Here is a 57377-nt window from a genome sequence, read left to right on the forward strand (position 1 = left end):
GCCTGTCCTCGGAAGTGCCCGCCAAATACGTCATCAATTACATGTTCTCCGCCGGTAATCTCGGTCAGGCGCTGTCCGCCTCCACCGTGATGCTCCTGACCGTTTTCGTCCTGCTCATTCCATGGGTCATCGTCGAATTCGGCCCCAAGAAGCACACGTAGGAAGGACCGGTCATGACCACAAACGCAGAAGCCAGCGGACCCCGCCCGCGCTCGTTCTTTACCCCTACGCGGATCGTTATCTACGGCATCATCATCGTCGCAGCGCTTTACTACCTGCTGCCGCTCTATGTGATGATCACCACCTCGCTCAAGGGCCTGCCCGAAATCCGGATCGGCAACATCTTCGCCCCGCCGCTCGAAGTCACCTTCGAACCATGGGTCAAGGCCTGGACCAGTGCTTGTACAGGTCTCACCTGTAATGGTCTGGCGCCCGGGTTCTGGAATTCGGTCAAGATCACGCTGCCCTCCACAATCGTGTCGGTGTTCATCGCTGCGGTCAGCGGTTATTCGCTGGTCAATTGGCGGTTCAAGGGCTCCGAGTTCTTCTTCACCGTGCTGCTGCTCGGCTCGTTCATTCCCTATCAGGTGATGCTCTATCCTCTGGTGATGATCACGGCGCAGATGAAGATCTTCGGCACGCTCTGGGCCGTCATCCTGATCCACACCATTTTCGGCATGCCGATCCTGACCCTGCTGTTCCGCAACTATTTTGCGTCACTGCCGCAGGAATTGTTCAAGGCGGCGCGCGTCGATGGGGCAGGGTTCTGGCGGATTTTCTTCCAGATTATGGTGCCGATGTCGCTGCCGATCTTTGCGGTCGCCATCATCCTGCAGGTCACCGGCATCTGGAATGACTTCCTGTTCGGCGTCGTCTTCGCCGGCACGCAGAACTACCCGATGACCGTTCAGCTCAACAATATCGTCAACTCTGTCCAGGGCGTACGCGAATACAACGTCAACATGGCCGCCACCATTCTCACGGCCGCCGTTCCGCTGATCGTCTATTTCGTTTCTGGCAAATGGTTCGTGCGCGGCATCGCCGCTGGCGCGGTGAAGGGATAAGCACATGCAATCCAGCGTTTCCGTCAAAGACCTGTCGCTCAATTTCGGCTCGGTCCAGGTCCTCAAAAGCCTCAATCTCGATGTCAAGCAGGGCGAGTTCATCGTGCTGCTTGGCCCATCGGGCTGTGGCAAGTCCACTCTGCTCAATTGCATTGCCGGCCTGCTCGATGTCTCCGAAGGTCAGATTTTCATTGGCGGCAAGAACGTCACCTGGGCCGAGCCCAAGGATCGCGGCATCGGCATGGTGTTCCAGTCCTATGCGCTCTATCCGCAGATGACGGTCGAGAAGAACCTGTCCTTCGGCCTGCGCGTTGCCGGCATGAAGCGCGACGAGATCGATAGCCGCGTCAAGCGCGCCTCCGAGATCCTGCAGATCGAGCCCTTGTTGCAGCGCAAGCCCGCCAATCTGTCCGGTGGCCAGCGCCAGCGCGTGGCCATTGGCCGTGCCCTGGTGCGCGACGTGGATGTGTTCCTGTTCGACGAGCCCTTGTCCAACCTCGATGCCAAGCTGCGCAGCGATTTGCGCGTCGAGATCAAGCGGCTGCACCAGCGGCTCAAGAACACCATGATTTACGTCACCCACGACCAGATTGAGGCACTGACCTTGGCCGACCGCATCGCCATCATGAAAAATGGCGAAATCCAGCAATTGTCCGATCCGCACACCATCTACAACAAGCCCGTCAATCTCTACGTGGCCGGCTTTATCGGTTCGCCCTCGATGAACTTCCTCAACGGCACGCTGGCCGGCGGGGCCGAGCCGGCTTTCACCACCGATGACGGCGTTGTCGTTCCGGTGGGCCGCTACGTCTTCGACAAGGCCCCCACCGGCTCGGCCAAGGCCGTGCTCGGCGTCCGCCCGGAGCATATCGTGCTGGGCGATGCGGCAAAGGACTTGCCCTTCTCCACCGAGGTCGAAATCGAAATCGTTGAGCCCATGGGTTCGGACACGCTGGCCTGGACCAAGATTGGCAACCACGCCGTGACCTTCCGGGCCGACAGCGATGTGCATCTCACCGTCGGCCAGAAGGTGCTGGTCGGCTTCGATCCGGCCCGCGGCTCGCTGTTCGACACGGCTTCGACCAACCGGCTCTGACCCGCATTATCGAGGCGTCGCGCAAGGCGCGGCGCCCCGTCATTCGCTGCCGCTCCGGCACATTACTTTTCGGGCGGATCGCCTGCCTTTGCGGCGGGACAGCACGACACAAACGCACTACCTCCTTTGCCCGTCGACCGGGCAGCAGCCCAAATTATCAAGAGGCCCCCATGACCGAACTGTCATTCCAGCTCTATAGCGCTCGCAACGTACCCTCGCTCGAGGACTTCCTGGGTAAATTGGCCGCGCTCGGCTACACCCAGGTAGAGGGCTATGGTGGTCTTTACGGCAACGTCGCCGACGCAACGACCCTGGCCGCCATTCTCAAGAAGAATGGCCTCACCATGCCGACCGGCCATTTCGGCCCGGCTCAGGTCCAGGACGTCGATACCACGCTCAAGACAGCCGAAATCCTGGGCATCAAGCGCATCTATTGCCCCCATATCGGTCCTGAAGGCCGCAGCGAAGACGAGTCCAAGTGGATCGAGCTGGCCGAAATGCTGGCCAAGGGCGCCGACACCTACACCAAGCACGGCTACGGCTTTGGCTGGCACAACCACGATTTTGAGTTCAAGCCGACCACTTCCGGCCGCACGCCGATGGAAATCATCCTCGAAACCGCTCCCAACATCGAATGGGAAGCCGACGTCGCCTGGATCGCGCGCGGCAAGGCCGACCCGGTTGCCTGGTTCGACCGCTATGGCGACCGCATCAGCGCCGTCCACGTCAAGGACATAGCGCCCGCTGGCGAGAACGCTGACGAAGACGGCTGGGCCGATGTGGGCTACGGCACGCTCGATTGGGACAATCTCATCACCAAGGTGAAGAGCAAGACCAAGGCGCAGTATTTCGTTGCCGAACACGACAAGCCTTCCGACGAAGTGCGTTTCGCCACGCGCTCCATCGCTACCGCCCAGAAGTGGAAGTAAGCTAAAATGGCAAAGACCTACGGCGTCGGCATCATGGGTGCCGGCAATATTTCCGCGGCCTATCTGCGTCTTGCGCCCCTGTTCAAGGGGCTTGAGGTTCGCGCCGTGGCAGACATTCTGCCCGCTGCGGCCCAGAAACGTGCTGAGGAATTCGGCGTTGCCGCCCAGACGCCCGACGAGCTGCTCAAGAACAGTGAACTCGACGTCATCGTCAACCTGACCATCCCGGCCACCCATTATTCGGTGTCCAGGGATATCGTCTCGGCCGGCAAGCACGCCTATTCCGAAAAGCCCTTCGTGCTGACCCTCGAAGAGGGCATGGCCCTCAAGAAGGCCGCCGACGAGCGCAACCTCAAAGTGGGTAGCGCTCCCGACACCTTCCTCGGTGGCGCCCATCAGCAGGCTCGCGACATCATCGACAGCGGCCAGCTTGGCAAGATCATGAGCGGTACCACCCACGTGATGGGGCCGGGCATGGAACATTGGCACCCCAATCCGGACTTCTTCTTCAAGCCCGGCGGCGGCCCGATCCTTGATATGGGCCCGTATTACGTGACCAATCTGGTCCACCTGCTTGGGCCGGTTAAACGCCTATCGGCCTTCACCAATATGGCGCGCACCGAGCGCGTGGTGACCGCCGAAGGCCCGATGAAGGGCAAGGCCGTTCCGGTTGAGACGCCGACCACCATTCACGGCATTCTCGAATTCCATAGCGGCGCCGTGATCACCATCGGCGCCAGCTGGGACGTGGCCAGCCACGGCCACCACAATATCGAGCTCTATGGCACGGGCGGCTCGATCTTCGTGCCCGATCCGAACTTCTTCGGCGGCGATCTGGTCACCACCAATTGGGCCGGCGAGAAGAGCGCGGTCACCCCGTGGGATCACCCCTTCGGCCGCGCCAATCAGGATCTCGACAAGCCCGTCCACCGCGCCAATTACCGCACGGCGGGTCTGGCCGACATGGTCGCTTCGATCGATGGCGGCTATAATGCCCGCTGCGGCCTTGATGTTGCCCTGCATGTCGTCGACGTACTCACCAGCCTGCTCCAGGCGGGCGAGACCGGCCAGGTCATTACCCTGTCGACCACCTGCGAGCGTCCGCTGGCCCTCACGCCGGCCGATGCACAGGCGCTTTTGAAGGCTTGAGGTTCGTACCTCATTGACAGGCCCATGGGCCTGTCGAACAATGTGCTGAAAGTGGACCTCGCCCTGCGACAAGCCGGGGTGAGGTCCGCTGTTTGAAAACGGCAAAAGACCAAGGCGCCTCAGCGCCTCACGAGGAGAGAGATTTCATGCGCACCATCAAGGGTCCCGCAGTCTTCCTGGCGCAATTCGCCGGAGACAAGCCACCATTCAATTCCTTCGATGCCATTTGCGGCTGGGCCGCCAATTACGGCTACAAGGGCGTGCAGATCCCCACCTGGGTCACCAGCCTGATCGATCTGGAAAAGGCCGCCACCTCCAAGACTTACGCCGATGAGCTGACTGGCACCGCCGCCAAGCATGGCCTCGCCATCACCGAGCTATCGACCCACCTCCAGGGCCAGCTCATTGCCGCCCATCCGGTTTATGACACCATGCTCGATGGGTTCGCGCCGGCATCGGTGCACAACAATCCCAAGGCCCGCCAGGAATGGGCGGTGCAGCAGCTGTATTGGGCCGCCAAGGCCTCCAAGAACCTCGGCCTCACCGAGCACGCCACCTTCTCGGGCGCGCTCGCCTGGCCGTTCCTCTACCCATTCCCCCAGCGCCCCGCCGGCCTGGTCGAAGAAGCCTTCGATGAATTGGCCCGCCGGTGGACCCCCATCCTCAACGCCTTTGACGAAGCTGGCGTCGATGTCGGCTACGAACTGCACCCGGGCGAAGACCTGTTCGACGGCGTCACCTTCGAGATGTTCCTCGACCGCGTCAAAAACCACCCGCGCGCCAACATCCTCTACGATCCCAGCCACATGGTGCTGCAGCAGCTCGATTATCTCGATTTCATCGATATTTATCACGAGCGCATCAAGCTGTTCCACGTCAAGGACGCCGAGTTCAACCCGACCGGCCGCCAGGGCGTCTATTCGGGCTATCAGAGCTGGATCAACCGGGCAGGGCGCTTCCGCTCGCTGGGCGATGGCCAGGTCGATTTCGCCTCGATCTTCTCCAAGATGGCGCAATATGACTTTGCCGGCTGGGCCGTGCTCGAATGGGAATGCGCCATCAAGCACCCCGAAGATGGTGCGCGTGAAGGCGCCGAGTTCATCAAGAACCATATCATCCACGTCACCGAACACGCCTTCGACGATTTCGCATCCGCCGGCACGGACCTGGCGGCCAACCGGAAGATTTTGGGTCTGAGCTGACCCAATCGCCCCCACGGTGTCATTCCCGCGAAGGCGGGAACCTCCGTTTGCGGACACAGTGACAACAACAGAGATTCCCGCCTTCGCGGGAATGACCTTGTGGTAGACGTCGGACGACGTTGAATTGAGGAGGCATCAATGGCTGAAAACGGCGCAAAGCGCATTCGCCTGGGCATGGTTGGCGGCGGCACGGGAGCCTTTATCGGCTATGTGCACCGCGTGGCCGCCCGCATCGATGGGGATTACGATCTGGTGGCCGGCGCCTTGTCGTCGCGCCCCGAAGTGGCCAGGGAATCGGGCCGCAATTTGGGCTTGGCCGAAGACCGCATCTATACCAGCTACGAAGAAATGGCCCGCGCCGAAGCCGCACGCCCCGATGGCATCGAGGCTGTGGCCATCGTCACGCCCAACCACATGCATTACGGCCCTGCCAAGGCCTTCCTCGAGGCCGGCATCCATGTCATCTGCGACAAGCCGATCACCTCGACCATCGAAGACGCCCGCAAGCTGGCCGAGATCAAGCCAAAGAATGGCGCCAAATTCCTGCTGACGCACAATTACACCGGCTATCCGCTGATCCGGCAGGCCCGCGAAATGGTTGAGTCGGGCGCTCTGGGCAAGATTCGCGTCATCCAGGCCGAATACCCGCAGGATTGGCTCGCCGAAGCCACCGATGACGACAACAAGCAGGCCGCCTGGCGCACCGATCCGGCCCGATCCGGCGCCGGCGGTGCCATCGGCGATATCGGCACCCATGCCTATAATCTGCTGCGCTTCGTCACCGGCCTCAAGACCGATTCCGTCTCGGCTGATCTGACCAGCTTCGTCCCCGGCCGCAAGCTCGACGACAATGTCCACATTATGCTGCGCTTCGAAGGCGGGGCCAAGGGCATGCTCTGGGCCAGTCAGGTGGCGGTCGGCTGCGAAAACGGCCTCCAGCTGCGCATCTATGGCGAGAAGGGTGGCCTGGAATGGCGCCAGGACAATCCCAATTACATGTGGTTCACCGAATTCGGCAAACCCAAGCAATTGCTGACCCGCGGCGGCGCCATTTCCGGCAATGCCGCTTCCACCATGAATGTGCGCATCCCCTCCGGCCATCCCGAAGGGTATCTGGAAGCCTTCGCCACGCTCTATAGCCAGTTCGCCGCCGTCATCCGCGGCGAAGGCGCAGCCTATGAAGGCCTGCTACCGACCCTCGCTGATGGCGTCGAAGGCATGCAGTTCATCATGGCGTCGGTGGCCTCGAGCCAGGCCGACGGCAAATGGACCAAGTTGAGCGCAGTCTAGCCCCACTTCACCTCTCCCTTGGGGGAGAGGTCGGCCCGTTTGGGCCGGGTGAGGGGGCCTTCCTTATGAGGCCCCGAAAAAGTTATTGAAGGCGCTGGACCTCAAATCCAGCGTCTTCAAGCAGCGCCTGCACCCCACGATCCCCGATCATGTGCCCGGCGCCGACCACCACCAGCGCGTTCTTATTCTCGGCCAGCACGCCTTTCAGCGTCTCCGCCCAGCGCTCATTGCGGTCATAGATCAAACGATCCATCACCACCGCTTCGTCGGCCCCCAGATCTTCCATGAAATAGGCCGCCAGGCTTTCCGGCGTGCCGCCTGTCCAGGCCGAGATCATCTTGCTGAGCATCTTGCTCATGCCGCCCACCTCGGCCAGCGTCGCCGCCAGCATCTCGGTCTGCTCCTCCTCCGAACCATCGGCCAGCAGGGCAAGCTGTTCCTCCCCAGTCTCGAAATAGGCCTGCCGCTCCGCCGGCACTTCCCGCTGCAACACGATATCCACCCCGCTATTGGGGTCGAGTCCCGCCCGCTGCGCAACAGCGGCCGTCAGGGTAATCGAAGCTAGCCAGGGCTTGAGCGTATTGAGCAACGGCATGGGCACGGCGTATTCCGCCGAAACCTCGCGCAACAGGTCCGTCGTTTCCGGCGGGAGCGCTTGTGCTAAAAACTTGCCATCGTCCCGCAAGCCCAGCTCAAAACTCTTGGCCCCCAGCACCGCTTGCGCCGCCGGGCCCACATCGGTTTCGAAATAGACCACATCGGCATTTTCCAGTGTTTCGGAGAACAAATCCGTCCGCCATTCCAGATCGGGCGGCAGCAGGTGAAACGAACCGAATAACCAGATGGAGCTGTCTTCGTCGCTGATCGACCACAGGGCCGGCGCCGCCTGCACAGGCGCAGCCAGCATGACAAGGAGGGCAGGGAGGGCAGGGAGGGCAAAAAGCGATCTGGTCATGCAAATGTTCCTTTGGTCTTACCCTGCCAGAACATTGTCCGCCCGAAAAGTCACAGCCAGGCGGCGACACTGCCCCACACCAGCGAAGCGCCCGACAGCAGCAGGAAGCTCAGGATAATCCGGCGGAAAGCGATCGCCTTGAGCCGCCGGAATAGTAACACCCCCAAAATCGCGGGCACCAGCAGCGCCGGCGTGATCCAGGCAAACATGGTCAGCGCCTGTGCCGTGATCGAGCCCGAAAAGGCATAGGCGGTGAGCGTTGACACATGCATGGCGATGTTAAATGCCTGCAACACGCCCCGCTGCGTATCCTTGTCCCAGCCCCGCAGCGTCGTCCACAGCGTCGGCACCGGCCCCGACATGCCGCCAATCCCGCCTAGTACGCCGCCAACCAGCCCTGAAACCGCATCCGCAAGACGCCCGCCACGCTGCCATCGATAATCAGCCGGCAACAGAAGCAGCAGCGGACAATAGATCAGCAGGAATACGCCAAGCCCGAACTTGAACGCTGTCGGATCTAGCCATTGCAGCAGCACCACGCCTACCGGCACGCCGATCAGCCCGCCCACCAGCAATGGCCATAGCCGCCTGTGGTCAAATCCGCGCCACACCCAGGGCAGGGTGGTCAATTGCCCGGCCAGCGCACCAAACACCGACATCGGTGCCGCCAATTGCGGCTCCACCGCCCAGGCCCAGAACGACAGCGCCACCAGCGAAAAGGCAAAGCCCGACACGCCCTGCGCAAAGCCGGCCGCGGCCGCGCCGCACAATATGATCAGCAGGCCGGTTTCCAGGTCACCATCTCCAAAAACAAAAGCGCCACAATGGCTTGCGGCGCTCTATGGATTCAAAATGTCATAACCGGTCAATGCGTCCAGGGCGTCTTGCGGTCGGAGCGGAAATTGTCCGGGTAGCTCACGCGCTTGGGCGTGGCGTCATGCGCGGGCTGCACCGTATAGGCAATGCCATTCTTCTGCGCATAGGCTTCCGCCAGTTCCAGACTATCGAAGCTGAGCTTGATCTGCTGGCGGGTGTCGGTGGACGTCGTATAGCCCATCAGCGGGTCGATCTCGCGCTGAGCCGCCGGCTCATGCACCAAAACCCATTGCCGGGACTTGCCTTTTCCCGACTGCATGGCGTTGCGGGCAGGGCGATAGATGCGGGCGGTCATGCAAAGTCCTCAACACGATGCGCATAACAAGGCCCAAAGGCCTTGCGATAATAACCTCGCCGGAACGGCTGATGTGATGGTCGGAGTACAAAGATTCGAACTTTGGACCCCCGGTTCCCAAAACCGGTGCTCTACCAGGCTGAGCTACACTCCGAGATCACCGCCTTCCGTTAGCCTGTTCGTTTCCAAAGGGCAAGCGTAACCAAGCCGATATCTCACCGTTGACGGATTGATTGTGGTTGTTCAAAAACCCCTTATGCCCAATTTGACCGCACGCTGGCCGCTCGGCCTCACCCCGAAAAACTGGCCCAACTACGTCACGGTGCTGGTCGCTGTCCTTTTCGTGCTGATGTTTTTCGATGCCTATGTGTCGCAAAGCCTGATGGCCTGGCCCGATGTCTGGCGCGCGCCCTTTTATTTCGTGACCGATTTCGGATTGTCCGATTGGGTTCTGATCCCGTCGCTGATCGTCATGGTCCTGGCGCTGATCGGCCGTTTCGTGCTGCCCGCCGGCTATTACCGCCGCGCCAGCTGGGAATTGACCATGCTGGCCGGCTTCATTTTCGTCGGCGTCGGTGCCCCGGGCCTGCTGGTAAACGGGCTCAAGCGGCTGTTTGGTCGCGGCCGGCCGGCCGAATTTCTCGAACACGGCGCCTTTGCCTTCCAGCGCATTCTCAATGATTCGACGTTCCAGAGCTTCCCGTCGGGCCATGCCACCACGGCCATGGCAACGGCTCTCGTCGTTGGCTTTCTCGTCCCCAAATTTTTCCGGCTCTTCCTGCTCATCGCGGTGATGACGGGCTTTTCGCGCATCGTCATCGGCATGCATTATCCCACTGACGTGGTCGCCGGTTTCGCCCTGGGCTGCATCGGAGCCTATGCGGTGCGCAATGTCTTCGCCGCCCGGCGCTGGCTCTTCGCCAGATTGCCGGACGGCACGATCCGCTTCCGTGGCGTGCCGAACTTGCGCCGGCTGTGGCGGCTGGTTACTCAGCGCGCCTGAGCGTAGCGAGCGATAGCGGCCGCCAGATCGGCCTTTAGGTCGTCCACGCCTTCCAGCCCAATATGCAGGCGGAACAGGTTTCCCTGCTCCGTCCACGGCTTGGCCGTGCGATTCTTGCCCAGCTTCACCGGCAGGCACAGGCTTTCATAGCCGCCCCATGAATAGCCCATGGTGAACAGCTCCAGTCCATCGACAAATGCCGCGACCGAAGCCCGCGGCGCCGGCTGCAGCAGCACGCCAAACAGGCTGCCCGAGCCGGTAAAGTCGCGCTTGAACAGCGCATGGTCGGGGTGGCTGGGCAGGGCAGGGTGCAGCACCGAAACGACCTCCGGCTGCTCTTCCAGCCAGCGCGCAATCGCCAGTGCCCGCTCCTGATGCTCCTTCATCCGAATGGCCAGGGTCTTGAGCCCGCGCGCCACGAGGAACGCCTCGTCGCCCGAAGTGAAGAACCCCAGCAGCGCCCGCGTGTTCTCCACATCCTTCCACGCTTCCTCGGTGGTCGAGATCGTGCCGGCAAAGGCATCGGAATGCCCGATGAACATCTTGGTGCCCGAGTGCACCACCAGGTCCGCACCCAGCGCCAGCGGCTTGTGATAGAGCGGGCTGGCCCAGCTATTGTCCACGATTAGCCGTGCGCCGCCCGCTCTGGCAACCCGCGCCAGCGCCGGAATGTCCTGGATTTCGAACGTCAGCGAGCCCGGGCTTTCAGCCAGGATGGCCCTGGTATTGGGCTGCATCAATCCCGCCAGGCCTTCGCCGATCCGCGGATCGTAATAGCGTGACGTCACGCCCATCCGGGCGAGGAATCCGTCCGCGAATTTGCGCCCCGGCTCATAGGCGCTGTCGCAGATCAGCACATCGTCACCCGCCTTGACGCAGCTCAGCAACGCAATTGTGATCGCAGCGAGCCCCGACGGCACGAGCTTGGTCCGATATGCGCCCTCGAGCGCGGTCACCACCGCCTCGACGCTCTCTGTTGTCGGGTTGCCGGCCCGGCCGTAGAGAAAGCGCTGCTCCTGCGCGTCCAGATCATCCAATGTTTTGAACAGGATGGTCGAGCCGCGATAGACGGGCGTGTTGACGAACCCGAATTGATCCTCCGGCAGCCGTCCGTGATGGGTCAGTATTGTTTCAACCGAAGGCGGTGCGGCATTGCCGCTTTTGTTCTCACTCATACTAGGCTCGGTGCTTAAATTCACATCAAATCGGGATAAGTGTCTAATAAAGCGACAGGCATGCTGTCTCAACAGGTCAACGGCCCTTGACGCAACGGTCAATAGACGCTTGCATGCTTACCAGCATCATAACCGTCATTGAAAGGGCGGCGGTGCCACCGAAGCCACGACGCTTGCGTCAAAAGAGCTTTCGGGACACAGGTCAGGAAACCAAAGGCAAAATCAATGCAAAAAACGCTCGTAACGTTCGCACTTGCGGCCTCCTTAGGCCTCATTGGTGCGTCTGCTGCGCACGCTGATACGCTCAGCGATGTTAAGGCTAAAGGCTATATCCAGTGCGGCGTGACCGGCGGTGTCGCCGGCTTCTCCGCCCCTGATGCCAACAATGTGTGGGCCGGCCTTGAGGTCGACTTCTGCCGCGCAGTTGCCGCCGCCATCTTCAATAACGCCGATTCGGTTCGCTATACGCCTTTGACCTCCCAGGAGCGTTTCGCCGCGCTGTCTGCGGGCGAAATCGACATTCTGTCGCGCACCACCACCTGGACCATGAGCCGCGATACGGATCTGGGCATCAGCTTCCTCGGCACCATGTACTATGATGGCCAGGGCTTCATGGTCCGCAAGGCCGACGGCATCGAATCGGCGCTCGATCTGTCTGGCGCCGCCATCTGCATCGAGTCCGGCACCACGACCGAGCTCAACGCCGCCGACTACTTCGCTGCCAACAATCTTGAATTCAACACCGTCGTGTTTGTTGATCAGGATGAAGTCGTGAAGGCTTATGAAGACGGCCGTTGCGACGTCTACACCACTGACTCGTCGGCTCTGGCCGCAGAACGCTCCAAGTTCGCCGTGCCGGATGATCATATCATCCTGCCCGAAATCATCTCCAAGGAGCCCCTGGGCCCCGTGGTTCGCCAGGGCGACGATCTGTGGTTCAAGATCAACCGTTGGGCTTACTATGCTCTGCTTGAAGCTGAAGAACTGGGCGTAACCTCGGCCAATGTCGATGAAATGCTCGGCTCGGATAACCCGGCCATCAAGCGCCTGCTCGGCGTTGAAGGCGACTTTGGCGCCCCCATCGGGCTGACCAAGGACTGGGCTTACCAGATCATCAAGCTGGTTGGTAACTACGGCGAGGCATTCGAGCGCAATGTCGGTCCCTCGACCGATATCGGGCTGGAACGCGGTCTCAACGCGCTGTGGACCGATGGCGGTCTGCAATACGCGCCCCCGATCCGCTAATCGCAATCGCAAGCCCGGCGCTCCCGAAAGGAGCGCCGGTTTTGGTTTTGAACCGGCGACCTCGAACATCAAACATCACCAGCCCTGCTGGTGGCGGCGGGATTTGTTGATCCTGGCGAAGGCCAGGCTATGCCCACAAGTCATGCCCGATTGACGCTCTGTTCGTAGCGGCGCCTCGGTTCACAGCAAAGGAATGCATGCCCAATGGCTGTGCAAGACAATATCGGTGGCAGCGCCCCGCGCACCTCGCTGCTGAATGACCCCGTATTCCGGGGTATCCTCTACCAGATTATCGTTGGCGGGCTGGTCGTCGCTTTCTTCTACTGGATCATCGTCAATACGGCCCAGAACCTGGCCGCGCAAAACAAGACCACCGGTTTCGATTTCCTGTTCCGTACCGCCGGCTTCGACATCAGCTTTACGCTGTTTCCCTGGAGCCGAACCTCGTTCTACTGGCAGGCTTTCCTCGCCGGGCTGCTCAATACGCTGCTGGTCGCCGTTATCGGTATCTTCTTCGCCACCCTGCTGGGCTTTACCCTGGGCATAGCGCGGCTGTCGTCCAATTGGCTGATTGCTCGCGTGGCCACGGTCTATATCGAGACGATCCGCAATATCCCGCTGCTGCTGCAATTGTTCTTCTGGTATTTCGCCGTGCTCAAGGCGATGCCGGCGGTGCGCAACTCGTTCGAATTGCCGCTCGATGTCTTCATCAACCAGCGTGGTCTCATGGTGCCGCGCCCCTTGCCCGACGGCGAGTTCATCTGGGTGCTGCTGGCCATTGCCGCCAGCGTCATTGCCGCAATAGCCGTGGGCATCTGGGCCACGCGCGAACGCACCGCCACCGGGCGTTATCCCGCTTTGGTCGTGCAGGCTGCCAAGATAGCTGACGCAGTCGTCACTTTTCTCGTGGCTGCCCTGGCCTTTAGCCTGCTGTCGCAGTTCGTGCCGGCTTTGGCCAGTTCACCCGCAATTGCCTGGATAGCGGCTCTGGTTGCGGCCGTGGCCTCGCTGACCCGCTTTGCCCCCTATTCCAGGGCGGTGGTGGCATTCGCCATCACCTTCGTCATCCTGGCTGCATTACTGCGCGCCATGTTCGCGGCCTGGCCGCCATTCGCCATCGATCTCGGCGCAGCTGTCGCGGGGCTCGTCATGGGCTGGATTTCACTCGAAGGCACCCTGCGCCGCCCACCCAGCGAAGGCCGCTTCCCCCTGGCCCTGCTGATCCTGATCGCGGTCGGCATTCCTGCCTTGGTCTATGTGGTCACCGGCGCTCAACTGGCGTTCGAGCTGCCCGTCCTGGAGCGCTTCAATTTCCGCGGCGGCGTGCAATTGCCGCCCGAGCTGGTGGCTCTGGTTTTCGGGCTGACTATCTACACCGCAGCCTTCATCGCCGAAAATGTGCGCGGCGGCATTCGCTCGGTCAACAAGGGCCAGACCGAAGCGGCCCAATCGCTTGGCCTCAAGGAGGGGGACCGGCTGCGGCTGGTCATCGTCCCCCAGGCCATGCGCGTCATCGTGCCTCCGCTCACCAGCCAATATCTCAACCTCACCAAGAACTCGTCGCTTGGCGCGGCCATTGGCTATCCTGAGCTGGTCAACGTCTTTACCGGCACCACCCTCAATCAGACCGGCAAGGCCATCGAAGTCATCGCCCTGACCATGGCGGTCTACCTCACCTTCTCGCTGCTGACCTCAGCGTTCATGAATTGGTATAACGGCCGTGTGGCCATGGTGGAGCGCTAGAACATGACCATGGAACACGCTTACGTCCGCGATAGCATGGTGGATGCCCGCCAGCCGCCGCGCGGCACCGACGGGCCCATCGCGTGGTTGCGCCGCAGCCTCTTTGCCTCGCCCTCCGATACGCTGCTCACCATTCTGGGCATGCTGTTTTTGCTCTGGGCCGTACCCCCGATCTACAATTTCCTGATCGGCCATGCCGTTATGCCGGGCGGCACGGTGAAAGAATGCCGTGCCGAAGGGGCAGGGGCCTGCTGGGCCTATATTTACGCCCGCTTCAATTTCTTCATCTACGGCTTCTACCCCATCGATCAGTATTGGCGCCCCAACATCGTCTTCGCGCTGGGCGCGGCGTTGATTGTGCCGCTGCTCATGCCCTCGGCGCCGTTCAAGCGCATCAATGCGGTGCTGTTCTTCGTCGTCTTCCCGATCATCGCTTTCTACCTGCTCAATGGCGGCGTGTTCGGCATGCGGTATGTGCCCACCGAACAATGGGGTGGTTTGCTGGTCACCCTGATCATTTCGCTGGTTGGCATCATCTGCTCGATCCCGATCGGCATCCTGCTGGCGCTCGGCCGCCAGTCCCAACTGCCGATCATCAAGACGCTCAGCGTCATGTTCATCGAGCTGTGGCGCGCCGTGCCGCTGATCACCGTGCTGTTCATGGCTTCGATCATGCTGCCGCTGTTCATGCCCACGGGCACAACGGTCGATAAGCTCCTGCGTGCCCTGGTCGGCGTGACCTTGTTCTCGTCCGCCTATCTGGCCGAAACCGTGCGTGGGGGACTGCAAGCCCTGCCGCGCGGCCAATACGAGGCCGGCGCGTCGCTGGGCTTGGGTTATTGGAAACGCACCTATTTCATCATCCTGCCCCAGGCGCTCAAGCATGTGATCCCGGGCATCGTCAACAACTTCATCGCCCTGTTCAAGGACACCTCGCTCGTGTCCATCGTCGGTATTTTCGACCTGCTCAATACCGTGCAATCGGCCAGCTCCGACATCAATTGGTCATCGCCCACCCAGGCCGTGACCGGTTATGTCTTTGCTGCTGCCGTCTTCTGGGTTTTCTGTTTCGCCATGTCCCGCTACTCGCTCTGGATGGAGCGGCGGCTGGATACTGGGCACAAGAGGTAAGATCATGAGCCAAGTTTCCGAATCCACTGTCGAGCGCGCCACCGGTACCTCGCAGATGACCGTCTCGGACACCGATGTCGCCATCGATGTCATCGGCATGCACAAATGGTATGGCGACTTCCATGTGCTGCGCGACATCAATCTGCGCGTCATGCGCGGCGAACGCATCGTCATCGCCGGCCCCTCGGGCTCTGGCAAATCGACGCTCATCCGCTGCGTCAATCGCCTTGAGGAGCATCAGGAAGGCCAGATTATCGTCAATGGCACCGAACTGACCGCCGATCTCAAGCGCATTGATGAAGTGCGCCGCGAAGTGGGTATGGTGTTCCAACACTTCAATCTCTTCCCGCATTTGACCATCCTGCAGAACCTCACGCTCGCCCCCATCTGGGTGCGTGGCATCCCCAAGGCCGAGGCTGAGGCGACCGCCATGCACTATCTGGAGCGGGTCAAGATCCCCGAGCAGGCCAACAAGTTCCCCGGCCAGCTTTCGGGCGGGCAGCAGCAGCGCGTGGCCATCGCCCGTTCGCTCTGCATGCAGCCCAAGATCATGCTGTTCGATGAGCCCACCTCCGCGCTCGATCCCGAAATGGTCAAGGAAGTGCTCGAGGTCATGATCAACCTGGCCGAAGACGGCATGACCATGATCTGCGTCACCCATGAAATGGGTTTTGCCCGTCAGGTCGCCAATCGCGTCATCTTCATGGATCAGGGGCAGATCATCGAGCAGAACGATCCCGAGGCCTTCTTCTCCGCGCCACAGCACGAGCGGACCAAGCTGTTCCTCAGCCAGATCCTGCATTAAACTGCAAACAGTGGAATGCCCTGTCGAAAAGCGGCAGGGCATTCGTTTGCGTGGCTTGACCGCCGGGGGGCGCCTGCCAATATGTGCGCCGAAAGGCGGCCGGATTTGACCCGTTTCATCGCGCGATTACTGTCTGCCGCCGCAGGGCTCGCCTGTATGCTGACGCTTGCCGTCGCCCCTGCGGCTGCCCAGTCGACCTTGCAGACCGTGCGCGATCGTGGCTTTCTCATTTGTGGCGCCACCAGCCAATTGTCCGGCTTTGCCCAGCAGGATGCCGAAGGCCGCTGGTCCGGCTTCGATGTCGATCTCTGCCGCGGCATTGCCGCCGCCGTGTTCGGCGATCCCAACCTCATCGAATTCCGCCCCCTGCGCGGCGACAGCCGCTTCGCCCCCCTTCAAACCGGCGCCGTCGATGTCCTCACCCGCAACGGCCCCTGGACCGAGCGGCGCGACACCCTTTACGGCGCCAGCTATGTCGGCACAGCTTTCTTTGACGGCCAGGCCTTCATGGCCCCCCAGTCCTTGGGCGTCGTCTCCGCCTTCGAGCTGGACGATATCAGCATCTGCGTCATCGATGGCGGCGAGGATCTGGCGCGCCTGCAGGAGTTCTTCTTCACCAACCAGGCCAGCTATACCGAAGTGCCCTATGAAGACATGGCCGATCTGGCGCAGGCCTATCAGGCCGGGCTCTGCCAGGCCATTTCGGCTCCCGGCCGCCAATTGCAGGCCATTCGCCGTGCGCTGCCCGACCCGGCCAGCCACCGCATCCTGCCCGAGCGCATTTCCAAGGAATTGCTCGGTCCCGTGGTTCGCGACGGCGACAGCCAATGGTTCAACATCGTCCGCTGGACCCTGTTCACCCTGATCGACGCCGAAGAAGTCGGCATCACCGCCCTCAACATCGAATCCCTATCGGCCGCCCGCACCCCCGCCGTCCGCCGCATCCTGGGCGTCGAAGGCGATTTCGGCGCTCCTCTCGGTCTCAGCAGGACTTTCATGGCCGATGTCATCCGTGCCGTCGGCAATTATGGCGAACTCTATGACCGCCATTTCGGCCCGCAAACCGGCGCCGCCTTGTTGCGTGGCCAGAACGCCCTCTGGACCAATGGCGGGCGCCTTTACGCCCCGCCCATAATGTAGCCACTTCACCTCTCCCTTGGGGGAGAGAGGTCGGCCCGTTCGGGCCGGGTGAGGGGGCCTTGCTTCACGGCCTAAAGCACCGGCGACAGCAGCCGCGCCGCTTGCGTCAAAAACCGCATCGGCCAGGAACGCGCCTTGGCCTCGTCCAGTCCCACCTGCCGGCAGCTCTTGAAATCCTCCAGCAGCATGGTCTCGACGCCGTCGATGGCCTTGCGGTCGGTGAACCACAGCGTGATCTCGAAATTGATCGCAAACGAGCGGTTGTCGAAATTGACACTGCCCACAGTGGCGATCTGGTCATCCATCAGCACCACCTTCTGGTGCAGGAACCCATCGGTATAGCGATAGACCGAAATGCCATGCTCGATCATCGCATCGGCATGAGCAATGCTGGCCAGCCAGACCAGCTTGTGATCCGGCTCATTGGGCAGCATGATCCGCACATCCACTCCGCGCAGTTGTGCGGCGAACAGCGCCGTGCGGATATCGGTGTCCGGCACGAAATAGGGGCTGACGATCCACAGCCGCTCCCGCGCCCGCCCGATCAGGTCGGTATAGGCAATGGCGCATTCTTCCAGCTTATCCGCCGGCCCGCTGCCCATCACCAGCACTGATTGATCGCCCGGCGTGGCTACCGTCTCGGGTGGCGCCGAGGGCAATACCTCGCCCGTCGCCCATTGCCAGTCCTCGCGGAACAGCAGCGCACAGCCCAAAGCCGCCGGACCCGACACCCGCACATGCGTATCGCGCCAGCGCCCGAATTTTGGGTCGAGCCCCAGATATTCCACGCCCACATTATGCCCGCCGACCCAGGCATGCTCGCCGTCCACCACCACGATCTTGCGGTGATTGCGATAATTGATCCGCATGGGCCCATAAAAGCGCAGGAATTTGTGGCGCTGGTTGAACCCGGCCACCTTGATCCCTGCCTCGCGCAATTGCGTACGATAGCGCTTGGGCATGCCCGTGCTGCCCACGTCGTCATAAAGCAGGTAGACCTTTATCCCCGCCTGCGCCCGCTCGATCAGCCGCTCGGCCAACTCCTGCCCCAGCGCGTCGTCGCGCACGATGTAGAATTGCACCAGCAGGTATTCCCTGGCCTTGGCGATGCCTTCAAAGATGGAATCGAACGTCGCCTTCCCATCCACCAGCAGTTCCACCTCGTTGCCGGTCAGAAACGGCACTTCCGACACCTTGGTCTGCACCGGCCAGAGATGGCTGGTTTCCCGGTCGATCAACGCCAGGTCCTTGGCCCGCAGCGGCCGGGCGGCGCGGCCATTGCGGATGCGGTCTGTGGCGTAGTCGTCAAACGCCTTCCAGCCAAAGGTCAGGTAAAGAAATGCCGTCGGAAAGGGCAGGGCGATCAGCGATAGTAGCCAGGCGATCGAGCCCTGCGACGTCCGCGAATTCATGATTTCCCGTATCGCGCAGACCAGCGCCAGCAGATAAATCGCAGCCGTCAGCGCCGCAAAAATATGCAGATCCGCGATGATACTGCCCAGAATATATTCGATGCCGACCAATGTGCCCGCCCGGATTCGTGGTGGGCCACTGTATCAGCCAAGCGGCATTGGACAATGGCGACAAAAGCGGACGGTGGCGGACCCGCCAGTGAATATCGGCGCGCTTCACCTCGCCCCTCAGGGGAGAGGTCGACGGCGAAGCCGGCGGGTGAGGGGTGCGATGCTTCCGCGTTCGATAGCGCCCAGCATGGCACCCTCACCCTCTCCCCTGAGGGGACGACAGAACCGCTGGAGCCGATGTGTATCCCCGGCCGCCTAGATCGTCGCCGGTGCAATCACATCCGAAATATCGATCGGCGCGCGCTCTTCCAGCCAGTTGGGCACTGGCAGTCCCTTACCGCGCAGGAATTCCGGGTTGAACAGTTTGGACTGGTAGCGGTTGCCGTAGTCGCACAGCATGGTGACGATGGTTTTTCCGGGTCCCAGATCACGCGCCATGCGCACGGCGCCCGCGATATTGATCGCGCTCGAGCCGCCCAGGCACAGCCCCTCATGCTCGAGCAGGTCGAACACATAGGGCAGGGCTTCGGTATCCGAAATCTGGTAGGGATTATCCACCTTCAGCCCTTCCAGGTTCGCCGTGATGCGGCCCTGGCCGATGCCCTCGGTGATCGAATTGCCCGAGGATTTCAGCTCCCCATGCGCATAGAAATTGTAGAGCGCCGCTCCCTCCGGGTCCGCCAGCCCGATTTTCACATCCTTGCTGCGCGCCCGTAGCGCCTCCGCTACGCCCGCCAGCGTGCCCCCTGACCCCACGGCGCAGATGAAGCCGTCAATCCGACCGTTGGTCTGCTGCCAGATTTCGGGCCCGGTGGTTTCCACATGCGCGCGCTTGTTGGACACATTGTCGAACTGGTTGGCCCAGATCGCGCCGCCCGGCAGCTCTTTATTGAGCTTTTCGGCCAGTCGGCCGGAAATCTTGATGTAGTTGTTCGGGTCTTTGTACGGCTTGGCCGGAACCTCGATCAGCTCGGCGCCATAAAGCCGCAGCGCGTCCTTCTTTTCCTGGCTCTGCGTCTCGGGAATGACGATCACCGATTTGAAGCCCAGCGAATTGGCCACCAGCGTCAGCCCGATGCCGGTATTACCCGCCGTGCCCTCGACAATCGTGCCGCCCGGCTTCAGCGCCCCGCTCTTGACCGCATCATGAATGATGAACAGCGCCGCCCGGTCCTTGACCGATTGGCCGGGATTTAGAAACTCAGCCTTGCCCCAGATGTCGCTGCCGGTCAGCGCCGATACGCGGTTGAGACGGATCAGCGGCGTATTGCCGATCGCGGAAATCAGGTCTTCGTGCTTGGCCATGGATCGACAATCTGTGAAGGACTGCGGCGAGCCTATGTGCCGCCACTCATGGCCGCAAGCCTTCGGCAGGGGAATGGCATGCCATTTCGCTCCAAGCCATTGTCAGGCAAGGCTTTTGGGCGATAGCGCTGCGCGCCAGAATATCATTCCCGCTATTCCATCACCTCGGCCAGCGCTTCCAGCGCCGCATTCCAGGCTTCGATCGAAAAGATGCGCGATTCCGCGTCCGCATGCGCCAGGCCGCGCTCGGTAATGGTCACCTTGGTTTGGTCTTCGCCCACGGCCTTGAAGTCGATTTCGAGCACGAAGATCATATCGTCGTCGTCCCCGTCCTCGTCCTTGCTGACCCAGGACATGACCAGCTTCTCGTTTTCAACGAATTTCAGCACATCGCCGCTGACCACATGCTGCTCGGGGTCTTCATCGTCGCCAAAGGTCACGAAGCGATATTCACCGCCCTCGAAAGCGTCGAATTCGGCCTCGTCGGCCTGCCACTGCTCGATCAGCGCCGGATCGGTCCAGGCCGCGAACACGTCATCGATATGGGCGTCGATCGTGCGGGTCAGGGTGATCTGGCTTTCGCCATCGATGTCGCTGCCATTGCCGTTGCTGGTCATGAAAGGCGCCTTTCTGTCACGTGATCTCCTCCCTAAACCCGCGCCTGCGGCCAGGCAATGCTGTGCGGATAAGGAGCAAAACAAAAGCCCAAGCCAGGTGACCGGCTTGGGCTTTTTGTATTTCGACCGATTGGCTCCGCGAGTAGGACTCGAACCTACGACCCAGCGGTTAACAGCCGCTTGCTCTACCAACTGAGCTATCGCGGAAGACTTTCGGTGGCCTTCTTGCGAAGGCGAGGTCCGTGTACCGAACTTGATTTGCTTTGCCAAGCCCTCTTTGCAGCCCGGTGTGAATAACTTCACATTGGTGTCACACGTTGCGCGCCCGGCGCTGCAGCGCGATCAGGTCCGCCAGCGTATTCAGATTGGCAAATGGGTCCTGCTCATAGCGGTCGCGCCAGTCATGACGGCGCGCATCCAGCTGCCGATGCAGCGCCTTGAGGCTGGGCGCCGAGGTGCCGTCACGAACCTGGCCGGGCAGGGCGCCGAGCGCTTCGAGCTGCCACGCCGCATTGGGCGGGTAGAATGCCTCATCCCAGGCAGCATAAACCGCCGCCGCGTCTCCCAGCGCTGCCGCCATGGTCGCTGCAAATCCCTGCGGCAAAAACGGCGTATCGACAGCCACCGAAACCAGAATGCCGCTCCGCACCCCATTGAGCTGCAGCGCATCTACAGCCGCCGCCAACCCGGCCAGCGGGCCGCCTACCGGCCCATCGAGATCGCGAACCGCCAGCAGCCCGGCATCCGCCTTCAATGTCCCCGGCCCGGTCGCCAGCAACAGCGGCTCCGCCACATCGCCTAGCGCCCGTCGCACCCGCTCGACCAGCTTCACCCCGCCAATCCGCAAGTCGCCCTTGCGCACGCCACCCAGCCGCTGCCCCTGGCCACCAGCAATGATGACGGCGTAAGGCGCGCTCACATGCCCTCCGGGCCCTTGGGCCGGGCAATGCCCAACCGCAGCAGGATCAATATGGCGATCCCGCCCACCAGCCCCCAGAACGGCGCGCCGACTCCAACAATGGTGATTCCCGAAGCGGTCGTGACAAAGGTGAAAATCGCCGGCAACCGCGATTCCTCAATCGCCAAGGCCCCCGACAGCGACGCCGACAGGCTGGACAGCAAGGCCAGCCCGGCCACCGCCTGGATCAGCAGCGGCGGCGAAGCAGCGATAAACGCCGCCGCCAAACTCGCCGCCGCCCCCAGAAACAGATAGCAAACCCCCGCCGCAGCCGGCGCCGGCCAGCGCTTGCCCTTGTCCGGATGCGCCTCCGGCCCGGCACAGATCGCGGCGGTAATCGCCGCCAGATTGCTCGTATGCCCGCCAAAAACCGCCGTCACCGCGCTGGCAATGCCGGTCATGACAAACAGCGGCGCCGGCGCCAGCTCAAAGCCATTGGCCTTCATCACCGCCAGCCCCGGCAGATTCTGCGAGGCCATGGTCACGATATAGAGTGGCAAGCCGATGCGGATGATCGCGTCCCACGTGAACACCGGCATCACCGGCACGAGATTCGGCCAGGTCCCATCCAGCGTTCCGGGCGGCAGATGCGTCGTCGTCGCCAGCACGATTCCCGTTACCACCACGGCGATCGGCACGGCATAGCGCTTGGCAAAGCGTAGCCCGACCACCCAGGCCAGCAGAATCGGCAGCGCCAGCAGCGGCATTTCAGCCACGGCATTGATCGGCGCCAGGCACAGCGTCAGCAACATGCCCGCCAGCATGGCATTGGCGATCGGTGCGGGAATCGCCGCAATCAGCCGCGCCAGCGGCTTGATCAGCCCCGTCAGCACGATCAGCCCCGCCGCCACCAGAAACGCCCCGGCCACCGCCGGAAATCCGCCCACCGGCTCGCCCACCGTCAGGATGAACGCCACCCCCGGCGTCGACCACGCAAAGCTGACCGGCAGCTTGAGCCGCGAGCTGACCACGATATTGAGCACGCCAATGGCCAGGCACACCGAGAATAGCCCTGAGCCCGCCTGTTGCGGCGAAGCCCCAGCCGCCGTCAGCGCCGCCAGAACCAGTGTGAATGTGCTGGCATAGCCCACCACGGCGGCCAGCGCACCAGCCATGATCGGTTGCAGATATTCGCGCCGGCCATCGGCGATGGCGGCTGGTACATGCGTCACGGCGTTCCCCCAGGACAAGCGGCAATACGGCCCCGATAGATAAGGCCGAGCAAACCTATGCAAGCTGCCCGCGCGCGTGAAGCACAAAGTGCATGGCGGTCCGTTCCCTAAAATTGCTGCTGTTAAGGTGAACGAACGGTTTTGCTGGCGTTCAGGCGCACCAGGCTAGACAACTTGCGGGAGCCCGGATGAACCGGGAACGCCCACGAGAGAGCGGTCCCCCGCCGCAACAAGGCCGCTCTCTCGGTCGGCCTTTAAGGCCGCTTGCTACAGTCCATCCCAGGTTGAAAATCAACTCACCCCACGCCACGTAGAACGCGCAGGTCAATCTGGCCTGATGGGAGAGAGCGTCATGTGGTTGGCATTCGGCATTGCCGCGCTCATTGGGGTGTTGCTCGGCAACGGTATTCCCCATTTCGTCAGCGGTATCAGCAGGAAAAATTATCCGTCACTCGCCGGCGAGGGCGCGGTCCCCAACCTTGTTGGCGGATGGATTCTGTTCAACCTGGCAGGAGGACTGGCACTCTTCCAATGCGCGACCCTGGTTGCAAACCCGGTCGCCAGTGCGGTCGGTCTATCGATTGGCCTGCTGGCTATCGGCCTGTTCCACGCTTCCGGTGGTGCCTACCGCATCAGCGGCAAGTGAAAACTGCTGCTGGAGGCCACGCCCGGAATTGAACCGGGGTACGCGGATTTGCAATCCGCTGCGTCACCACTCCGCCACGTGGCCTCTAGGCGCTGCTATCTACGGCGCGCCAAGGGGTTATGCAATACCTCAGGTTTCCGAAGCGTTATTTTCCGAACAGCGATCTGTGCCGGCTTCGGAATTTTCTGAAAACCGTCCGCTGTCAGCGCCATTTGCAACCGCCGGGGCGGGCTGCGGGTTGCTCTCTTATAGAGGTATGTAGGAGGCTATCATGGCCGAGCGGCATTATAGTGACGGCGCGTTTCTTGAGCCGTTTTTCCTGGGCGTGGCGGTGCTTTGGGTCGTCGGCGCGCTGTTTTTCATCTCCATGTCAGCCATGGGTTCCTCGCGCGTCGGCGGCGCGCCCCCTGGCGCAAACCAAACCCCTGTCGCCGCCGGCAACCAGATGCAATAGGCCCATAGGCAGCCATCCGGCCATTGCAATCCCCTGTTCACAATGTCGCGGCATAATAAGTGGACTTGCCATCATTTGGGGTGAGGGATATTCACGTCCGGCATATGGTTTGATCCGGCAGGGCCTTGTTGAATGGTGGACTACGAGCGCGCTCGCCGCTTCATGGTGGACAATCAATTGCGCACCAGCCACGTCACCGACCGCCGGATTCTGGCGGAGATGGGGCGTCTGCCGCGCGAACTGTTCGTGCCCGAATCCCGCCGCTCCCTTGCCTATATAGATGATGTGCAGCCCCTGGGCGCAGCCGGTTCGGCGCGCTTCATGCCGGCGCCCGCCACCTTCGCCAAGCTGCTGCAACTGGCCGATATCGCAACGGCCGATCGCGTGCTCGATCTGGGGGCAGGGACCGGCTATTCCAGTGCCGTGATCGCCGGGCTCTGCCAGGCTGTGACCGGCATCGAGGAAGATGCCGCCCTGGTCGCCGCAGCCACGCAAAATCTGGCCAATCTGGGCCTGCGCAATGCCACGGTGATCCCCGGCACGGCTGAAGCTGTCTCGGGCCAGCGCTATGATGTCATCATGCTCGAGGGCGCCGTCGATACAGTGCCCGAGGCCTTGTTCGATCTGCTCGCTGAAGGCGGACGCCTCGTTGCTCTGGTGCGTGAAGGCAGCGTTGCCATCGCCCATGTATTCGTGAAAACTGGCGGTAAAGTTGCGGCGCGAGCGGAATTCAACGCCACGTTGCCTTCGCTTTATGCCGGGCCGCGCCCGGTTGAATTTGTGTTCTGAAGGGCCGATTGTGGCGCGGGGGTGTTGCTCCCCGATCACGTCGCAATATTAATCGTGCCTTAAATTTTGGTAGGGCTTGCGGCAGAAGGTTGTGTACCCACATCTGCGGCGCATAGTGTTTGAGTGTCTGGAGACCGGGGCGATGGTTATGCGGAAAAATTTGGTCGCAAGTGTGCTGGCCCTGACTTTGGCGGCGTGGAGTGTTGGCGGCGCGCAGGCGCAATCGATTACACAGGCGCTGACTGCGGCCTATAATTATGCGCCCGATCTGGCCTCGGCCCATTTGGCTGCCAAATCTTCGGCCGAAAATGTGGCGCTGGCCCGCGCCGGCAAGCTGCCGGTCATCGGCGCCTCGGTCGGCAGCACCTATGATTGGTCGATCGCCGGCGGCGACTTCGCGGACAGCACTGTGAGCACGGCTGGCCTCTCCTACAACCAGACCATTTTCGACAACTTCAAGACCGAAGCGCAGATTGAAGCTGCTCGCGCCGGTGCTGAAGCTGCCGAATACCAGATCCGCAATACCGAGCAGAATGTGCTGCTGGCCGTCGTGCAGGCCTATATGGATGTGCTGAGCAATCGCCAGCTCGTCGCCCTGCGCCAGGAAAACGTCAACTTTTACCAGGCGCAACTGCAATCGGCCAAGGATCGGCTGGACGTGGGCGAGGGCACCCGCATTGATGTCGCCCAGGCAGAGGCCCGTCTGGCCCAGGGCGACGCGACCTATCGCGCCTCCCAGGCCAGCCTTGAAATCAGCCAGGCGACCTTCGCCCGCTATGTTGGCGCGCCGCCGCAGAATCTCGACGCTTCGCATAATTACAGCCGCTTGATTCCCAATAGCCTGCAAGGTGCCCTCTCGGAGGCCGAAACCGGCCATCCCGCGATCATGCTGGCCAAGGCCGCCATTCGCGCCGCCCAGGCCGGCAGCGATGCCGCCTCCGCCGCCTTCGGCCCCACTGCTACCGTCTCCGGTCGCATTGGCACCGCGCTTTCCGGCACCACCTTGCAGGGCATCAGCGGTCAGTTGGGCTTCTCCATCACCGTTCCGATCTATGCCGGCGGCGCCATCGGCGCCGGCGTGCGCCAGGCTAATCTCGACCAGATCAAGTCCGAGGTCGATGCCATGTCGGCCTATGACCAGATCCGTGAAGCCGTCATCGCCGCCTGGGCCGGCATCCAGAGTGCCGATGCGCAGATTTCCGCTGCCACAGCCGCCGTCTCCGCCGGCCGCGAAGTGCTCGAAGGCACCATCCAGGAACGCGACCTGGGCACCAGCACCACGCTCGACGTGCTCAATTCCCAGGCCGAGCTGACCACCGCTCGTGAATCGCTGATCAACGCCCAGACCAACAAGGTCATCGCCACCTTCTCGCTGCTCTCCGCCATGGGCCGCCTCACTGCCGGCAATTTGGGTCTTCCCGTCGAGGTCAAGACTGCGGTGCAGTACAACCAGGCCGTTGAAGACGTCTGGCAGGAACTGCGTACCGTCGCCGAGTAACATCTGCGCCACCGCGATCCGTATTTTGTGGCTGGGCTTTGCCCGGCCACAACTTTTAGTGGAAGACCGCAAATCGTGGCCGGTGCGCGATTCCTTATTGTGTGTGGCGGCGTTAAGCTGATGGCAACGAATCAGGCGGGGCTGCGATGGCGGCTGGCCCTGTTCCGGTTCCAGCGCGCATGAGTAAGAGGCCCTTATGAACAAGCCGGCAGCAAAAGAACCTTCAATGGACGAAATCCTGTCGTCCATCCGGCAGATCATCGCCGATGACGATGCCGCCGGGGTGCCGCGCCGGCCTGCCATTCAGGCCGCTCCCCCGCCGATGCAGGCAGCGCCTGCCGTCCCCGCCCCCGGTCCGCTGGATCGCGATCTTAGCGACATGCTCGACGATATCGAGCCGCTGGCGCTCTCGACCACCCAGATCGTGGATGACGAGGAGGACGAAGGCCTGAGCTTCGATGACATCCTGGCCGACACGGAAAACCATGTCGCCCCGCGCATGGCCGCTGCCACGCCAATGGTCGAGCCGGACGACGTGACCTTTGCCGCCGAGGAATCCATACCGGAGCTGCCAGCCTTCAATCCCCCACCGTCCGCCCGCGCTCCCTTCACGCCCGATCCAGAACCCGCGCGCGCTGCCCCCGGGCCGGTCCGCGCCGCGCCCGAGCCGGAGCCCGAGCCGGTCGATGCTGCGCTCGAACCCGAGCCTTTGCGCCCGCGTCCGTCGCTGGCCCAGACTGCGCCATTGCCCGATCCGACCCTCACCGCCGAAATGGCCGAGGAGCTGCTGGAGCCCGCCACCAAGGCTGCCGTCCGCAATTCCATCACCCGGCTCACCGGCCTGGGCATTGGCAATCCCGGCGCTACCATCGAATCCCTGATGCGCGACATGCTGCGCCCCATGCTCAAGGAATGGCTGGACGAAAACCTGCCCTCCGTCGTCGAGCGCATGGTAGAAAAAGAAATCGCCCGCATCTCCCGCGGCGACTAGGTTGCTATAGGACTGAGACACCGATGTCTCAGTCGTCAACCCTCCCTCTTGTGGGCTTCGAGACGTCCTGCAGGGCAAATCGCTCCAGTGGAACGATTTGAGGAGAGAAGGCCATGAGAGCTATGCTCGAATGGCTAGGAAGCGAGATAGGACTTAGCGATAGCTAAGTCCGTTAAATCGAGCAGGGTGGGGGTATCTCTCCGCAACCTTGGTGCACGGAAGTACCCGAATTTGAGGCATCTCGCCGCTTGCGCGATCCCTCCATTCATCGTCATCACCCGGCTAGTCCGGGTGATCCATCCCTCAACGCATGCCGCGGCAATGGATTGCCCGGACAAGCCGGGCAATGACGGTGGAACTTAGCCTGGGTGAATAAGGGCGCTAGCCTCTCGGGCGCGGGTATTAGCGGTCTCCATGCGCTTTCAGTTGACCCCGCACCGCGCTTTTGCTTGAAGTCTGCCAAACCTTTTATTCGGCCCGCCCGGTATCCGTTGGCGGGTCGTTGCTGTTGCGAGTGACCTGATGCTTGAAAAGACCTATGAGCCCGGCGCCGTCGAGGCGCGCATTTCTGCCGACTGGCTCAAGGCCAATGCTTTTGCGGCCGGGGCAGGGGCCAAGCCTGGCGCCGAAACCTATACCATCGTCATTCCCCCGCCCAATGTGACGGGCTCGCTCCATATCGGCCACGCGCTCAACAACACGATTCAGGACATCCTGATCCGCTTCAACCGCATGTTGAAAAAGGACGTGCTGTGGCAGCCGGGCATGGACCATGCCGGCATCGCCACCCAGATGATCGTCGAGCGCCAGCTGATGGAGCGCCAGCAGCCGAACCGTCGGGCGATGGGCCGCGAAAAATTCGTCGAGCGCATCTGGGAATGGAAGGGCGAAAGCGGCGGCGCCATCATGAACCAGCTCAAGCGCCTCGGCGCCTCGGCTGATTTCTCCCGCGAACGCTTCACCATGGGCGAAAACGGCGCCGCCGGCGACCAGATGGTCCGTGCCGTCACCAAGGTGTTTGTCGAACTGCACAAGCGCGGCCTGATCTATCGCGCCAAGCGTCTGGTGAATTGGCATCCGGGCCTCGAAACCGCCATTTCCGATCTCGAAGTCGAAAACATCGAGATCAAGGGCCATATGTGGCACCTGCGCTATCCGCTGGCAGATGGCGTAACCTATCAGTTTCCAATTGCCCACGATGAAGAGGGCAAGCCCACCGAGTGGGAAACTCGCGACTACATCATCGTCGCCACCACCCGCCCCGAAACCATGCTGGGCGATAGTGGCGTTGCCGTGCACCCCGAAGACCCGCGCTACGCCTCGCTGGTCGGCAAGTTCGTCACCCTGCCGCTGGTCGGCCGCCGCATTCCCATCGTGGCCGACGAATATGCCGATCCCAGCCTGGGCACCGGCGCCGTCAAAGTCACCCCGGCCCACGATTTCAACGACTTCGAGGTCGGTGTTCGCAACAATCTCGAGCAGATCAACGTCTTCACCACGCGTGGTGAGATCGTCTCCGCCGAAGCCATCCCCGCGGCCTATCGCGGCATGGATCGCTTCGTCGCGCGCAAGGCTATCGTGGCCGATCTGACCGCCTTGGCCGGGGAGGACCCGACGCGCGGGCTCGACCATATCGAAGACAAAAAGATCATGGTGCCCCATGACGAGAAGAGCAAGCTCGTCGTCATCGAGCCCTTCCTGACCGATCAATGGTGGGTCAAGGCCGACGTGCTGGCCCAGCCGGCCATGGCGTCGGTGCGCGAAGGCCGCACCAAATTCGTGCCCCAGCAATACGAAAACACCTATTTCGCCTGGCTCGAAAACATCAAGCCCTGGTGCATTTCCCGCCAGCTCTGGTGGGGGCACCAGATTCCGGCCTGGTACGGCCCGGATAACCAGGCCTTCGTAGCTTATGACGAAGCCGAAGCGCAGGCCCTGGCCGATGCCCACTACGGCAAACCCGTGGCCCTCAAGCGCGACGAAGACGTCCTTGACACCTGGTTCTCCTCGGCCCTCTGGCCGTTCTCGACCCTGGGCTGGCCCGACGAAACGCCCGAGCTCAAGCGCTATTACCCGACCAGCGTCCTGGTCACCGGCTTCGACATCATCTTCTTCTGGGTCGCACGCATGATGATGATGGGCCTCGAATTCCTCGAGGAAGAGCCCTTCCACACGGTCTACATGCATGCCCTGGTCCGCGACGAAAAGGGCCAGAAAATGAGCAAGACCAAGGGCAATGTCATCGACCCGCTCGAGCTCATCGACCAATATGGCGCCGACGCCACCCGCTTCACCCTCGCCGCCATGGCTGCGCAGGGCCGCGATATCCGTCTGGCGATCAACCGCGTCGAGGGCTACCGCAACTTCGTCACCAAGATCTGGAACGCCGCCCGCTTCCTCGAGATGAACGAGTGCCGCCGCGTCGAGGGCTATGACCCACGCGCCAACAAGCTCCCGCTCAATCGCTGGATCGTCGGGGCCACCGCGCGCGGCGCAGCCGCCGTCACCCAGGGCATCCTCGACTACAAGTTCAACGAAGCCGCCAACGCCGCCTATGACTTCGTCTGGGGCACCTTCTGCGACTGGTTCGTCGAATTCGCCAAGCCGGTCTTCAATGGCACCGACGAAGCCGCCAAGGCCGAAACCCGCGCCACTGCCGCCTGGGCGCTCGACCAGATCCTGACCATCCTGCATCCCTTCATGCCCTTCGTCACCGAAGAGCTCTGGGCGGAAACCGGCAAGTTCGGCCCCGCGCGCGAAAACATGCTGATCCTGACCGAATGGCCCGACCTGTCCGGTCTCGAAGATCCCGCGGCCGATGCCGAGCTGACCTGGCTGATCGACGTGATCACCAATGTCCGCTCCATCCGCAGCGAAATGAACGTGCCCGCCGGCGCCAGGCTGCCCATGGTGGTCGTCGGGGCAGGGGAGACCACGCTCGCCCGGCTGGTCGCCGGCACTTCGCTGATCACCCGCCTGGCCCGCCTCGAAGAAATCTCGCCCCAGGCCAATGTGCCCGGCGGCTCCGCGCAATTCGTCGTCGGCGAAGCCACCTGGGCTCTGCCGCTGGCCGAGTTCATCGACATCCCCACCGAAAAGGCCCGCCTCGAAAAGGAAATCGCCAAGCTCGATGGCGAAGTCACCCAGGTCGACAAGAAGCTGGGCAATGAGCAATTCGTCGCCAAGGCGCCCGAGGACGTGATCGAGGAGCAAAAGGCCCGTCGCGAAGCTGCCATCGATCGGCGCGATCGTATCGCCGAAGCCCTCAAGCGCCTGAGCTAAGAACCGCCATGGATAATATCCCGCGCCAACCGCCTGCCCGCTCCGTGTTCAACGGCATGGTGGGCGTTGGCGCGCTCCTGGTGTTCGATGGCAAGGGCGGCGTCACCCGCCACGAACCCTCGGCAACCGCGCCCGCCGTGCCGTTGCGCGGTTTCAAGCTCATCGTGGGCAATTCAAAATCGCCCGAATTCAAGGTCTGGCTGCGCGAGGAACTGGGCGCCTTCAACGCCGACCTGCTCACCGCCCCCAGCACCCGCGCCCGCTGCACGGTGATGGAGGACAAGGCCCTGGTCATGCTCCGCGTCGCCCGCCCAGGTGCTGCGCCCGACGATGTCGGCCGCCAATTGCTCACCCTCTGGATCGAGAAGGGCCGCGTCATCATTGCGACCGAGCTCAACATTCTCGATTTTCTCGGGCTTCCCCGCTGGGAGCAATCCCACCATGCCCCCGTTTCCCCCGCGGATCTCGTGGCCCGCCTTGGCCTGCGCGCTGCCGACCGGCTCGAGCCACTGATCGAAATGCTGGGCGATGGCCTTGATGAGATCGAGGAAGCCCTGATCCTCAAGAATCACACCAAGGCCCAGGATAATCTCGAACACCTGCGCCGCACGCTGATCAATTTCCGCCGTCTTGTCTGGCCGCAGCGCGATGTGCTCAACACGCTCGAAATCGAAGACCTCTCCTTCTTCACCGCCAAGGATCGCCTGCGCCTGCGCGAAGCCTCAGCCCGTTCCGCCCGCATGGGTGACGAACTGCAGGCCCTTTCCGAACGCGCCGTCCTCGTGCACGAACAGATGATCGATGATCGCGCCGAGCAGATGAATCGCATCATGCTGGTCCTTGCCGCCGTCACCGTGGTCTTCATGCCGCTGACCCTGATCACCGGCGCCCTGGGCATGAACGTCTCCGGCATTCCCTTTGCCGATCACGACAGCGCCTTCTGGCTCGTCAGCCTTGGGCTGGTCGGCCTGGCCTTCGGCATTATCTGGTGGATGCGCGGCCGCCACTGGCTCTGAACCTGCGACAAAATGTGACGATTCAGCAACAGCGCCCGCGATTCACTTTCGGCACTGGCCTCGTCAACACTTTCGCGATGTTTCCCGCCACAATCTCACCCTAAACGAGACGGCATAGGCATCTGGGGGCGGATGGTCTGTGGCGATGGCGCGTCAGCGCATGCTTCTACATTCCTCCCCCGTGCCGGACCGGCAGCCGTCTATTTGTGGTCCTGACAGCAAAAGAGTCAGGAATCACAAGCAGTTTGAGCCGGGGAGGGTGAGACTTTGGACGTGATTGACCCAGAAGCGACAATTCCCGCCGATTTTCGGCAAGCCAAGCGCCGACTTGTGATCGGCATGGCTGGAATCCGGTCACAAACTGGGTTTACCAAAACATTAACGCCTGCTTTCCATGCCACCTCGCGTAGCAGAAACTGGCTGAAACCAACAAGGGACGCCGCCGGCCGGCCTGGCGCGCCCATCACGAGCCCGGATTTCCGGGCCGCGCAAGAGATGCCCGCCTGCTTGCCTGCAGGCAAAAGGAGTATGATGCGGACTATTAGGGATACCTCCCTGATCTCCGTTGCAACGGCACTGACGCTCGCTTTGGCGATGTCGATCACGCCCGCGCACGCGCAGACCGCGGCCGATGCCGCGCTGGATATGGCCAATATGCTCGATGGGGCAGGCGGTGGCGTGTCCGGCGATGCCCTGCTCGCCGCCCTCGAAAACGCCGCCGAAGCCGGCCAGCCCATGGCAATGTGGCAGCTCGGCACCATGTATGAAAATGGCGAAGGCGTCGCCAAGGACCCTGCCAAGGCCTTCGGTTATTTCGCCCAGATCGCCAACGAACATGCCGATGCAGCACCGCGCGGCGTCGAATCCGACATCGTCGCCCAGTCCTTCGTCAAGGTCGGTGATTATTACAAGGAAGGCCTGCCCGACGCCGGCATTCCCGCCGATGCCGAGCGCTCGCACGCCTTGCTGCTGCACGCCGCCACCTATTTCGGCGATGCCGATGCCCAATATCGCGTCGGCCTGCTTTACCTCAATGCCGACGAGCTGGGCGTCAATCCGCTCCAGAGCGCCCGCTGGTTCTCACTGGCTGCCCGCAAGGGCCATTGCCCGGCCCAGGCCCAGCTTGGCCGCCTGCTGTTCAATGGCGTCGAAGGCATCGAAGCCCAGCCCGTCGAGGGCCTGATGTGGCTCAACCTGGCCCAGCAACGCTGCACCGGCACGGTCGATGCCGCCTGGATCAACGACCTGATCAACCAGGCCAATTCCATCGCCACGCCCGAACAGCAAGGCGAAGCCACCAAACTCGCCACCAGCATCGCCCCCCAATTCGCGGGCTTCTGATAGCTCAGCGTCTGCTTCTAAGGCCGAACAGCCAACGCAGCGCGTTCCCGCCTACAGTGTCATTCCCGCGAAAGCGGGAACCTCTGTTTGGCTACGGCGAACATCAATTTCTAGATTCTCTCGAACAGGCCCTTTAGGGCCGCGGCCGCGGCAGCGGCTGAATGATCCTGCCTGAATTTCTCAAGAGCCTCCGCTGTCGGGGGGGACGCATTGCAAACCGCTGCCAGAAGGTCTGCTCCGCTGAGGTCTTCGGTGTAGGATTGGACCGCCGCAGAACCCAGGACATCACCTAGCTCCACTATCCCGGGGATCGCGCTTGCCAGGATCGGCGTACCGCGTTCGGCAGCCAGAATAGCAATGCCGGAATTTTCGCCGCCCTTATATGGAAGCACCAATAGGTCCAGTGCCGCCAGCGCCGTGACCAATTCCTCGTCACTCGCCCGCCTATCGGTATGGGCCAGCGAACGGCCCTGGTTCGCCGCCTGGACCGCACATCGCCGGATGCTGGCAGCAAGCTCAGGTTCGTGTGCTTTCCCGGCCAAGAGCCCGTCCAGCCCGTTATCCGTGATGTCGCTGAACGCGACCAGGAAATCATCGACCCCCTTATAGGATTTAAGGTCGCCAACCATGCCCACTATCTTGCGATCGATTGGAAGGCTCAGCGCCTGCCTGGCGTTTTTTTTGCTCGGAGATTGCGGGTAGTGGTCGCCGTAAACCGGGTGCCGCATGATAGCATATGGCAGTTTTCTCAGCCCCGGGTGCTGCTCAAGGGCAGCGGCCCTGGACCCTTCCGTGAGAAACACCACGCCAGCCAACAGGCGGACCAAGAGCCGCATATAGAAGCGTTCGGTTTTGGGCCGAACGCTGTCATGGCTTGTTGAGTTGTGTGCGATCCAGACGATCTTTGCGCCGCGCAGTCTCTGTATGGTGAGCACCAGCAACTGAAAGAGCGAGCGCCTTATGGCGATCGGCCATTTTTGCTGGGTGGCGGCTTCAGGCCAATTTACCAGTATTATCTCAGCTCTGCCGAGCACGCCTTGAGTGTGGTTAGGCTCGATTACGGTATAGCCAGCTCTTTCCAACGCATCAGACAATATGGCGTTAAAAGGATTCGCATTGATGTTGGAGCGGGCCGGATAAGCATAGATAACCACGGATATTCCTTAGAATAGCCCGAAGAACAACGCGCCAGGAGGCCTGGCATTATTGTCTTAGTTCGGCTGTCTGGCCATAGACTTCCGAGTGGTTTTTTCGCGGATGGGACATGCACCGAGCGCGTGCCGCAACGCGCGCCACCGGCCTTCAATAGGCTCCGCCGCAGCCATCCATCCTGAAGGTCTCCTCCCCATCGCATCTCCCTCGGGCTCGACCCGAGGGCCACTCCCGACACGGCACACGCGGCGAACGATCCTCAACTGCACGACCCCCTGCAAGAGACCGATTCACTCCGTCGGCTTGATCACCAGCGCCGCAGTCTCGGCCGACAATGCCCGCACGGCCTTGTCCGTCTCTGCCGGCAAGTCCTCGAAGCTGCAGCCAAACGGCACCGGCAAGGACAGGCGCTTGTCTGCCTCATCGTCCCACACCAACAGCACATGGGATTTCTTGGTCCGAAAATCGTGATTGATCCCGACAATCGTTGCTGTCGCCGCCATAGCCGTCTCCTCTAAAAGCTGAACTGCCCTTCCACCGGCACATGGTCGCTTGGCTTGTCCCAGCCGCGCACATCCTTGTGCACCGTCACGCCGTCCAGCCGGTCGGCCGCCTGCGGCGACAGCATCAGGTGGTCGATGCGAATGCCCGCATTGCGCCGCCATGCCCCCGCCTGGAAATCCCAGAACGTATAGGCCGGCTCGGCCGTGGTCGCCCGCAAGGCATCGGTCAGGCCCAGATTGCTCAGCGTGCGGAATCGCGCCAAGCTTTCCGGCCGATAGAGCGCATCGCCCCACCAGGCCTGCGGATCATGTGCATCGATCGGCGCGGGAATGAGGTTGAAGTCGCCCAACAGCACGAACGGTTCTTCCAGCGCCAGCCGCTCTTCGACAAAGCCGGTCAGCCGGTCCATCCAGGCCAGCTTATAGGGAAATTTCTCGCTATCGACCGGATTGCCGTTGGGCAGGTAGATATTGCACACCCGGATCGCCCCGGTTTCCACCGAGAACACACCCTCGATCAGCCGCGCCTGCTCGTCCGAATCGTCGCCCGGCAGCCCGCGCGTCACCTCGTCGAACTTGATCAGCGACAGGATGGCCACGCCATTCCAGCTCTTCTGGCCATGTGTTTCCACATTATAGCCCAGCGCCTCGATTTCGGCCCGCGGAAAGCCTTCATCGACCGTCTTGATTTCCTGCAGGCACACAATGTCCGGCTTTTCCTGCGCCAGCCAGCTCAGCAGGATTTCCAGCCGCGCCTTGATGCCATTGATGTTCCAGGTCGCAATACGCATCGGGCAATCTCCATTCGCGGCAAGGGTAGTAGCCGGCGGGGCAGGGTGCAACCATCCGGCATCGTCGCCCACAATGTCATTCCAACAAGTTCAGCCCGGCATAAACAGCGTCGCGCACTTCATCCTTGAACGGACCGTCGCAACCCTCAAGCCCGGTATTGGACATGGACACCACCGATAGCCCGTTTTCCGGGTCCACAAACCAATTGTGCCCGTAAATGCCGCCCCAACGATTGGTGCCCCGCGCCGCCGGCGATTGCGCCAGTTTCGGGTCATCCAGCCAGGCGCCGAAATAGCTGAATTTCCAGCCCGGCGTCTGCGAATAGGCCAGTTGCGGCGTCTGGTCGGCAAGGCCCGCCTTCAGCGTCTCCTCCTTGAGGATCGGCGCGCCACCCGTACGCAATGCTTCCAGCAGCGCCATGATGTCCGGCCCGGTACCGGCCATGCCGCCACCACCCGATTGAAACGCCCTGGCATCAAATATCCGGCCGGGATCAAACGTCGTCACCCCGCCAAACATATTGGGCACGCTATGCGGATCGCTCATCAACACTGCGCCCGCCGGACTGTCCGCATAAGCCGCCGCCAGCCGCGCTTTGTCGGTCACGCCATATCGCGTATCACCCATGCCCAGCGGATCGGTCACATAGCGCCGCGTCGCATCCTCCAGCGTGCCGCCGACGAGCTTACCGGCAATAAAGCCCAGCACATCAATGGATGGCCCATAGGACCAGGCCGTACCCGGCGCAAACAGCAAGGGCAGGGCGCCAATCCGCGCCACAATTTCCTCGCCCCCCAAATGCCAGCGATTGACCCCGGCGGCCTGCTCATCCGCACTCAAGATCTGGGCCCCATTCAGCCCCGACATATGCGTCAGCAGATGGTGGATGGTGATCTCAGGCACGCTGCCATCGGCCAAAGCCGGCTTGAACTCAGGCAAATGCTTGGTCACCAGATCATCCAGCGCCAGCATGCCCGCATCCACCAGCCCTAGCGCCGTCGCCGCAATCACCGGCTTGGTCAGCGACGACAGCCGGAAAATCGCGTCGAGCGTCATCGCCTGCCCGGCCTCGCGGTCGGCAAAACCCGTCGCTTTTTCGTAGAGAACCTTGCCGTCCTTGCGGACAATCAACACCGAACCAACAATGCGCTTTTCCGCGATTGCCCGTGCAACCGTTTGATCCAGACGCTGTTCGATATCCATGCCGATTCCTCCAGTTTTGGAGGACGTTAGCCGGGCATTATCGCAAGGGGAAGCTAAACGGCGAAACTCGTCCCGCAACCGCAGGAGGCAACCGCGTTCGGATTGCGAATCTGGAACGCCTGGCCGATCAGATCGTCCACGAAGTCGATTTCCGATCCGCCCATGAATTCCAGGCTCATCGAATCGATCAGCACCACCGCGTCGCCCTTTTGCAGAACGATATCGTCGCTGGCCGCCTTTTCCTGTACGAGGTTGTATTCATACTGAAATCCGGAGCAGCCACCGCCCGCCACCGAAATACGCAACACCGTGCCTTCCGGCTCTTTGGCGAGGATGCGCGATACGCGCTTGGCGGCGCGATCGGTCAGGACCACTTCGGTAGGGGCGAGCACAGCTTCGGTCATTTGCAATCCATGCCGTTCGTAATGTCATAACGGTCAGGCTAAAATAGTAACTCTCGCCGAAAATGAAAAGGGCCTTGTGATCACCGATGAGCGAAACCGCGCCCTATGCGTCTAAGCCCGAACTCTCCCTGGGCCGCCTCTACGGCACCGGCCCCAGTCCCACGCGTTCCGAATTCCAGCGCGACCGCGACCGCATCATCCATTCCACCGCCTTTCGCCGCCTGCAGCACAAGACGCAGGTGTTCCTGCATCACGAAGGCCGCCACTTCCGCAACCGGCTGACCCACACGCTCGAAGTCAGCCAGATGGCCCGCTCCATGGCCCGCGCCCTGCTTCTCGATGAGGACCTGGCCGAGGCCGTCGCCCTCAGTCACGATCTGGGCCACACCCCCTTCGGCCATGCCGGCGAACGCGCGCTGCATGCCGCCATGGCGCCCTTTGGCGGCTTCGATCACAATATCCAGGCCATCCGCACCGTCACGCGGCTCGAAAACCGCTATGCCGGGCATGACGGCCTCAACCTCACCTGGGAAACCCTCGAAGGCATCCTCAAGCACAATGGCCCGCTGATCAACGCCGACGGCTCCCCCTATGGCAAATACGCCCATGAAGGCCTCCCCGTCGGCCTCGATGACATCCCCGCCATTGCCGACCTGCTTCTGTCCACCCACGCCTCGCTCGAAGCCCAGGCCGCCGCGATTGCCGACGACATCGCCTACAATGCCCACGACATCGACGACGCCCTGCGCGCCGGCCTGATCGTCCTCGATGACCTTGCCGACGTGCCGCTTGCCGGCCCGGTTGTCCGCGAAGTCCTCGCCCGCTACCCCGATATCGCCCCCAATCGCCAGGCCCACGAAGTCCAGCGTCGCCTCATCACCCGCTCCATCGAAGACGTCATCGCCACCACCGCCGCCAATATCGCCGCCGCTGGCATCACCTCAGTCGAAGACGTCCGCAATGCCGGCAAGACTCTCCTGACCTTCTCGCCCGCCACCGCCGAAGCCGAACGCGGCCTCAAGCAATTCCTCTTCGAACGCGTCTATCGCCATGAATCGGTCATGGCCCCCGTGCGCCAGAGCGAAGCCGTCGTCACCGACCTTTTCGCCCGCTACATGCAGACCCGCGACATGCCGGGCCGCTGGGGCACCGCCGCCGCCAATGCCAGCAATGACAATGCTCTCGCCCGCATCGTCGCCGATTTCATCGCCGGCATGACAGATCCCTATGCCCTCGACGAATATGCCCGGCTGTTTGACGCTCGGGTGGATTTCCGCTAACCCCGGCGCTCCGCTACTTTCAGGTTTGTCATGGACGTTTTCGCCCTTTTCGCTGCGCGCGTTTCCAACGCCCTCTCGGTTCTCTACCCGCAAGTCGGTGCCGATCTTCTGGCCCGCATCGTGGTCGAGCCGCCGCGAGATAGCGCCCATGGCGATCTCTCCACCAATGCGGCCATGGTCGTCGCCAAGCCTCTGGGCAAGAATCCGCGCGAAGTCGCCACGACGCTGGCCGAACATTTCGGCAAGGACCCCGACGTCACCGCCGTCGAGGTTGCTGGCCCCGGCTTCATCAATTTCCGCCTCGCCACGCCCATCTGGCATCAGGTGCTGCGCTCGATCGCCCAGCAGGGCGCCGATTACGGCCGCTCGGCGCTGGGGCAGGGGGAAGCGGTCAATATCGAATATGTCTCGGCCAATCCTACCGGCCCCATGCATGTCGGCCACACCCGCGGCGCCGTCTTCGGCGACACGCTGGCCGCGCTCATGGCCTATTCCGGCTACGAAGTCAGCCGCGAATACTACATCAACGACGCGGGCAGCCAGATCGACACGCTCGCCCGCTCCACCTTCCTGCGCTACCGCGAGGCCCTGGGCGAAACCATCGAGATACCGCCCGGCTTCTATCCCGGCGATTACCTGATCCCAGTTGGCGAGGCGCTCAAGGCCGAATTCGGCACCAGCCTGCTCGACAAGCCCGAGCCCGAAGCCCTTGCCCTGGTCAAGGACCGGGTGCTGGCCGCCATGCTCGAACTGATCAAGGCCGATCTGGCCAAGCTCAATATCCATCACGATGTCTTCTTCTCCGAACGCACCCTGCATGGGCAGGGCGGTGCCATCGACACCACGCTCGATTGGCTCCGTCAGGAAGGCATGATCTATGAAGGCCGGCTCGAGCCCCCCAAGGGCAAGACTCCGGACGAATGGGAAGATCGCGAGCAGACCCTGTTCCGCGCCACCGATTATGGCGACGATGTCGATCGTCCCCTGATCAAGTCCGATGGCACCTACACCTATTTCGCAGCCGACATCGCCTATCACCGCAACAAGTTCCTGCGCGGCTTCAAGCACATGATCAACGTGCTGGGCGCCGACCATTCCGGCTATGTCAAACGCCTGCAGGCCGCCACCAAGGCCGTCTCGCTCAACGCTGCCGATATGGATGTCCGCATCTGCCAGCTCGTCCGGCTGATGAAGAACGGCGAGCCGTTCAAAATGTCCAAGCGCTCCGGCGATCTGGTGACTTTGGCTGACGTCGTGGATGAAGTTGGCGCCGACGCGACCCGCTTCATGCTGCTGTTCCGGCGCAATGACGCGGCGATGGATTTCGACTTCGCCCTGGTCAAGGAACAGACGCGCGATAACCCGGTCTTCTACGTGCAATATGCCCACGCTCGGGCCTATTCGATCTTCAAGACCGCCACTCGCGATCTGCCCGCCCTCGATCTGTCACCCGAAGCGCTTGCCGCGGCCGATATCGAGCTGATCCAGACCCCCGAAGAACTCGACCTCGTACGGGTCTTGGCGGCCTGGCCGCGCACCGTCACGGCTGCCGCCGTGGCGCATGAGCCGCATCGGATTGCCTTCTATGTCCATGATCTGGCGGGGGCCTTCCATAGCTTCTGGGCAAAAGGCAAGGATGATGTATCTTTGCGGTTTGTTAACGCTGACGATCCAAAGCTGACTTTGGCTCGACTCGCGCTCGTCGATGCCGTCCGTCAGGTTCTGGTGAATGGCCTAGCAATTCTAGGCGTTTCCGCCCCGACGGAGCTTTCATAATTCGGGCGCATTACTGTGATGACTCGCGGCAAACTGCCTATATTGGGCGCCGTTGCAGTAACCAAGAAGGCGCTGCTTGATGACAACAGCGAAACCGCAGCCAATGGCCGGACAATCTGACGCCGACGACCTGATCGCAGAACTCGCGAAATTGATGGCGCAGGACGCGCGCACGGATTCTCCGGCGCCGTCCGCCCCACAGCCAGCTTCTCCTCAGCCCACGCCGTTCCCGGTTCGCATCCCGGGCGGCGAGTCGCCTGCCGCAGCCAGTCCAACGCCCGTGCCGCGTTTCGACTTCAATCGTCCTGCCGAAACGCCTGCCGCGCCGCAGCCTGCAGCGCAGCAAGCCGTTCCGCCCCGTCGCGAGCCCGAACCAGCGCCTGTCGCGCCCGTCGTCACCGCCAAGCCTGTGGTGGCGCCAACGCCCGTCGCGCCGGCTCCCGCCGAAGCCAGGCGTGAGCCTGACGCCTTCAATTTTGACCTGGATTTCGCACCCAAGTCCTCGCCGGTCAGCTCTCCCGTGCCGCAGGCGCCACAGCCGGCCGGCGCCGCGCCCGCTTCGGCCCCATCGCCATCGCCAGATACCGCGCCTTCTGCGCCGGCCAGCGGTGACTATGACAGCATTGCCGATCTGATCGCCGCCGAGCTGTTGGGCGATACCCAGCCCGAACCCCCGCCCGCCGCGGCACCCCTGGTGGCTGCTCCGGCCCAGCAGGCGGCCCGTCCGGTCGTGTCGGGCGGTCTTGTTGTCGATCAGGATGAGGGCGCCGGACATCGGCAGCCCAGCCCGGAACCTGCGCCAAAGCTGCAGGCCGACAGCTTCAAGATTCCCCCGGTATTCGGTCTGGGCACGCGTCCAGGCACGCCCGCCGTCAGCACATCCGCGCCAGAAGCGCCGACGCCGTCCGAGCGGCGCGCCGAGGCCCCGGCTTCCGCGACGTCAACCGTCACCGAAAGCGCCGCCGGCACGCTCGGCAGCGACCCGATCGATGAAATCGAGAACCTGATCGGCCGCGCCGTCCGGGTCGACATGGATTCCTCCGCTCCGGCAAAGCCCACCGGAGACCGGCCCGTGGCCAGCCCCGCTTTGCGCAGCCTCGCTACGCCCACTCTGGTGCAGCCGGCCGCCAAGCCGCCGCGCCCCGTTTCGGAAGTCGACGAAACCATTTTGGCGGCCGCCGCCGCGACTGGTGCCGATATCGGTTGGGTCGAAACGCCCGATGCAGAAGAGGCCAAGCCCGGCAAGCGCCGGATTGGGGCCGAACGCGCTCCCCGCGCGCCGCGCAGTTTTAACTTTTCTCGCGCTCTGGCCGGTCCTGTCGTTGCCATCGTGCTGCTCGCCGCCGCCGGCTTTGGCCTCTATTGGGTCCTGGGCATGGGTGGGGAGAGCGGTCCCCCGCCAGTACTCACCGCCGACGCTACCCCGATCAAGGAAACGCCGGCCGCCCAGCCTGCAACCGGGGCTGCGCAGCAATCCGTTGTCTTCAACGAAATCGACGGCGTGCAGCCCGGCAGTGACGAGCAATTGGTCTCGCGCGATCAGGCTGATGTGAACGAGGTGACTCAGGTTGCCTCGACTCCATCCGTCAGCGAAGAAGGCCTGGCCAATCGCAAGGTCCGCACCGTCACCGTGCGTCCCGATGGCACCATTGTCAGCGGCGAAGAAACCGTGGCCGGCTCGGCCATTCTGCCGGTCGATCGTCCCAATGTGCCCGAAGTTCCCGGTGCCGAAACTGCCAGCCCCGAACTGCTCGCCGCTGCTGCCGAGGCTGAACCGGCACCCACGCCGGCGGCCACTCCCGTGGTCCCGCCCGTGACGCCGGTAACGCCCGGCTCCACCGTTCCGGCGGTCGATGCCGCCGGCAATCCGATTGCGGGCAAGACCACCATCGTGCCGCGCACCCGTCCTGCCAGCTTCGCCCAGCAGACGGCTTCCGCAGCTCCCGCCACCACGGTCGATGCCATCATCAACGATGCCGCCGTAGCGCCAGCACCGACGCCTGCACCCACGCCGGCGCCAGCAGCCAGCACCGCCGCCATTCCGCCCGGCGCCACCGAGGTCGATGCCCTGCCCAATGACGCCCCGGCCTATGTCCAGCTCGCCTCCCAGCGCAGCGAAGCCGAGGCCCGCCAGACGGCCCAGGCCATGGTCACCCGCTTTGGCCCGCTCTTTGGCGGCGCCAATATGGAAGTCCAGCGCGTCGACTTGGGCGCCCGCGGCATCTTCTACCGCGTCCGCGTCCCCGCCAATTCCCTGCAAGCGGCCAATGACATGTGCACCCAGGTCAAAGCTGCCGGCGGCGACTGCTTCACGATGTAACCCCTTCACCTCTCCCTTCGGGGGAGAGGTCGGCCCATAGGGCCGGGTGGGGCCTTTCCGATACGCTGTTCCAAGAAAGACCTCCACCTTGATCCGTCCCCCAAGAGGGAGGGAGACGATGGAGCCGAGACGGCTGTGCTTGCGCCTCCCTCCCCTCGATGGGGAGGGAATGAGGGTGGGGTGATGGGAGCCCCGGGCCTGGGGCAGGGTGATCTACTACCGGGCAAAACCGCACAACACCCGGCGCAACGCTTGACGCTGCTTGGTCCAAAGGCCAAGGATTGTTGCATATTTTGCAAGGCGGCCACCGACTGACATGACGAGCCCACAGACCGATTGGTTCGATACGCCGGCGGCGCCGGTCGACGAAGACGTTATGTATGTCGATGTCGATGGCTATGAAGGCCCGCTCGATCTGCTGCTCGATCTCGCCCGCCGCCAGAAGGTCGATCTGGCCGCCATTTCCGTTCTGGCGCTCGCCGAGCAATATCTCAAATTCATCGAGACCGTGCGCGAGAAGCGCATCGAGGTTGCGGCCGACTATCTGGTCATGGCTGCCTGGCTCGCCTATCTCAAAAGCCGCCTCATGGTGCCCCAGGCGCCTAGCGATGAAGAGCCGTCCGGCGAAATGCTCGCCGCCATGCTGCAATTCCGCCTCAAGCGGCTCGAAGCCATGCGCCGCGCCGCCAGCCAATTGATGAACCGTCCGCGTCTCGGCTTCCAGATTTACGCCCGCGGCGCCCCCGAGCCCATCGAGATCAATCGCAAGAGCCTGTGGGAAGCCTCGCTTTACGATCTGCTCAAGGCCTATGTCGGCCAGCGCGAACGCGGCGCCACCACCGACTATACCCCGCTGCAGCGCACCGTCTGGTCGTTGCAGGAGGCGCGAGATATCCTACAGCGCCTGATCGGTGATAGTTTCGAATGGGTCGCCATGGACACCTACCTCGCCGAATATCTGGCGACCCCGGCCGAACGCACTACCGTTCGCGCCTCCACCTTCGCCTCCAGCCTCGAACTGGTGCGCCTGGGCAAGATTGATCTGCGCCAAACCGAGACATTCGGGCCGCTTTTCATGCGTCGCCGCAAGAGTGACACGCCGTGAGCGAGGTCACCGAGCGGCATTTGCGCATTCTCGAGGCTCTCCTCTTTGCATCGAAAGAGCCTCTGGATGCTAACACTCTGCTAGCCTATCTGGGCGAAGGGGCCGACGTGCACGGATTGCTGGTTACTCTGGCCGGGCGCTATGCGGGCCGGGGCGTGAACCTGGTTCGCCGCGCCGATAAATGGGCCTTCCGCACCGCCGAAGACCTCGGCTTCCTGCTCCGCCGCGAAGAGCAGGAAACCCGCCCGCTCTCCCGCGCCGCCCTCGAAACCCTCTCCATCATCGCCTATCACCAGCCCGCCACCCGCGCCGAAATCGAAGAAGTCCGCGGCGTCGCCACCGGCAAGGGCACCATCGATCTGCTGCTCGAAGCCGGATGGATCCGCATGCGCGGCCGCCGCCGCACCCCCGGCCGCCCCGTAACCTACGGAACGACCGAGGCTTTTCTCGATCACTTCGGCCTCGAAGCCTTGAGCGATCTCCCCGGCCTGGACGAACTCAAAGGCTCAGGCCTCCTCTCCAACCGCCTCCCACCGAGCCTGCAGATCCCGCTCCCCTTCGAAGGCGCCCTGCGGGACGACGAAGACCCGCTCGAGCCCGGCGACGAAGACGTCGAGGACAATTCATAGTGCCGAATTCCACCGAACTGCGGAGCTGGGGCGCCCGCGGCACCGCCGGCGTCAGCTTCGCCGCCACCCTCGAATTCGCCGCGGTCACCGTCCACCTCGGGGGCAGGGTGGTACTCGACCAATTCTCCCTCCGCCTCGAACCCGGCGAGATCGTCTGCCTGCTCGGGGAATCAGGCTCCGGCAAATCCACCGCCCTCCGGGTCGCCGCCGGCATCCAGCCCGTCCATGCCGGCGCGCTGCTGATCAATGGCCAAACCATGTCGGCCCCAGGCGCCACCATCTCGCCCGACCGGCGCGGAATTGGCTTGATGTTTCAGGACTTTGCGCTTTTCCCGCACCTCACAGTCCTACAAAACGTACTGTTCGGCCTGCGCCGCCTCGGCCGCGCCTCGGCTCTCGCCCAAGCCCGCTCGGCGCTCCACCGGGTCGGCCTTGGCGCCCGCGAGGCCGATTATCCCCACATGCTTTCCGGCGGCCAGCAACAGCGCCTGGCGCTCGCCCGCAGCGTCGCGCCACGCCCAGCGGTCTTGCTACTCGACGAGCCTTTCTCCAGTCTTGACGCACGATTGCGTGAAACGGTGCGCGAGGAAACGCTTGCCGTCCTCCGCGAAACCCACGCCACGAGCCTTGTCGTCACCCACGATCCTGAGGAAGCCATGGTCATGGGCGACCGCGTCGCTTTGCTCCGCCATGGCCGCATCGCCCAGATCGGCACCGCCGCCGAAATCTACCGTCACCCCGTCGATCTCAATGCCGCCCGCTTCTTTTCTCCACTCAGCGAAATCGAATCCATCGTCGTCAACGGCCGCGCGCTCACGCCTTTGGGCTCTGTTGCCACGCCGGGTTTGCCCGATGGCGCTGCCGTGACCATCGCCATCCGTCCCACCGGCGGGGCCGATCTATCCACCAGCGGCCCCGGCACGCCGGGCCGCCTGATCGCCAAGCGCGACGCTATTGGCATCGATATCTGCGAGGTCAAAGTCAACGGGATCGAAGCCCCCTTGGTCCTGCGCCAACCGTCCAGGGCCGATATTGCTGTGGGCCAAGACGTCTTCGTGAACCTCAACGAGAAACACGTTCTTGTGTTTGGTCGAGATTAAACCTATTTCTCGCTATATCTATCGCGTGTCACGCGTCTGAAAAGTCTAGGGAGTCCAATATGCACGCGCCAGGAATTTGGGGCATTCTCGTTATCGCCGTTGTTGTCGTGCTGTTGTTCGGCCGCGGCAAGATTTCCGGAATGATGGGTGAAGTCGCCTCCGGCATCAAAGCCTTCCAGAAGGGCATGCGCGATGAAGAGACCAAGCCGGCAGAACGGGTTACCACCTCTGCCGAAGTCGATGCTCGCGAAGTAGACCGCAGCAAGGACGCTTGATCGCGTCCTGCTCGCTATGGCCTAAGGGCCGCGTTGCCCTCTAAGGAATAGAACACTATGCTCGGCTTGAGCTGGACAGAGATGCTGGTCATCGGTCTTGCGGCGCTGATTTTCATCGGCCCCAAGGACCTGCCTGCGGTGATGAACCGCGTTGGCAAGGTAATCGGTCAAATTCGTCGCACGGGCAGTGAGTTCCAGCGCGAAATTAACAAGACCTCCGGTCTCGATGAAGTGCGCAATTTGCGCAATTCCATCACCAGCCCGCTCAAGAAAACCGCCGAGGAAATCCGGCGCGAATTCAACACCATCACGCCGACCGGGCAGAAGCCGAGCGGCATCATCAAGCCGGCCGATCCCAAGGCTGAAAGCGTGGTGGACGAGATTAAGGCCGCCGCTGGCATCGCAGCGCCTGCCGCCGCCGCTGCTCCGCTGATGACCACCACCGAACCAGTCGCCGCGCCCAAAAAAGCTCCGGCCAAACCCAAGGCCCCGGTCAAGGCGAAAGCCGCGCCAACCCGTCCGGTGATCACCACCCAATTGGCGCCCTTGCCGACAGAAACCGCCAAAGCGGCGGCTCCCAAAAAGCCGGTTGTGCGCAAAACTGCCGCCAAGCCCACAGGTGCCGAAACCGCCACGCCAGCCCAGGCCAGGCCCACGCCGGCCAAACGCGCCACCGCAACAGCAAAGCCTAAAGCTGCAGCAAAGCCAAAAGCCGCCTCCAAACCGAAGCCGCCCGCAACCGAAGCGAAAGCCGGAAACCAATAGATCATGGCCGACGCCACTCCGCAGATCGAAGACAAGAGCAAGCCGGTCGAAGACGAACTGGCCGGTAGCGAAGCCCCGCTCCTTGAGCACCTCATCGAGCTGCGTAAGCGGCTGATTTATTCCGCTGTTGCCCTCATCGTCCTCATGGTGATCTGCTTCATCTTCGCGCGGAACATTTACGATGCGCTGTTGATCCCGTATCTGCGGTCCGTTCCCACGGCGGAGTTGATCTATACCGCGCCCCAGGAACTGTTCTTCACCTATCTGAACGTGGCCCTGTTCGGCGCGATTTTCCTCGGCTTCCCGGTCGTTGCCAGCCAGATCTACATGTTCGTGGCACCCGGCCTCTACAAGCACGAGCGCAAGGCGTTCATTCCCTATCTCATTGCCACGCCGATCTTCTTCATCGCTGGCGCGGCGCTGGTCTATTTCGCCGTGCTGCCCATGGCGCTGCATTTCTTCGCCAGCATGCAGACCGAAGACATCAAGATGCTGACCAGCGTCTCGGAATATCTTGGCCTCGCCATGCTGCTGATCCTGGCCTTCGGCGCCTGTTTCCAGCTGCCGGTCGTCTTGACCCTGCTGGCGCAGATTGATCTGGTGCATGTCGACATGCTCAAGAAGGGCCGGCGCTACGCCATCGTCGCCATTCTGTGCTTTGCGGCGGTCATCACGCCGCCAGACCCGATTTCCCAGATCGGTCTTGCTGTCCCCATGTACCTGCTCTACGAACTCTCGATCCTGTCCGTGCGGATGGTCGAGCGCCGGCGCGCCGCTGCTGCTGCGTCCTCTGCCTCCGATCTGACCCCGACCGACGAGTCTTCGTCCTAGGATCAAAATTTACGGACTTCGTCCTGCGCGTTGCGACGGAGGGGGTCGTGGCAGCACTCTGCCATGTCCTGATGGTTTCTCGGGCGTGCCATCAGGCCGAGCTATCCAGCCCTAACAATCAGAGAGGCGGGCGACGTCCCGTATCAACCGATGTTCGATATCAAGTGGATTCGTGCCAACGCCGAAGCATTCGACGCCGCCATCTCGCGGCGCAAGGGCGTGTCGGTCCGCTCCTCCGATCTGCTTGCCATCGATGATCGCCGTCGGGAAATCATCGCCAGCCTCAACGAGGCCCAGGAAAAGCGCAACGCGCTTTCCAAGCAGATCGGTCAGGCCAAGGCCCAGAAAGACGAGGCCAAGGCTGCCGAGCTGATGGCCGGAGTCGCCGCCCTCAAGGAAGCCATCCCACAAGGCGAAGCCGACGAACGCGCTGTCGAGCTTGAGTTGCGCAATGCCCTCTCGGTCCTGCCCAACCTGGCCTTCGAAGATGTGCCCGATGGCGTCGATGAAGCCGATAATGTCGAATATTTCGGCCCTAATGGTTCGCCCGCCACCGCCGCCAAGGCCCGCGCGCCTAAGCCCAGCTTCTCTTTTGCTCCCAAGGAGCATTACGAGGTCGGCGTCGCCGCCAATGGCGACATGGATTTCGAACTCGCTGCCAAGCTCTCCGGCAGCCGCTTCGTCGTGCTGAAAGGGCAGGTGGCTCGGCTGGAACGCGCCCTCGGCCAGTTCATGCTCGACCTGCACACCACTGAACATGGCTATACCGAAGTCCAGCCACCGCTGCTGGTCAAGGACGATGCGTTGTTCGGCACCAACCAACTGCCCAAGTTTGAAGAAGACCTTTTTGCTACATCGCGGGACAATGCGTCGACCAACGCGGTAATGCAGCTAACGCAACGCGAATACGGTTTGCAGTTGGTTGAGCAGCAAATTGCTAAGCTCGCTGACCATTCGGGCCGCAACGCAATTGCGATAGCTAGGCTGAATCGGCAGGCGGCTAACGAGCGGATGGCGATCGCAATTCTGAAAACGGAAATCGACTCTCATCAGATTTTCGAGGGCTTCCAAAGTTCGAAGCTCTACCTGATCCCCACAGCCGAAGTCCCGCTCACCAACCTCGTCCGCGAATCCATCGTGTCCGAAGAAGCGCTCCCCATGCGCCTCACCGCGCTGACCCCGTGCTTCCGTTCCGAAGCCGGTTCGGCCGGTCGCGACACGCGCGGCATGCTGCGGCAGCATCAGTTCAACAAGGTCGAGATGGTGTCGATCACTACGCCCGAAACCTCGGTGGACGAGCATGAGCGCATGCTGACCTGCGCCGAAGCCGTACTGCAAAAGCTGGGCCTGCATTACCGCGTCATGACGCTGTGCACCGGCGATCTGGGCTTTGGCGCCAAGAAGACCTATGACCTCGAAGTCTGGCTCCCCGGCCAGGATACCTATCGTGAGATCTCCTCGGTCTCGGTCTGCGGCGATTTCCAGGCCCGCCGCATGGACGCGCGCTACCGCCCCGCCGGCGAAAAGCAGGCGCCGCGTTTCGTGCACACCCTCAATGGCTCGGGCACGGCTGTCGGCCGCTGCCTCATCGCGGTCCTGGAAAACTACCAGCAAGAGGACGGCTCCGTCCTCGTGCCCGAAGTGCTGCGACCCTATATGGGCGGCCTCACCTCCATCGGCGGCCGCTAATGACCTTGCGCATCCTGCTCACCAATGATGATGGCGTGGATGCGCCGGGCCTGGCCGTCATGGCCGGCATTGCTCGCGCCATCAGCGACGACGTGTGGATTGTCGCGCCCGATGGCAATCAGAGCGGGGCAGGGCACCGCTTCACCCTGGGCCGCGAACTGCACTACGAGCAGCGCGCGGACCGCACCTTCACAGTGATCGGCGGCTCGCCCGCCGATTGCGTCGTCACCGGCATGACCCATCTGCTGGACCGGCCCGCCGATCTGGTGCTGTCCGGCGTCAATGCCGGCCAGAATCTGGGCGATGTTATCAATTGCTCGGGCACCGCGGCCGGCGCGCGGGAAGGGGCCCTGCAGGGCGCCATCGCCATCGCCATGAGCCAGGCCAATAATTACGAGCATGGCCGCGAAGTCGATTGGGCCAATGCTGTCCGTTACGGCGCCGCCACAATCCGCGCCATCCTCGAGGTCGTCGAGGGGCGTCAGACCTATTACAACGTCAATTTCCCCTGGTGCCCGCCCGACGAAGTCTCTGGCATCTCAGTGGTGCAGCACCAGCGCTTCTCGCGCTCCCCATTTCGCTATTATCCTAGCGACAATCCCGGCAAATTCTTCGTCGCCGTTCCTGAAACGCCTTTGCCGCTCGATCGCGAACACGACTTCGAAGTCCTGCGCCAAGACAAGGCCATTACGGTGACGCCGCTGTTGTTGCAACAAACGGACCAGGTCACCACGGAACGCCTCAAAGGCAAACTGGCGCTTTAAGTAAGGTCCCCTCATCCGCCCTTCGGGCACCTTCTCCCACGAGGGGGAAGGGAGGCTCAGTAGATAGACAAGCGCGAAGCCAACCCTCGCCCCTTGTGGGAGAGGGATAGCAATTTCTTCGTTCAGAAGAAATTGCAGGGTGAGGGGTGCGATGTCTCCGCAACCACCGGCCAAGACCCCACCTCTTAACCTTACCCAATCCAGAATCCACCCCTTCCGATTTTGCTCAAATCGCATCGGCTTTAAACTCGTCTTTACCTTACCGGCTTAGTCTCAAATTCGTGTTGAGTACCTGCGTACGAGTGAGCTGATGAGTATCCGCGTATCCCGTCGGGCACCGAAAGGTGCAGTTGCGATGGTTGGCCTGGTGGCTGCCGCCGTTGCCCTTTCCGGTTGTTCCAGCTTTGGGAGCCGTACATTCGGCGATCAGACGACAACTGCTTCTGTGCCGCAGAGCTCTCCTTCCAGTTACACCCAGCCCATGCCGTCCAGCCTCGGTGCGCCGCAGGTTGCCGAGAACCAGTTCCTGCCCCCGGCCAATGTCGGTGGCGGTTGGAATTCGCCGGTCCAGACGGGTTACACTCAGCCGCTTGCGCCAATGGCGCCAGTTACCGCGATGGGCACTACGCCCACCGTGCAGTCCCAAGACCTTCCTGTATTGAGTTCTCCGTCTCCAATGGGATCCCAGCCAGCCATGCAAGCTCAGCCCGCCTTCGCTGCGGCGGCCCCGATGCCGTCGCCTTCCACGCTCGGCACCCTGCCGACCAATAGCGCCGTTCCGACGGTTGCACCGGCCGCCACTGGCGGCACATTCACTCACACCATTGCCAGCGGCGAGTCGCTTTATACCATCGCCCGCCGCTATGACGTGACCACCCAGGCTCTCGTCCAGGCCAATGGGCTGTCTTCGCCTGACAAGATCGTGGTGGGCCAGAAGGTCATCATTCCAGGCCGCGCCGACCTGCTGGCTACCAAGGCGCCCGCGCCGGTCCAGGTCGCATCGACCAATCCGGCGCCCACCCCGCAGCAGCAGACCTTGCCCGCTGCTGCGCCCAATACGCTGCAGACCGCGGCAACGCCCACTCCGGCTCCGCAGCAGGCAGCTCCTGCTCCCGCTGCACCCACCCAGGTCGCTAATGTGTCGGCTGCCGAGCCTGCAATGTCGGGCAATACCAAGTTCCGCTGGCCCGTCAGTGGTCGTGTGCTCACCGATTTCGCCGCCTCGCGCGGCACGGGCATCAATATCGAAGCCTCCGAAGGCAGCGCCATCAAGGCCGCCGAAAACGGCACGGTGATCTATGTCGGTTCGGGCGTCGAGGGCTATGGCAACCTGATCCTGATCCGCCACCCCAATGGCTATGTGTCGGCCTATGCCCACCTGAAGTCCATGAGCGTTGCCAAGGGCGCCAATGTCAGTCGCGGTGACACTATCGGCGCCGCCGGCATGACCGGTTCGGTTACCCAGCCGCAGCTCCATTTCGAGCTGCGCAAGGGCGCCACCCCGGTCGATCCCATGCCGCTGCTCGCCAGCTAAGCGAGACTACGCCAAATCATAGAAAATCCCCGCCCCGGCGGGGATTTTTTGTTTGTAGCGTAGGGCTAGACCGCCTTGCCCATCTCCCCGGCCAGTGTCCGCACTAATTGTATCGCCACGCGCCCTGATCGCGCGCCACGCGTCGCCGACCACTCGATCGCTCGCGCCCGCAGCGTTTCGGCGTCCAGCCCCAGACCATAATGGTCGGCATAGGCCTCCACCATGGAGAGAAATGTCGGCTGATCGCAATTGTGGAAACCCAGCCACAGCCCGAACCGGTCCGATAGCGACACCTTCTCCTCCACCGCCTCGCCGGGATTGATTGCCGTCGAGCGCTCATTCTCGATCATGTCGCGCGGCATCAGGTGGCGGCGGTTGGAGGTGGCATAGAACAGCACATTGTCCGGCCGCCCTTCGAGCCCGCCATCCAGGATGGTCTTGAGCGACTTGTAACTGGTCTCCCCGCTGTCAAAACTCAGATCGTCGCAGAACACGATGAACCGCGCGGCTTCCTTGCCGATCAGCCGCATCAGGGCAGGGAGGGTTTCCAGGTCCTCCCGCGCAATCTCGATCAGCACCAGCCGCTCAAATCCCTCGCGCGCCGTGATATCGCCATGGATCGCCTTGACCAGCGAGCTCTTGCCCATGCCCCGCGCGCCCCACAGCAGCGCATTGTTGGCGCCATGGCCCCGGGCGAACTGCTCGGTATTCTTGAGCAGGATATCCTGCACCGCATCGATTCCCTTGAGCATCCCCAGCGGCACGCGGGCGACCTTGGGCACTGCCATCAACAATCCGGCATCGCCATCCCAGTGATAGGCATCCTCGCTCCCGAGCGTTGACGCGATGCTCGGTACAGCAGGCGCAAGAGCCTCCAGAGAGCGGGCAATCCGGGCCAGGGATGCAGCAATTTCAGTGAGTTGGTCTTTGCTCTTCAAGTCTTTGTCCTCGTCGTCGGCGCGGCAATTTGCGGTCCCGCGAATGCCTTTGCAATCGCTAGGGTGCAAATGTATAGTCCGCGCGATTTTGACCGGGGCGCAAGTGCAGTCAGGCCCATATGCGTCCACTTGCATCGTTACACGATGCCGGTTTCTGGCGCCGACCCCTCCACAAGCTAAAAAGACAAGATAAGGAGCACACTTCATGTTTGTAACGCCCGCTTATGCACAGGCCGCCGGCGCCCCCGCAGCCGGTGGCGGCATGACCGATATTTTCATCCAGCTGATGCCCATCCTGCTGCTGGTGGTGATTTTCTGGCTGCTGATTTTCCGTCCGCAGCAGAAGCGCCTCAAGGCCCAGCAGGCCATGCTGTCGGCTATCCGCCGCGGCGACACGGTCGTGACCACCGGCGGCATCGTCGGCAAGGTGACCAAGGCCGTCGATGGCGAAGATCTCGAAGTCGAGATCGCCACGGGCGTCAAGGTCAAGATCGTGCGGGGCATGGTCTCGGACGTGCGCTCCAAGGCTGAACCGGTCAACGACAACAAGCCTGCGTAAGCAGCCATTCTGTGCCGGAGCCCAAGGGCTCCGGCTTTTCTGCCTCTAGGACTGCACAGATGCAATTTTCGCCGATCCGAACCGCCGTTATCGCCATCGTAGCTTTGCTGGGCGTACTTTTCGCCGTTCCCAGTTTTCTGCCACAGGATGTGCGCGATGCCTGGCCGAGCTTCCTGCCCAAGCAGACAGTGGTTCTGGGTCTCGATCTGCAGGGCGGTTCGCACCTGCTGCTGCAGGTCAGCGAAGAGGGGATTGTCACCGAGCGCCTGCAAAGCGTGCGCCGCGATGCTCGCAACATTCTGGCCAGCCAGAATGGCATCGGCAATCTGATCACCACCGATGCGGCGACAAATTCCATTGCCATCGAGCTCACCGATCCGACCCAGAAGGACCAGGCCCGCACGCTCATCGAAGGCCTGCAGAACACCGTTTCCAATGGCATGTTCGCGGTCGGTGGCGTCAATGAATTCGCCTTTGGCGAAACGCCTGATGGCAGGCTGACCATCACACTGACCCCCGAAGGCATCAGCCAGCGCACCTCCTCGTTGGTGGCGCAGTCGATCGAAGTCATCCGCAATCGTATTGACGAGTTGGGCACTACCGAGCCGTCGATCCAGCGCCAGGGCACCAACCGCATTCTGGTGCAGGTCCCCGGTTTTGGCGATTCCACCCGCCTCAAGGACATCATTTCGCGCACAGCGCGCCTGACCTTCCACATGGTCTATCCCGGCATGTCAGCGGCCACCGCGGAGGCACAGGGACTCCCCGCCGGTACCATGATACTGCCCAGCCAGGATGGCGGCAGCGAATTGCTGTATGAAGACGTGGCGCTCGGCGGCGAGTCTCTCGTCGATGCCCAGCCCAGTTATGACCAGCAGCGCGCTATGCCCGTGGTCAGCTTCCGCTTCGATACACGTGGCGCCGTCACCTTCGGCCAGATCACCTCGGCCAATGTGGGCCAGCGCTTCGCCATCGTGCTCGATAACACCGTTATCACCGCTCCGGTCATTCAGCAGCCCATCACCCAGGGCACTGGCCAGATCAGCGGCAATTTCACCACCCAGTCTGCCAACGACCTTGCCGTGCTGCTGCGCGCTGGCGCGCTGCCGGCCAGCCTCGATATCGTTGAAGAACGTACCGTCGACGCCAGCCTGGGCGCCGACTCCATCCAGCACGGCCTCACCGCCGGTGTCGTTGCTTCGGTTCTCGTCGTGGCCTTCATGGTCATCGCCTATGGCCTGTTCGGCGTCTTCGCCAATATCTCGCTGATCCTCAACATCGTGCTGATCTTCGGCGCGCTCTCAATGCTGGGTGCAACGCTGACGTTGCCCGGTATTGCCGGTATCGTGCTCACCATCGGCATGGCCGTGGACGCCAACGTGCTGATCTATGAACGCATGCGCGAGGAGCAAAAGGCGGGCCGCTCGCCGCTACAATCCATCAATGCGGGCTTCGAGCGGGCCTGGGGCACCATTATCGACTCCCACCTGACCCAGCTTATCGCCGCCATCGTGCTCTACTTCCTGGGCTCGGGCCCGGTGCAGGGCTTTGCCGTCACCCTGGCGCTCGGCATTCTCACCTCGCTGTTCACCTCCTATATGGTCACGCTGTATTTCGTGGGCATGTGGTTCCGCGCGCGCCGGCCCAAGACGCTCAAGATCCAGCATTTCCGTTTCGTTCCGGACGGGACCAAAATCCCGTTCATGAAGATCAGCCGCTATGTGATCGCTTTCTCGATTGTTGCCAGTGTCCTCTCCATCGGTTCGGCTTATTTCAAGGGTTTCAACCTGGGCATCGACTTCGTCGGCGGCACAGCCATCGTCGTCCAGCATGAAGGTGGTCCGGCCGATGTCGGACAGATCCGCGAAACGCTGGATGGCCTCAACCTTGGCGAAATCCAGGTGCAGGGCTTTGGCACCCCCGAAGACGTGCTGGTCCGCGTTCAGGCGCAGGAAGGCGGTCAGGACGCTGACCAGGTCGCCGTGTCCAAGGTGCGAGATGCGCTCGCGGGTGAAAACTACACCATCCGCAGCACCGAGGCCGTTAGCGGTACCGTGTCGGGCGAACTGGCATGGAAAGGCACAATCGCGGTCATCGTCGCGCTCATTGCGATCCTGATTTACATCTGGTTCCGCTTCGAGTGGCAATTCGCCTTGGCGGCCGTTACCACCACCACGCACGATGTCATCATGACCATCGGGCTCTACTCATTGACCGGATTGGAGTTCAATCTGACCTCCATCGCGGCGGTGCTGACATTGGTGGGTCTGTCCCTTAACGAAACGGTGGTTGTGTCTGATCGCGTCCGGGAAAATCTGCGCAAGCATCGCAAGATGCCGCTGCCCGATTTGATCGATATGTCGATCAACCAGACCATCGTGCGCACCACGCTGACTCAGTTCACCGTGTTCCTGGCGCTGATCCCGCTGGTCATCTTCGGTGGCGAAGTCATTCGCAGTTTCACCATCGCCATGACCTTTGGCTGCTTTGTCGGCATGTATTCCTCGATCATCGTCAACGGCCCGATCCTGATCAATTTCGGTCTCAAGTCGCGCGCCGAGGCCGACGACGCGGACAAGAAGGGCAAGCCCGCCGACGGGGCAGCTGTCTAATTGTGATTGAGGCGGGACATTATCCCGAGCAGGTCGGCCTCGATGCCTATGGCAATGGCGGTTTCCGCTTTGCCGGCATGTCGCATCGCGGCTCATTGCTCTGCTTGCCCACCGGCATGTTCGCCTGGGACGTTACCGCCCCGGCGCAGCTGACGCTGGAGAGCCTCACCCCGGTCCTCGCTATTGCCGACGATATCGACGTGTTGTTCATTGGCCTGGGCCATGACATAGCCGCGCTCGATCCTGCCATCCGGCAGGCCTTCCGCGAGCGCAATGTCATTGTCGAAGCTATCGGCACCGGCGGTGCCGTCCGCACCTATAATGTGCTGTTTGCGGAGCAGCGCGCCGTGGCCGCGGCGCTGATTGCTGTAGATCGGGCACGATGATGGCGGCCGAGAGCTTCTCCTACGCTGCTGCAGACCTGCGCTCCAACGACCGCGACCGCTATCTCGCCACCCTTGTGCTGAACGGGGCAGCGCGCGATGCCGTCACCGCGCTCTACGCCTTCAACGCCGACGTCGCCTCGGTGCGCGACCGCGTCACCAACCCCGCTCCCGGCGAAATTCGCCTGCAATGGTGGGCCGATGCGCTCGATGAGCAAGGCCATGGCGATGTCAGGCAAAACCCGGTGGCCGATGCCTTGCTCGACACCATGGCGCGCTATCGCATCCCTGCCGGCACATTGCAGCGCCTGATCGCCGCGCGCCGCTTCGACCTTTACGACGATCCCATGCCCGATCTTGAGAGTTTCGAGGGCTATGCGGGCGAGACCACGTCGACCCTCTACCAACTTGCCGCGATGATTCTGAACGATGGCGAACCCGTCGAAACCGGCGACGCCGCCGGCCATCTGGGCGTCGCCCACGCCATGATTGGCCACCTGCGAGCCTTCGGCTACACGGTTTCGCAGGGCCGTATCATGTTGCCCTGGTCCATCTTCGCCGCCAACGGCGTGCAGGAGCGCGAGATATTCTCCGGCCAGGAAAGCGAAGGCCTGGTCGAAGCCCTGGGTCAGATCACCGAATTGGCCCAAGGCCACCTCGCCAAAGCCGAAGCCGCCATTGTTGCGCTCCCGGGCAAGCTCAAGCCCGCCTTTGCGCCCATCGCGATGCTCAAGGCGCAACTAGTGCAGCTGGATAAATCCCCAAACGCCTTCACGCCAGCCGCCGACGAACCTGACTGGCGCAAGATTACGCGTTTGATGTGGTGGGCGCTGCGGAACCGGTAGCACGACCTCGCCCTTCGACAGGCTCAGGATGAGGCCTACTGGTCATTCATCGCCACCAGTAGACCTCATGGTGAGCTCGTCGAACCACGAGGTCGTGGCTTGATGCAGGGGGCACTTACGCCCAGCCCTTCAAATCTTCCAGCGCCCGTGCGGTAATCGCCTTGCGCTTGGCAATCGTCCGGTCATTGCCCCGCCAACGGCCCGCGCCTTCCGGCTTGGTAATCGTCACCTCGGGAAACAGCCCGAAATTGACATTCATCGGCTGGAAGCTGCGTGCACCGCTATAGCCTTCGGCCTCGATATGCCCGCCGGTGATATGGGCCACCAGCGCGCCAAGCGCGGTCGTCAGCGGCGGCGTCGGCAGGCTCTCGCCCCGGCTTTCCGCCGCGGCGAGCCGCCCGGTGATCAGGCCTACTGCCGCGCTTTCCACATAGCCTTCCACGCCGGTCACCTGTCCGGCAAAACGAATGCGCGGATCGGCCTTGAGCTTGAGGTCGGGTCCCAACACTTTGGGCGAATTGAGGAATGTATTGCGATGCAGCCCGCCCAGCCTGGCAAATTGGGCATTCTCCAGCCCCGGGATCATGCGGAAAATCTCCGCCTGAATGCCATAGCGCATCTTGGTCTGGAACCCGACCATGTTCCATAGCGTGCCCAGCGCATTGTCCTGCCGCAGTTGCACGATGGCATAGCTCTTGACCAGCGGATCGCGCGGATTGGTCAGCCCCACCGGCTTCATTGGCCCGTGCCGCAATGTTTCCGGCCCGCGCTCGGCCATCACTTCAATGGGCAGGCAGCCGTCAAAATATGGCACCTTTTCCCAGTCTTTGAACTCATGCAGCGGCGCCGCGATCAGCGCTTCGACAAAGGCATAATACTGGTCCTTGTTCATTGGACAGTTGAGATAATCCGCCCCCGTGCCGCCCGGGCCTGCCTTGTCATAGCGCGACTGCGCCCAAACAATGTCCATATTGATGCTGTCCTTGTGGACGATCGGAGCGATGGCGTCAAAGAAGGCCAGCGCATCCTCGCCCGTCTTGGCCAGGATCGCATCGGCCAGGGCAGGCGAGGTCAGCGGCCCGCTGGCAATGATGACATTCTTCCAATCCTCCGGCGGCCAGCCGGCGATCTCTTCGCGAACCACCGTGATATTGGCGTGATTGTGGATGGCGCGGGTGACTTCGTCGGAAAAGCCGTGCCGGTCGACGGCCAGCGCTCCGCCCGCCGG

The 57377-nt window shown here is 62.4% G+C and carries 53 protein-coding genes and 3 tRNA genes (2 of these 56 cut by a window edge); 37 read left to right on the top strand and 19 right to left on the bottom strand.

Annotated features, from left to right (window positions below):
• The 7 genes from FF80_RS05685 to FF80_RS05715 all read left to right on the top strand — a co-directional run.
• Positions 1 to 161, top strand: partial view of a sugar ABC transporter permease gene (locus FF80_RS05685; protein WP_244445719.1) — the end only. It extends 667 nt beyond the left edge of the window; only the last 161 of its 828 coding nucleotides appear in the window; its start codon lies beyond the left edge, outside the window; the stop codon is at positions 159 to 161.
• 12 nt (positions 162 to 173) lie between these two features.
• Positions 174 to 1064 carry a carbohydrate ABC transporter permease gene (locus FF80_RS05690; RefSeq protein ID WP_035098414.1) on the top strand — a complete coding sequence of 297 codons (891 nt, stop codon included), beginning with the start codon at positions 174 to 176 and terminating at the stop codon, positions 1062 to 1064.
• Positions 1065 to 1068: 4 nt separating this feature from the next.
• Positions 1069 to 2160 (top strand): ABC transporter ATP-binding protein, encoded by a 1092-nt coding sequence (locus tag FF80_RS05695; protein ID WP_035098418.1) that lies wholly within the window; start codon positions 1069 to 1071, stop codon positions 2158 to 2160.
• A 170-nt stretch (positions 2161 to 2330) separates the two neighbouring features.
• Positions 2331 to 3089 carry a sugar phosphate isomerase/epimerase gene (locus FF80_RS05700; protein WP_035098420.1) on the top strand — a complete coding sequence of 253 codons (759 nt, stop codon included), beginning with the start codon at positions 2331 to 2333 and terminating at the stop codon, positions 3087 to 3089.
• A gap of 6 nt (positions 3090 to 3095) precedes the next feature.
• Positions 3096 to 4238, top strand: a complete 1143-nt coding sequence (locus FF80_RS05705; protein WP_035098421.1) for a Gfo/Idh/MocA family oxidoreductase — start codon at positions 3096 to 3098, stop codon at positions 4236 to 4238.
• A gap of 146 nt (positions 4239 to 4384) precedes the next feature.
• Positions 4385 to 5440 (top strand): sugar phosphate isomerase/epimerase, encoded by a 1056-nt coding sequence (locus FF80_RS05710; RefSeq protein ID WP_035098422.1) that lies wholly within the window; start codon positions 4385 to 4387, stop codon positions 5438 to 5440.
• Positions 5441 to 5578: 138 nt separating this feature from the next.
• A complete protein-coding gene (locus tag FF80_RS05715) occupies positions 5579 to 6730 on the top strand; it encodes a Gfo/Idh/MocA family oxidoreductase (protein ID WP_035098426.1) in 1152 nt (383 codons plus the stop codon).
• A gap of 82 nt (positions 6731 to 6812) precedes the next feature.
• Here FF80_RS05715 and FF80_RS05720 read toward each other — a convergent pair whose 3' ends face one another.
• The 4 genes from FF80_RS05720 to FF80_RS05735 form a co-directional block, all read right to left on the bottom strand.
• Positions 6813 to 7685, bottom strand: coding sequence for a TraB/GumN family protein (locus tag FF80_RS05720; protein ID WP_035098427.1), 873 nt, complete (start codon positions 7683 to 7685; stop codon positions 6813 to 6815).
• A gap of 50 nt (positions 7686 to 7735) precedes the next feature.
• Positions 7736 to 8455: a sulfite exporter TauE/SafE family protein gene (locus FF80_RS05725; RefSeq protein ID WP_244445715.1), complete on the bottom strand. Its 720-nt coding sequence runs from the start codon at positions 8453 to 8455 to the stop codon at positions 7736 to 7738.
• 95 nt (positions 8456 to 8550) lie between these two features.
• Positions 8551 to 8856 (bottom strand): ETC complex I subunit, encoded by a 306-nt coding sequence (locus tag FF80_RS05730; RefSeq protein ID WP_035098431.1) that lies wholly within the window; start codon positions 8854 to 8856, stop codon positions 8551 to 8553.
• A 77-nt stretch (positions 8857 to 8933) separates the two neighbouring features.
• Positions 8934 to 9010 (bottom strand) — tRNA-Pro (locus FF80_RS05735).
• 102 nt (positions 9011 to 9112) lie between these two features.
• On the opposite strand from FF80_RS05735, the gene FF80_RS05740 reads away from it, so the two are divergent.
• Positions 9113 to 9859, top strand: a complete 747-nt coding sequence (locus tag FF80_RS05740; RefSeq protein WP_035098433.1) for a phosphatase PAP2 family protein — start codon at positions 9113 to 9115, stop codon at positions 9857 to 9859.
• Here the strand turns inward: FF80_RS05740 and metC are convergent.
• Positions 9847 to 11034, bottom strand: coding sequence for a cystathionine beta-lyase (gene metC / locus FF80_RS05745; RefSeq protein WP_035098434.1), 1188 nt, complete (start codon positions 11032 to 11034; stop codon positions 9847 to 9849). The two genes, FF80_RS05740 and metC, sit on opposite strands and share 13 nt — an antisense overlap.
• A 225-nt stretch (positions 11035 to 11259) precedes the next feature.
• Between metC and FF80_RS05750 the strand changes: the two genes are divergently transcribed.
• From FF80_RS05750 to FF80_RS05775, 5 genes are all read left to right on the top strand, one after another.
• The gene (locus FF80_RS05750) at positions 11260 to 12279 is read left to right on the top strand and encodes an amino acid ABC transporter substrate-binding protein (RefSeq protein WP_035098440.1); all 1020 of its coding nucleotides are present in this window, start codon (positions 11260 to 11262) and stop codon (positions 12277 to 12279) included.
• A 204-nt stretch (positions 12280 to 12483) separates the two neighbouring features.
• Positions 12484 to 14022, top strand: coding sequence for an ABC transporter permease subunit (locus FF80_RS22180; RefSeq protein ID WP_052153223.1), 1539 nt, complete (start codon positions 12484 to 12486; stop codon positions 14020 to 14022).
• A gap of 9 nt (positions 14023 to 14031) precedes the next feature.
• Positions 14032 to 15153: an amino acid ABC transporter permease gene (locus FF80_RS05765; protein ID WP_035098540.1), complete on the top strand. Its 1122-nt coding sequence runs from the start codon at positions 14032 to 14034 to the stop codon at positions 15151 to 15153.
• Between the two features lie 4 nt (positions 15154 to 15157).
• Positions 15158 to 15958, top strand: a complete 801-nt coding sequence (locus FF80_RS05770) for an amino acid ABC transporter ATP-binding protein (protein WP_052153225.1) — start codon at positions 15158 to 15160, stop codon at positions 15956 to 15958.
• Between the two features lie 105 nt (positions 15959 to 16063).
• A complete protein-coding gene (locus FF80_RS05775; protein ID WP_160172797.1) occupies positions 16064 to 17098 on the top strand; it encodes an amino acid ABC transporter substrate-binding protein in 1035 nt (344 codons plus the stop codon).
• Between the two features lie 71 nt (positions 17099 to 17169).
• Here the strand turns inward: FF80_RS05775 and cls are convergent, their stop codons facing one another.
• The 6 genes from cls to FF80_RS05805 all read right to left on the bottom strand — a co-directional run bounded on the left by cls (position 17170) and on the right by FF80_RS05805 (position 22673).
• Positions 17170 to 18621 carry a cardiolipin synthase gene (cls, locus tag FF80_RS05780; protein WP_244445716.1) on the bottom strand — a complete coding sequence of 484 codons (1452 nt, stop codon included), beginning with the start codon at positions 18619 to 18621 and terminating at the stop codon, positions 17170 to 17172.
• A 255-nt stretch (positions 18622 to 18876) separates the two neighbouring features.
• Positions 18877 to 19926 (bottom strand): cysteine synthase A, encoded by a 1050-nt coding sequence (locus FF80_RS05785; RefSeq protein ID WP_035098442.1) that lies wholly within the window; start codon positions 19924 to 19926, stop codon positions 18877 to 18879.
• Between the two features lie 152 nt (positions 19927 to 20078).
• Entirely contained in the window at positions 20079 to 20543 is a 465-nt protein-coding gene (locus FF80_RS05790; RefSeq protein WP_035098444.1) for an SRPBCC domain-containing protein, read from the bottom strand.
• A gap of 131 nt (positions 20544 to 20674) precedes the next feature.
• Positions 20675 to 20750, bottom strand: a tRNA-Asn gene (locus tag FF80_RS05795).
• A 103-nt stretch (positions 20751 to 20853) separates the two neighbouring features.
• On the bottom strand, positions 20854 to 21462 hold the full coding sequence (locus tag FF80_RS20840) for an NTP transferase domain-containing protein (RefSeq protein ID WP_052153227.1): 609 nt from the start codon (positions 21460 to 21462) through the stop codon (positions 20854 to 20856).
• Positions 21459 to 22673: a benzoate/H(+) symporter BenE family transporter gene (locus FF80_RS05805; protein WP_244445717.1), complete on the bottom strand. Its 1215-nt coding sequence runs from the start codon at positions 22671 to 22673 to the stop codon at positions 21459 to 21461. The genes FF80_RS20840 and FF80_RS05805 overlap by 4 nt, the downstream gene beginning before the upstream one ends.
• 352 nt (positions 22674 to 23025) lie before the next feature.
• Between FF80_RS05805 and FF80_RS05810 the strand changes: the two genes are divergently transcribed.
• Complete coding sequence (locus FF80_RS05810; RefSeq protein ID WP_035098446.1) at positions 23026 to 23319, top strand: hypothetical protein; 294 nt, start codon at positions 23026 to 23028, stop codon at positions 23317 to 23319.
• A gap of 10 nt (positions 23320 to 23329) precedes the next feature.
• Here the strand turns inward: FF80_RS05810 and FF80_RS05815 are convergent.
• Positions 23330 to 23403 (bottom strand) — tRNA-Cys (locus FF80_RS05815).
• A gap of 187 nt (positions 23404 to 23590) precedes the next feature.
• Between FF80_RS05815 and FF80_RS05820 the strand changes: the two genes are divergently transcribed.
• From FF80_RS05820 to FF80_RS05850, 7 genes are all read left to right on the top strand, one after another.
• The gene (locus FF80_RS05820) at positions 23591 to 23773 is read left to right on the top strand and encodes a hypothetical protein (RefSeq protein ID WP_035098449.1); all 183 of its coding nucleotides are present in this window, start codon (positions 23591 to 23593) and stop codon (positions 23771 to 23773) included.
• A 132-nt stretch (positions 23774 to 23905) separates the two neighbouring features.
• A complete protein-coding gene (locus FF80_RS05825) occupies positions 23906 to 24562 on the top strand; it encodes a protein-L-isoaspartate O-methyltransferase (RefSeq protein WP_035098450.1) in 657 nt (218 codons plus the stop codon).
• A gap of 148 nt (positions 24563 to 24710) precedes the next feature.
• Positions 24711 to 26060: a TolC family outer membrane protein gene (locus FF80_RS05830; protein ID WP_160172798.1), complete on the top strand. Its 1350-nt coding sequence runs from the start codon at positions 24711 to 24713 to the stop codon at positions 26058 to 26060.
• A 226-nt stretch (positions 26061 to 26286) separates the two neighbouring features.
• Positions 26287 to 27051 carry a DUF2497 domain-containing protein gene (locus FF80_RS20845; protein ID WP_052153228.1) on the top strand — a complete coding sequence of 255 codons (765 nt, stop codon included), beginning with the start codon at positions 26287 to 26289 and terminating at the stop codon, positions 27049 to 27051.
• Between the two features lie 522 nt (positions 27052 to 27573).
• Entirely contained in the window at positions 27574 to 30333 is a 2760-nt protein-coding gene (locus tag FF80_RS05840) for a valine--tRNA ligase (protein WP_035098457.1), read from the top strand.
• Positions 30334 to 30341: 8 nt separating this feature from the next.
• Positions 30342 to 31349 (top strand): CorA family divalent cation transporter, encoded by a 1008-nt coding sequence (locus FF80_RS05845; RefSeq protein ID WP_052153229.1) that lies wholly within the window; start codon positions 30342 to 30344, stop codon positions 31347 to 31349.
• 528 nt (positions 31350 to 31877) lie between these two features.
• Complete coding sequence (locus FF80_RS05850; RefSeq protein ID WP_052153230.1) at positions 31878 to 32690, top strand: tetratricopeptide repeat protein; 813 nt, start codon at positions 31878 to 31880, stop codon at positions 32688 to 32690.
• Between the two features lie 110 nt (positions 32691 to 32800).
• Here the strand turns inward: FF80_RS05850 and FF80_RS05855 are convergent, their stop codons facing one another.
• The 5 genes from FF80_RS05855 to FF80_RS05875 form a co-directional block, all read right to left on the bottom strand.
• Positions 32801 to 33844, bottom strand: a complete 1044-nt coding sequence (locus tag FF80_RS05855) for a glycosyltransferase (protein WP_035098460.1) — start codon at positions 33842 to 33844, stop codon at positions 32801 to 32803.
• 288 nt (positions 33845 to 34132) lie between these two features.
• Positions 34133 to 34345: a hypothetical protein gene (locus tag FF80_RS05860; RefSeq protein WP_035098463.1), complete on the bottom strand. Its 213-nt coding sequence runs from the start codon at positions 34343 to 34345 to the stop codon at positions 34133 to 34135.
• 11 nt (positions 34346 to 34356) lie between these two features.
• Complete coding sequence (gene xth / locus FF80_RS05865) at positions 34357 to 35136, bottom strand: exodeoxyribonuclease III (protein ID WP_035098465.1); 780 nt, start codon at positions 35134 to 35136, stop codon at positions 34357 to 34359.
• A gap of 76 nt (positions 35137 to 35212) precedes the next feature.
• Positions 35213 to 36340: a serine hydrolase domain-containing protein gene (locus FF80_RS05870; protein WP_052153231.1), complete on the bottom strand. Its 1128-nt coding sequence runs from the start codon at positions 36338 to 36340 to the stop codon at positions 35213 to 35215.
• A gap of 53 nt (positions 36341 to 36393) precedes the next feature.
• Positions 36394 to 36744, bottom strand: coding sequence for an iron-sulfur cluster assembly accessory protein (locus FF80_RS05875; RefSeq protein ID WP_035098467.1), 351 nt, complete (start codon positions 36742 to 36744; stop codon positions 36394 to 36396).
• A gap of 86 nt (positions 36745 to 36830) precedes the next feature.
• On the opposite strand from FF80_RS05875, the gene FF80_RS05880 reads away from it, so the two are divergent.
• The 12 genes from FF80_RS05880 to FF80_RS05940 all read left to right on the top strand — a co-directional run bounded on the left by FF80_RS05880 (position 36831) and on the right by FF80_RS05940 (position 50812).
• Positions 36831 to 38024 carry a deoxyguanosinetriphosphate triphosphohydrolase gene (locus tag FF80_RS05880; RefSeq protein WP_035098470.1) on the top strand — a complete coding sequence of 398 codons (1194 nt, stop codon included), beginning with the start codon at positions 36831 to 36833 and terminating at the stop codon, positions 38022 to 38024.
• 30 nt (positions 38025 to 38054) lie between these two features.
• Positions 38055 to 39800 carry an arginine--tRNA ligase gene (gene argS, locus FF80_RS05885; RefSeq protein ID WP_035098472.1) on the top strand — a complete coding sequence of 582 codons (1746 nt, stop codon included), beginning with the start codon at positions 38055 to 38057 and terminating at the stop codon, positions 39798 to 39800.
• Between the two features lie 103 nt (positions 39801 to 39903).
• Positions 39904 to 42120: an SPOR domain-containing protein gene (locus FF80_RS20850; RefSeq protein ID WP_152558282.1), complete on the top strand. Its 2217-nt coding sequence runs from the start codon at positions 39904 to 39906 to the stop codon at positions 42118 to 42120.
• 316 nt (positions 42121 to 42436) lie between these two features.
• Entirely contained in the window at positions 42437 to 43225 is a 789-nt protein-coding gene (locus FF80_RS05900) for a ScpA family protein (RefSeq protein WP_035098477.1), read from the top strand.
• Entirely contained in the window at positions 43222 to 43854 is a 633-nt protein-coding gene (gene scpB / locus FF80_RS05905) for an SMC-Scp complex subunit ScpB (protein WP_035098479.1), read from the top strand. Before FF80_RS05900 ends, scpB begins: the two co-directional genes overlap by 4 nt.
• Positions 43854 to 44954, top strand: coding sequence for an ABC transporter ATP-binding protein (locus tag FF80_RS05910; protein WP_035098480.1), 1101 nt, complete (start codon positions 43854 to 43856; stop codon positions 44952 to 44954). Before scpB ends, FF80_RS05910 begins: the two co-directional genes overlap by 1 nt.
• A 59-nt stretch (positions 44955 to 45013) precedes the next feature.
• Positions 45014 to 45229, top strand: a complete 216-nt coding sequence (gene tatA, locus FF80_RS05915) for a twin-arginine translocase TatA/TatE family subunit (protein ID WP_035098482.1) — start codon at positions 45014 to 45016, stop codon at positions 45227 to 45229.
• A 57-nt stretch (positions 45230 to 45286) separates the two neighbouring features.
• Positions 45287 to 45994, top strand: coding sequence for a twin-arginine translocase TatA/TatE family subunit (locus FF80_RS05920; RefSeq protein WP_035098484.1), 708 nt, complete (start codon positions 45287 to 45289; stop codon positions 45992 to 45994).
• 3 nt (positions 45995 to 45997) lie between these two features.
• The gene (gene tatC / locus FF80_RS05925; RefSeq protein ID WP_052153233.1) at positions 45998 to 46825 is read left to right on the top strand and encodes a twin-arginine translocase subunit TatC; all 828 of its coding nucleotides are present in this window, start codon (positions 45998 to 46000) and stop codon (positions 46823 to 46825) included.
• A 150-nt stretch (positions 46826 to 46975) separates the two neighbouring features.
• The gene (gene serS / locus FF80_RS05930; protein ID WP_035098485.1) at positions 46976 to 48514 is read left to right on the top strand and encodes a serine--tRNA ligase; all 1539 of its coding nucleotides are present in this window, start codon (positions 46976 to 46978) and stop codon (positions 48512 to 48514) included.
• On the top strand, positions 48514 to 49278 hold the full coding sequence (surE, locus tag FF80_RS05935) for a 5'/3'-nucleotidase SurE (RefSeq protein ID WP_052153234.1): 765 nt from the start codon (positions 48514 to 48516) through the stop codon (positions 49276 to 49278). Before serS ends, surE begins: the two co-directional genes overlap by 1 nt.
• A gap of 730 nt (positions 49279 to 50008) precedes the next feature.
• A complete protein-coding gene (locus FF80_RS05940; protein ID WP_160172799.1) occupies positions 50009 to 50812 on the top strand; it encodes a M23 family metallopeptidase in 804 nt (267 codons plus the stop codon).
• A 65-nt stretch (positions 50813 to 50877) separates the two neighbouring features.
• Here the strand turns inward: FF80_RS05940 and FF80_RS05945 are convergent, their stop codons facing one another.
• Positions 50878 to 51750: an ATP-binding protein gene (locus tag FF80_RS05945; protein ID WP_052153236.1), complete on the bottom strand. Its 873-nt coding sequence runs from the start codon at positions 51748 to 51750 to the stop codon at positions 50878 to 50880.
• Between the two features lie 205 nt (positions 51751 to 51955).
• Between FF80_RS05945 and yajC the strand changes: the two genes are divergently transcribed.
• Genes yajC through FF80_RS05965 form a run of 4 tightly spaced genes read left to right on the top strand, consistent with a single transcriptional unit; the run spans position 51956 to position 56149 of the window.
• Complete coding sequence (gene yajC, locus FF80_RS05950; RefSeq protein ID WP_035098487.1) at positions 51956 to 52309, top strand: preprotein translocase subunit YajC; 354 nt, start codon at positions 51956 to 51958, stop codon at positions 52307 to 52309.
• Between the two features lie 59 nt (positions 52310 to 52368).
• Complete coding sequence (secD, locus tag FF80_RS05955) at positions 52369 to 54921, top strand: protein translocase subunit SecD (protein WP_035098489.1); 2553 nt, start codon at positions 52369 to 52371, stop codon at positions 54919 to 54921.
• A gap of 2 nt (positions 54922 to 54923) precedes the next feature.
• Positions 54924 to 55307, top strand: a complete 384-nt coding sequence (locus tag FF80_RS05960) for an MTH938/NDUFAF3 family protein (RefSeq protein WP_348270316.1) — start codon at positions 54924 to 54926, stop codon at positions 55305 to 55307.
• Positions 55304 to 56149, top strand: a complete 846-nt coding sequence (locus FF80_RS05965; RefSeq protein WP_081917280.1) for a phytoene/squalene synthase family protein — start codon at positions 55304 to 55306, stop codon at positions 56147 to 56149. Before FF80_RS05960 ends, FF80_RS05965 begins: the two co-directional genes overlap by 4 nt.
• A 115-nt stretch (positions 56150 to 56264) precedes the next feature.
• Here the strand turns inward: FF80_RS05965 and trmFO are convergent, their stop codons facing one another.
• On the bottom strand, positions 56265 to 57377 hold the 3' portion of the coding sequence (gene trmFO / locus FF80_RS05970; protein WP_035098495.1) for a methylenetetrahydrofolate--tRNA-(uracil(54)-C(5))-methyltransferase (FADH(2)-oxidizing) TrmFO. 273 nt of this gene lie beyond the right edge of the window; 1113 of the gene's 1386 nt are visible here — the last part of the coding sequence; its start codon lies beyond the right edge, outside the window — the gene reads right to left on this strand; its stop codon occupies positions 56265 to 56267.

The organism is Devosia sp. LC5, from assembly GCF_000735585.1.
Lineage (GTDB): Bacteria > Pseudomonadota > Alphaproteobacteria > Rhizobiales > Devosiaceae > Devosia.

Bases quoted from the DNA above. Each gene is read 5' to 3' on its own strand.
- FF80_RS05880 (WP_035098470.1), top strand. From the start codon at position 36,831: ATGAGCGAAACCGCGCCCTATGCGTCTAAGCCCGAACTCTCCCTGGGC.
- FF80_RS05940 (WP_160172799.1), top strand. From the start codon at position 50,009: ATGCCGTCGCCTTCCACGCTCGGCACCCTGCCGACCAATAGCGCCGTT.
- FF80_RS05750 (WP_035098440.1), top strand. From the start codon at position 11,260: ATGCAAAAAACGCTCGTAACGTTCGCACTTGCGGCCTCCTTAGGCCTC.
- FF80_RS05820 (WP_035098449.1), top strand. From the start codon at position 23,591: ATGGCCGAGCGGCATTATAGTGACGGCGCGTTTCTTGAGCCGTTTTTC.
- FF80_RS05870 (WP_052153231.1), bottom strand. From the start codon at position 36,340: ATGGATATCGAACAGCGTCTGGATCAAACGGTTGCACGGGCAATCGCG.
- yajC (WP_035098487.1), top strand. From the start codon at position 51,956: ATGTTTGTAACGCCCGCTTATGCACAGGCCGCCGGCGCCCCCGCAGCC.
- FF80_RS05765 (WP_035098540.1), top strand. From the start codon at position 14,032: ATGGAACACGCTTACGTCCGCGATAGCATGGTGGATGCCCGCCAGCCG.
- FF80_RS05860 (WP_035098463.1), bottom strand. From the start codon at position 34,345: ATGGCGGCGACAGCAACGATTGTCGGGATCAATCACGATTTTCGGACC.
- secD (WP_035098489.1), top strand. From the start codon at position 52,369: ATGCAATTTTCGCCGATCCGAACCGCCGTTATCGCCATCGTAGCTTTG.
- FF80_RS05825 (WP_035098450.1), top strand. From the start codon at position 23,906: ATGGTGGACTACGAGCGCGCTCGCCGCTTCATGGTGGACAATCAATTG.
- FF80_RS05715 (WP_035098426.1), top strand. From the start codon at position 5,579: ATGGCTGAAAACGGCGCAAAGCGCATTCGCCTGGGCATGGTTGGCGGC.
- FF80_RS05845 (WP_052153229.1), top strand. From the start codon at position 30,342: ATGGATAATATCCCGCGCCAACCGCCTGCCCGCTCCGTGTTCAACGGC.
- FF80_RS05705 (WP_035098421.1), top strand. From the start codon at position 3,096: ATGGCAAAGACCTACGGCGTCGGCATCATGGGTGCCGGCAATATTTCC.
- FF80_RS05850 (WP_052153230.1), top strand. From the start codon at position 31,878: ATGATGCGGACTATTAGGGATACCTCCCTGATCTCCGTTGCAACGGCA.
- metC (WP_035098434.1), bottom strand. From the start codon at position 11,034: ATGAGTGAGAACAAAAGCGGCAATGCCGCACCGCCTTCGGTTGAAACA.
- FF80_RS05790 (WP_035098444.1), bottom strand. From the start codon at position 20,543: ATGACCAGCAACGGCAATGGCAGCGACATCGATGGCGAAAGCCAGATC.
- FF80_RS20850 (WP_152558282.1), top strand. From the start codon at position 39,904: ATGGCCGGACAATCTGACGCCGACGACCTGATCGCAGAACTCGCGAAA.
- FF80_RS05810 (WP_035098446.1), top strand. From the start codon at position 23,026: ATGTGGTTGGCATTCGGCATTGCCGCGCTCATTGGGGTGTTGCTCGGC.
- argS (WP_035098472.1), top strand. From the start codon at position 38,055: ATGGACGTTTTCGCCCTTTTCGCTGCGCGCGTTTCCAACGCCCTCTCG.
- tatA (WP_035098482.1), top strand. From the start codon at position 45,014: ATGCACGCGCCAGGAATTTGGGGCATTCTCGTTATCGCCGTTGTTGTC.
- FF80_RS05700 (WP_035098420.1), top strand. From the start codon at position 2,331: ATGACCGAACTGTCATTCCAGCTCTATAGCGCTCGCAACGTACCCTCG.
- FF80_RS05920 (WP_035098484.1), top strand. From the start codon at position 45,287: ATGCTCGGCTTGAGCTGGACAGAGATGCTGGTCATCGGTCTTGCGGCG.
- FF80_RS20845 (WP_052153228.1), top strand. From the start codon at position 26,287: ATGGACGAAATCCTGTCGTCCATCCGGCAGATCATCGCCGATGACGAT.
- FF80_RS05730 (WP_035098431.1), bottom strand. From the start codon at position 8,856: ATGACCGCCCGCATCTATCGCCCTGCCCGCAACGCCATGCAGTCGGGA.
- FF80_RS05965 (WP_081917280.1), top strand. From the start codon at position 55,304: ATGATGGCGGCCGAGAGCTTCTCCTACGCTGCTGCAGACCTGCGCTCC.
- FF80_RS05740 (WP_035098433.1), top strand. From the start codon at position 9,113: ATGCCCAATTTGACCGCACGCTGGCCGCTCGGCCTCACCCCGAAAAAC.
- serS (WP_035098485.1), top strand. From the start codon at position 46,976: ATGTTCGATATCAAGTGGATTCGTGCCAACGCCGAAGCATTCGACGCC.
- FF80_RS05710 (WP_035098422.1), top strand. From the start codon at position 4,385: ATGCGCACCATCAAGGGTCCCGCAGTCTTCCTGGCGCAATTCGCCGGA.
- FF80_RS05785 (WP_035098442.1), bottom strand. From the start codon at position 19,926: ATGGCCAAGCACGAAGACCTGATTTCCGCGATCGGCAATACGCCGCTG.
- tatC (WP_052153233.1), top strand. From the start codon at position 45,998: ATGGCCGACGCCACTCCGCAGATCGAAGACAAGAGCAAGCCGGTCGAA.
- FF80_RS05840 (WP_035098457.1), top strand. From the start codon at position 27,574: ATGCTTGAAAAGACCTATGAGCCCGGCGCCGTCGAGGCGCGCATTTCT.
- FF80_RS05770 (WP_052153225.1), top strand. From the start codon at position 15,158: ATGAGCCAAGTTTCCGAATCCACTGTCGAGCGCGCCACCGGTACCTCG.
- xth (WP_035098465.1), bottom strand. From the start codon at position 35,136: ATGCGTATTGCGACCTGGAACATCAATGGCATCAAGGCGCGGCTGGAA.
- FF80_RS05720 (WP_035098427.1), bottom strand. From the start codon at position 7,685: ATGACCAGATCGCTTTTTGCCCTCCCTGCCCTCCCTGCCCTCCTTGTC.
- FF80_RS05875 (WP_035098467.1), bottom strand. From the start codon at position 36,744: ATGACCGAAGCTGTGCTCGCCCCTACCGAAGTGGTCCTGACCGATCGC.
- FF80_RS05690 (WP_035098414.1), top strand. From the start codon at position 174: ATGACCACAAACGCAGAAGCCAGCGGACCCCGCCCGCGCTCGTTCTTT.
- FF80_RS05900 (WP_035098477.1), top strand. From the start codon at position 42,437: ATGACGAGCCCACAGACCGATTGGTTCGATACGCCGGCGGCGCCGGTC.
- surE (WP_052153234.1), top strand. From the start codon at position 48,514: ATGACCTTGCGCATCCTGCTCACCAATGATGATGGCGTGGATGCGCCG.
- FF80_RS22180 (WP_052153223.1), top strand. From the start codon at position 12,484: ATGGCTGTGCAAGACAATATCGGTGGCAGCGCCCCGCGCACCTCGCTG.
- FF80_RS05830 (WP_160172798.1), top strand. From the start codon at position 24,711: ATGCGGAAAAATTTGGTCGCAAGTGTGCTGGCCCTGACTTTGGCGGCG.
- FF80_RS05695 (WP_035098418.1), top strand. From the start codon at position 1,069: ATGCAATCCAGCGTTTCCGTCAAAGACCTGTCGCTCAATTTCGGCTCG.